The following is a 55,742-nucleotide window of genomic DNA, read 5'->3' as shown; positions in this document are numbered from 1 at the left end:
GTCCGCGCTGCTCGACACCACGTTCGATCAGTTGCGGACGCTGCTCGTGGTGCACGAGACGGGGTCGGCGCTGCGGGCGGCCCGGGTGCTCGGGCGCGAGCAGTCCAGCGTCCAGAAGCAGTTGGACACCCTCAACCGCAACAGCCAGGCGCTGTGCGGGGAGGTGCTGACCGTGCGGCAGGGGCGGGGCAGGGACTTCCTGTTCACCCCCACCGGGGAGACCTCGGTGGAACTGGCGCGCCGAACGTTCACCAACTGGCTGGAGTCCATCCACTGGAGCCGCCGGCGGCTCGGACGGATGCTGACGGTCGGCACGACGGAGTTCACGCTGCCGATCGTGTCGCGGGCGTGGGACCGGGTGTCGGAGGAGTTCCGGCAGCGCGAGGTGGAGTTCAAGGTCGCGCACGTGCGCACGAAGGACCTGTGGACGCGGCTGGAGACCAAGCAGGTCGATCTGATCTGCGGCAGCATCGTCAGCACGCCGGAGGGCGACCTGCGGCTCAAGGACTACGAGGTCGTCGAGTACGCGCGGGGTCGGGCGCTGCTGCTGACGAACCTGCCGGAGTCAGAACTGCCGGACGCGCCGGTGGAGACGAGTGGGCTCGGCGGCGTCCCCCTGGTGGTGCCGCCCGCGGGACTGGTCGCCGATCTGCTCGCGACCTGGTACGGGCCGAACTTCCGGGACCGGCTGAACGTGGTCGCCGACATCGACGACGTCCACTACGGGCTGTCGCTGCTGAGATCGGGCTTCGTCCACGGCTGCATGATCGTGACGGGGTCGATCGGCCGCGGCATGGCCGGGCGGGACGATCCCGACAGCGTGCCGCTGCGCGCGATCACGCTGCGCGACGACCTGGAGCCCAAGGCCGAGCTGATGACGGGCGCGTTCGTCCGCCGCGACGATCTGGAACGCTATGACGCGGGCCACCCGCTGAACCGTCTGTGGGCCGCGGTGCGCGAGGACGTGCGCACCTACACACCGCTGGCCTGATCCCGCGACCCGGTCAGTTCTTGATCTGGTTGTCGACCACGTCGAGGGACGGACGGGCACCGAGGTGCTGCATGGCCGTGGCGGCGAGGCGGCATCCGGCGGTGAGGGCGTCGGCGGGCTGCTTGCCGTCCAGCCAGGGCGGCAGGAAGCCGGCGATGAAGGCGTCGCCCGCGCCGGTGCCGTCGATGATCTTCTCGACGGGTTCGGCGGCGACGGTGACCGGCTCGGGGCGGCCGTTGGTGTACCAGAGCGCGCCGTCGGCGCCGACCTTGACGACGACCTGCGGGTACCAGGCGGTGAGCACCTTGGCGGCCTGGTCGGGGTTGTCGCGGCCGGTGAGGATCTCGGCCTCGGAGGCGTTGACGACCAGCAGGCGGGCGCCCTGCGTCCACTCCAGGAAGGGCTCGGCGCCCATCCGCTTGAGGGGCGAGGACGAGCCGCCGTCCACGGAGATGGACATTTGCGCCTTGCGGGCGAGGTCCAGGGTGTGGGTGGCGGCCTTCCGGGAGCCCTCGTTGATGAGCGAGTAGCCGGACAGGTGCAGGTGCGTGCCCTGGGAGAACAGGTCCTTGCAGCGCTCGATGTCCTCGGGGAGGAGGGCGGCGTTGGCGCCCGGATCCGAGAGCATGGTGCGGTCGCCCTTGTGGGTGACCATGACCACACAGGTACCGGTGGGACGTTCCTGGTCCATGACGAGGCGGGCGTCGACGCCGTACCCCATCAGTTCCATGTCCCGGTTCCGGCCCGCGATGTCGGAGCCACGGCGGCCGACGAAGGCCACCTCGATCCCCTCCAAGGCGAGCCACGAGGCCACGTTGGCGCCCGAGCCTCCCCCGTGGATCGTCACGGCGGCGGGCGTGTCACTGCCCTTGGCCAGGGGGAACGCGGCACGCGCCACGGTATCTGTCATAAGATCGCCGACCACGACCACGCGCGTCATGGAGTCATCACCTCGATCAACACGGCCCGCGCGAGCGGCATTCTGGGCGTGTGCTTGACCGTAACAGCTCTTGCCCCCCGAAGAGGTCTCGAACGCGCAGCGAAACCAAGGAAGCCTCGATTTTCCCGGCGCGGCGACCTGGGACGGCGTGCCTTACGCTCGGATGCGTGACCGAGCGTTACCCGGATCAGTGGGAGGCCGACGTCGTCCTCAGCGACGGCGGGACGGCCCATCTGCGCCCCATCCGGACCGGCGACAGCGAGATCCTGCGCGTGTTCTACGCACGGCTGTCGCCGGAGTCGATCTACTACCGGTTCTTCTCGCCGCGACCGACCCTCACCGACCGTGAGGTCGAGCACTTCACGTCCGTGGACCACGATCGGCGTGTCGCGCTGATCGCCACGATCGGGGAGGAAATGGTGGCGGTCGTCCGCTACGACAGTTTTCCTGATCGTCCGGAGACGGCCGAGGTCGCCTTCCTGGTCGAGGACGCGCATCAGGGGCGTGGGCTCGGCGCGGTGCTCCTGGAGCACATCGCGGCGGCGGCACGGGAGCGGGGCGTGCGCCGGTTCGTGGCCAGCGTGCTACCGGACAACCGCCGGATGACGCGGGTGTTCCGGGAGGCGGGCTACCAGGTCGGGCAGCGGTTCGAGGAGGGCGTCATCGAGCTCGTCCTGGAACTGGAGCCCACGGAGACCTCGCTGGAGGTCATGACGGCACGCGAGCACCGGGCCGAGTCGCGCTCGATCCAGCGGCTGCTGTTTCCCCGCTCGGTGGCCGTGATCGGTGCGAGCAGGGCCGAGCACAGTGTCGGGCACACCGTCCTGCGCAACCTGCTCGGCGGGGACTTCAGCGGGCCCGTGTACCCGGTGCATCCGACCGCCGTGGCCGTCGCGGGCGTGCGTGCCTACGCGTCGGTCCTGGAGATCCCGGACGATGTGGACCTCGCGGTCGTCGCCGTACGCGCCGACGCTGTGCGTGACGTGGTGGAGGAGTGCGCGAGCAAGGGCGTGCACGGTCTGATCGTGGTGTCGTCCGGATTCGGGGAGACAGGCCCGGAAGGACGGGCGCGCCAGGAGGAGCTGGTCCGTCTTGCGCGCGCCTACGGGATGCGGGTCGTCGGGCCCAACTGTCTGGGCATCGCCAACACCGACGCAGAGATTCGCCTGAACGCGACCCTTGCTCCAACCATGCCCGGACGGGGTCCGGTGGGCTTCTTCTCCCAGTCGGGTGCGCTCGGCATTGCGATCCTCCAGCGGACGGCAGAACGAGGGCTCGGCCTGTCCACGTTCGTTTCTGCCGGGAACCGCGCCGACGTGTCCGGCAACGACCTGATGCAGTACTGGGAAGAGGATCCGGCGACCAAGGCCGTCCTGCTGTACCTGGAATCGCTCGGCAACCCGCGCAAGTTCGCGCGGCTCGCGCGCAGGCTCGGGCGGCGCAAGCCGATCGTGGCGGTCAAGAGCGGACGCAGCACGCAGGGTGTTCCGATCGGGCACGCGGCGCGCGCGCTGACCCTGCCAGATCACGCGGTGAGCGCGCTTTTCGCGCAGGCCGGAGTGATCCGGGTCGAAGACCTGTCGGAGCTGTTCGACGTGGCGCAGCTGCTGGCCTATCAACCGCTGCCCGCCGGCGACCGCATCGCGATCATCGACAACTCCAACTCGCTCGGACTCCTCGCGCAGGACGCGGCGGCGGCGCTCGGCCTGGAGGTCAGGCCGCGGCTCGACCTCGGGCCCCGCGCGGGCGCCGACGAGTACGAGGCCGCCCTCGCCGGGGCCCTGGAGGACGACACGGTCGACGCGGTGGTGGCGCTGTTCACGCCCCCGACGATCGGCGGCTACGACCTGCGCGTTCCGGAGAAGATCCTGCGGCTGGCGGAGGGGAGTTCCAAGCCGATCGTCGCGACGTACCTGGGCTTCAAGGGCATGCCCGCGGACCTCCGCGTCCCCGGGCCCGACGGCACCGCGGCCGAAGGGTCCATCCCGTCCTACCCGGCGCCTGAGGACGCCGTCCGGGCGCTGGCATACGTCATCCGGTACGCACAGTGGCGGCAGCGCCCGCCCGGCCGCAGACCGGAGCTCACCGGCACCGACCGCCAGCGCGCGCGGGGGCTGGTGGAGGGATGGCTTGATTCCGGTGCTCCGGTGCATGCGACACCGGAACAGGCATCCGAGCTCCTCGCCTGTTACGGCATCGAACTCGCGGAAGGCGGCGGGGGAGTACCGACCCGCATCGTCACCATGGAGGACCCCTCGTTCGGAGCGGTCGTCTCCTTCGGCCTGGCCGACGAGACCGCCGCCCTCCTGGACGATCGCGCCTACCGGCTGGGACCGCTGGCCGACGTGGAGGCCGCGGAGCTGGTCCGCGCCATCCGGACGGCCCCGCTCCTGCTCGGGCACCGCGGCGCCGAGCCCGTGAACGTCGCCGCCCTGGAAGAACTGCTGCTCCGGGTGTCACGCCTCGGCTACGACCTCCCTGAAGTGGCGCGCCTGGAACTGAACCCGGTCATGGCGGACGCGTCCGGCGCCGCGGTCACCCAGGTGTCGCTGCGCCTGGAGCGCCCACTGGGGCCCCGGCCCGAGCTGGGCCCGCGCCGCCTTCCCTGAGAGCGCGTCTTCCCTGACCGCCCGGTCTTCCCGGACCGCCCCGCCCGGTGACACGTGGGGCGGGTCCGGTCGTGCGGTCAGCCGGGGGGCGGTGGCGGGCTGGGCTGCGGTGTCGGCGGGATCGGGTCGGGCGGCGGTCCGGGCGGAGTCGGGTCGGGGGCCGGCCCGGGTGGTGTCGGCTCCGGTGGCGGTCCGGGCGGGACGGGATCGGGCGCGGGGCCCGGTGGCACCGGCCCGGGAGGCTGCGGTGCGGGGCCTGGCGGCGGCTCGGGGGGCGGTACCAGCGGTTCCGGCTGGGGAGCCGGGTCGGGGGTGGGCGGCGGGACCGGCGGCGGTGATGGCAGCGGATCTCTGTCCATGCTTCCCCCGTACCCCGGGAGACGGCCGATGACCACGCGTCCGGGCCGCCATGTGCGCGTCCGCCCCCGGACAGGGCAGGATGGGGCCATGAGGGAAACCCGAGCGACCGCTCACGGTTTGCGCACGGCGATCGAGCGCAGCGGCTACTACCCGGTTCTGGTCGCGGACGCGGTCGAGTCGGCCATTGGGGACGAGCGAGTCGTCGCCTACGTGGTCCACCACGAGGCGACCTTCGACCCCGCGATGGAGGTGCGGCGGCATGTGACCGTGCTGGTGCTGTCGGCGAGCCGGCTGCTGGTGTGTCACACCGACGAGCATCCGCCCGGCGAGGGAATGGCCCAGCCGCACGCGTCCACCACCACCGAGGCCGTCAGGCTGAACCGCGTCCAGTCGGTCGCGGTGACCCGGGTAGTCCCGGATCCGGCGTCCTACGTGCCGGGGGTACCGCCGACGGAGGTGGTGCTGACGATCGGCTGGGGCGCCATCGCCCACATCGACCTGGAGCCCGCGACCTGCGGTGACGAGAACTGTGAGGCCGACCACGGCTACACCGGAAGCGTCACGGCCGACGACCTGTCACTGCGGGTGAGCGAGGCCGCGGACGGTGCGGAGGCCGTCGGGCAGGTCCTGGCCTTCGCCGAGGAACTGTCCGCCGCGACCGCCCGGTGAGCGTTCCACCACCTGACCCGCCCCGGTACGGGACGGGTGCGCTCGCCGACCTTCCACCGTCGGTCCTGGCCGCGCTGGGCGTGCCGGACGCGGTGAACGTGCTCGGCCTGCCCGCACTGCCGCGCGCCTGCGTCCTGCTCGTGGACGGGCTCGGCTGGGAGCAACTGCGCGCCCACCCGGACGAGGCGCCCTTCCTGAACGCGATGGACGGCCGTCCGATCACGGCCGGGTTCCCGGCGACGACCGTCACCAGCCTGGGCTCGCTGGCCACCGGGCTGCCGCCGGGCGGGCACGGGCTGCTCGGCGTGCAGGTGGCGGTCCCGGGGACCGGACGGCTGCTCAACTGCCTGCGGTGGCGGGACGACTCGGTCGACCCGCGAGAGTTCCAACCCGCCCCGACCGTGTACGAGCGGGCCGCGGCGGACGGGGTCGAGGTCGCCTACGTGGCGCTCGGCCAGTACCGGGGCACGGGCCTGAGCCGCGCCACCGCCCGCGGTGCCGACTATCTGGGCGCCGAGAGCCTCGGCCAGCTCGTCGGGCGGGCGGAGGAGGCGTTGCGCCGGGGCGCCCGGTCGTTCGTGACCGCCTACCACGCCGATCTGGACTCGACCGGCCACCGGTTCGGCGTCGCGTCCGCCGACTGGCGCCACCACCTGCGGTTCGTGGACGTCCTCGCGCAGCAGATCGCCGCCGTCCTGCCCGCCGGGTCGGCGCTGTACGTGACCGCCGACCACGGCATGGTCGATCCGTCCGAGCGGGTGGACGCCGACACCGTCCCCGGGTTGCGGGACGGCGTCGCGCTGCTCGGCGGGGACGCCCGCGCCCGCTACGTCTACACCGAACCCGGCGCCCAGGCCGATGTCCTCGCCGCCTGGGCGGATGTGCTCGGCGACCGCGCCTGGGTCGTGTCGCGGGACGAGGCCGTCGAGGGCGGCTGGTTCGGCCCGCTCGATCCCGGCATGGCGGAGCGCGTCGGCGACGTGATCGCCGTCCCGCGTGCGGACCTGGCGATCGTGGCGTCCGAGCGCGAACCGTGGCTGGAGCGGATGGTCGGTATGCACGGCTCACTCGTCCCGGCGGAGCTGCTGATCCCGCTTCTCAGTACGTCCCGGCCCTGACACCGTCGTGTCGTGTCGCGTCGTGACGGCGCCGCCGATGCCGGATGCCTAGGCTCTGAGAGTGACGAACCAGAATTCGCCCCTCCCGAATTGGGGCAACCCCGGTCAGACTGGCGAGGTGCATCCTCTCATCGAAGTGCCTGCGCTGGACCGGCTGCTCCGGCGACAGACACCCGTGGTCCTGCTGGACGTACGGTGGCACCTGGCGGGGCCGCCGGGAATCGAGTCCTACCGCAAGGGACACCTGCCCGGCGCGGTCTTCGTCGACCTGGACCGCGACGTGGCGGGGCCGCCCGGGGCGGGCGGCCGGCATCCGCTGCCCGCGTCTGGGGACTTCGAGGCCGCCATGCGCCGCGCCGGCGTCTCGGCGGACCGGCTGGTCGTGGTCTATGACGACGCCGACTCCACCGCCGCCGCGCGGGTCTGGTGGTCGCTGCGCTACTTCGGCCATGACCGCGTCCGCGTCCTGGACGGCGGGTACCGGGCATGGACGGAGGCCGGTCACGCGGTGACCACGGACGACCCGAAGGTCAAGCCGGGCGACTTCATCGCCGACCCCGGACGGCTGCCGGTCCTGGACGCCGAGGGCGCCGCGGCGCTGGCCCGCGCGGGCGTCCTGCTGGACGCTCGCGCCGCCGAGCGCTTCCGTGGCGAGCAGGAGCCCGTCGACCCCGTCGCCGGGCACATCCCGGGCGCGCGGAACGCCCCCACGTCCGGCAACGTCGGCGTGGACGGCCGCTTCCTGCCACCGAGCCTGCTCCGCGAGCGCTTCGCCAAGCTCGGCGCGACCGACGCCCTGGACGTCGGTGCCTACTGCGGCTCCGGCGTGACGGCCGCGCACGAGATCCTCGCGCTCAATCTCGCCGGCATCCCGGCCGCCCTCTATGTCGGCTCCTGGTCGAACTGGGTGGCCGACTCCGCGCATCCGGTGGCCACCGGCGACTCCTGACCGCGTCCGGCGTCACCCGGCGCCCAGGCACAGGAAGCCCGCCACGCCGGGGGAACGCCGGACGGACGCCAGGGCCCGCGCCGGTGACCGTCCCCCGGCCAGCTCCGCATGGAAGGCGGACATGAACTCCGGCGTCACCTCGTCCCGGACGGGGGCGACACTGGCGATCACCGTCGCGGTCCCGAGGGCGAGCAGGACGCCCGCCATGCCGAGGACGGCGTCGCCCTCGTCCGCGCGTCCGATGTCGCACGCGGACAGCACCATGACGTGCGGCGGCGCGGACAGCCCGTCCAGGTCGTGGACCATCAGCGGGCCGTCGGCGAGGCGCAGGAGCGAGAACAGGGCGTTGCCCGGCCGGAACTCACCGTGGGCAGCGATGTGGGCGAGCAGGGCACCGTCCATGGCGTCACGGACATGTTCCGCGCGCGCCCCCGGACCGTCCAAGACGAGAGCGTGGGGGTAGACACGCCGGAGTGCGTCGAGTTCACGCGCCGTGTGCATCAGGTCGGGCCCACTTGCGAGGACGACATGGCCGGTCGGACGAGTGACCGCACAGGCACGCAACCACGCGCCCGCGGAGGGGGCGACCGTGAACGGACGTCCGGCCAGGAACGGCAGCGTCGCCCAAGGCAGACCGTGAAGCAGCCCGGTCGGGGCGATGACCAGTTCACGGTCGCCGAGGTCCGCGCGCAGTGGGGCCAGCAGGAGACGTTCCAGACGAGTGCTGGAGTGGACCAAGGCCGCGACGGCCTGCGGGTCGTCCTCATCCGCAGCCAGGCGGCGCAGCGCGAAGCGGGCCATGCCGATGTCGTGGCTGGCCGCGTCCCACGGCCCGAGGCGCCGTCGGCGGACGCGCCCGTCGGTGACCGTCACGGCGTGCAGTTCGGGCCCGATCGCGACCAGTTCGACGAGCGCGCGACCGTCCAGCGCGGCGGCGATCTCACCGATGTCGGGGCAGTGGCTCGGCAGCCCGTCGGGCGTCCGACGGCGCGTGTGCGCCATCACCTGGGCCTCCAGGGCGACCAGGTCCTCCGACAGGACCGACGGAACCCCGCCGCGCGCAGTGTCGGCCGTGTGCTCGACGCTCAGCGCCCGCAGTGCGGCCAGTGCCGCGGCCCGTCCGGGCTCCTTGGGCGGACGGACCCGCACCGGACGCGCGAGTACACGGCGCCGTTCCTCCAGAGCGAGCAGCTCTTGCGCGGAGCCGGCCAGGCTCAGGCCGAGTTCCGCGAGTTCGGTCGCGAATCCGGCCGCCCGGGCCCGCAGGTCCAGAGCACCGAGCACCTCGGCGTGCTCCTCGGTCACCCGGAGACCGGCCTGAACCGCCTCGATGGCGCCTCTATGGTCGTCCTTGGCCGATCGTTCGAGGGCGATGGCGTGCCAGGCGGAGATCTTGGCAGCGGCGGGTCCGCGCATCCGGCCGACCACCCTGAGCAGATCGCCCGCCGGCCTGCCCTGCGCGATCGCCACGCGCGCTGCGACGATACGGGCGTCCGCCGCCGCATCGCTCCAGCCGCAGTCGTCCAGCCCTTCCGCCGTGGCCACCGCCGTGTCGAGAAGGGCCTCCGAGCGCTCCCCGGAGACCCACCTCGCGCGGAGCAGCACGTGCTCGGCGAGCAGCATCCATCCGGTGCGCTCCTGCCCGGCGAACTTGTCCCGTGCCCGCTCGGCCGTGCCCGCCGCCCGTCCGGGCAGGCCATCGGCAAGTTCGGCGTGGGCGAGAAGAAGCAGGCCGTCCGCGACGTCACACCGGTACCCGTTCGCTGTAGCCGCTGCCAGAGCCTCCTCAAGGACCGGACGGGCCTCGCCTGGCAGGCCCGCGACGATGAGGGTCTCCGCCTGGTCGAAACGGCACTGCGCCAGGCGTTCGCCAGTCAGTTGGGGCTCGGCCTCAGCGAAGAGCCGAAGCGCGCGCGGTACGTCCCCACGTCGGGACACTACGAAGGCCATGTTGCCCTTGGCCATCGCCGTTTGGTGGCGCAAACCCGCTGCCTCACCCACCGCGACCGCCTCTGCTAGAGCCTGCTCCGCATCGTCGAAGTCCCCGCGCAAGGCTCGCGCAAGGCCCAGATTGGTGAGCAGACCACTCAGCGTCGCCGGGTCGTTCCCGTGCCGCAGCCGAGGCAGAGCGCGCGCGGCGAGATCGTGCGCCTCGGAGACCCGCCCGGCACGCGCGAGCACGCACGCCCTGTTCGCGGCCAGCCGATCCGCGTCCGGCCCGCTCAGGACCGGCTCCGCCTCCGACGCGTGCGCGAGCGCCGCCTCGCACTCGCCCCGCGCCGCGAGCAGCCCGACCAGATTCATCCGCACCTGCGCCGCCGCGTACGCGTCGCGGTCGCCCGGCGGCCGCCGTCCTTCGGCGAGATCCAAGGCATGGCGGAGATGACCCAGACCCTCGTCCAGATGGCCCAGTTCCTTGGCGGCCAAGCCCGCCACGCGCAGCGCGAGGATCTCCTCGGACGCGGTGACCGCGCGTTCGAGGAGGGTCAAGGCGCGGGTGCGCGCGGTCGTGGGGGCCATGGCCGCCAGACGCAGCAGCGCGCGTTCGCCGGGCGCGCTCACAGGTGGATCCAGCTCGTGACGATGGACGTCCCGTCCGCGAACCGCAGGACGAGGCTGGTCAGCCCCTCGGGTACGCGCGGGAGGCAGAACAGCCCGTCGGACTCGGCGCGGGCCGTCAGCCCTCCCGGTGTAACGTCCGGATGGCGGACCTCGACCAGCGCGGGAGCGGGCGGGTCGAGCCGTCCGGTGACCTCGCGGTGCCGCCCCGCCCCGGTCACCTCGACCTCCAGCCTCAGACCGGGGCAGGTGAACGTCAGCGCGCGGGACGTCCCGCCCCGGACCCCCGCTTCCACGGGCCCGGTCCGGTCGGCGGCGAGCCCGGCCAGCACCGCGGACGGCACCCGCCACCCGATCGCGGAGCGTCCCGCGGACAGGACGCTCTCCGGAATCGGGTCGAATGCCTCGAACGCCGCCCGCACCTGCGCCAGCAGGTCGTCCTCGTTCACCGGACGAGCCTGCGCAGCGTGGCGAGACACCGCGCGCGCGTCGGGCCGACGCTGCCGACCGGTATGCGCAGCGCCGCCGCCAACTCGGCCTGACAGGCGGCCTGCGCGACCAGCCGCAGCAGCATCTGGCAGCGGCGAGGGAGCGCCGAGAGGGCGGCGGCGACCTGACCGAGGCGCTCGCGGGCCATCACCACCTGGTCGGGAGCGCGGTCGAGCGCAGCGACGACCGGTGCGGCGGACGACGGGAGGTCACGGCCCCGCCGGGCCGCCAGGCGTGCGCTCTCGTGACGGGCGGTGGTCGCGAGCCAGCCACCGACCGCGGGGGGATCACGCAGCTCGTCCAGCCGCTCCACGAGCCGCAGCCACGCGGTCTGCACCACGTCGCCCGAGTCGGCGTCGTTCAGCCCGTGCCCGCGCGCGATCGTCCACAGCATCGGGCTGTAACGCTCGACCAGCCGGGCCCACGCGGCGCCGTCGCCGTCGCGGGCCCGGACCACCAGCGATTCCGTGCCATCGTTGTGCAGGGGCACCCCAAAGACTCCCTTCGCGGCCCCCCCGCGCACTCCACCCTAGAACGATGGTGACGGTATGCGCACGCTCAGTTACCGAATCGGCGCCATCCCGTGCTCAGGAATCGATGAGCACACCGAGGTCGGGCAGGACGGCGCCGTCCGCCCGGTCGAGGACCTGGTCCGCCGCCGTCGCCGCGTCGAGATCCTCCGCGGCCGCCTTCCCGGCGATCCGTCCCGCGACCGCCGGCGCCGCGAAGGAGGTGCCACTCCATGTCGCGTAGCCCTCGAAGTCCGTCCGGCCGTCGAAGGTCACGTAGCTGCTGGCCACGTCCACGCCCTGCGCGCACGCGTCCACCCACCAGCCGTAGTTGGAGAACGCGGCGCGGTCGTCGCCGTCCAGCGCCGCGACGCCGATCACCGGCTTGAGCGCGGCGGGCCAGAACGGCCGGTCGGTCGCCGCGTTGCCCGCGCACGCCACCACCACCGTCCGGCGGGCCAGCGCGGCGACGGTCCGCGCCAGCACCGGGGACGGACGGTCGTCGAACGTATGGCATCCGAGCGAGAGGTTGACGACGTCCGCCCCGGCCCCGGCCGCAAGTCCCGCCAGCGCGCGGATCACCCCGGCCTCGTCGCCGACGCCGTCCCCGCCGATGACGCGCACCGCCCGCAGCCGTGCGGACGGCGCGTGCCGCAGCACGACGCCCGCGATGAACGTGCCGTGCCCGGCCTGCGCGTCCAGCTCGCAGTCCAGGTCCGCGTCGAGGTCCTCGGCCACCTCGTCGCGCTGCTCGCGGAACCAGTCCGTGTCCGCGTACCACGGGTGGGGCGACAGACCCGTGTCCAGGATCGCGACCGTCACGTCCCTGCGCGCGCGCCCGCCCTCAGGGGCCGGTACAGGACGGGACGGGCGCGGCAGGCCCGCGGGCCCGCTCCACCACATTGGCTGCCCCAGGACGAGATGGTTGGGCGACACGGCCAGCCTGCGGTGCCGACCGTCTCCGGCCAGTTGGACGGCGAGCTCGCACACGTCCACCTTCGCCGGAGCCCGCAGCCGCAGCCGGGTGACCCCCTCCTCGTCGTGCCGCGAGTCGTACCAGTGGCGCACCGCGTCCTCGGCCGCGCCGGCGTCGTGCCCGGCGACGAGAATCTGGTCACGGCGGACCAGCGCGGGCCGTCCCGGTACCGGCTCCACCATCGCCGCGTCGGGGTGCCGCGCCAACAGCCGCTCCAACCGTGCCTGCTGATCGATCATCGGTCCTCGCCTCTCACCAGCGCCGACCGCTTCCCGCGCCCATCGTGCACCTTCCGCTGTACCGTGCACCCCGAAACGCCTACTCTGGACGTCCGGGCACGATGAACGGTGTGCATCCCGTGGTCAAGCGTTCGACAAACAGCCAACTCACGGTGGTGCGACCGGTGCCGATGATGCACAATGAGGGACGCGGACGCCGTCTTGGGACGTACGAGGCCGTAGGGGAAGACGAGCCTCGGTACAGATCCAGGAGGTCCGGTGACCGCACGTGGCGTTTTCTACGTCCACTCCGCGCCACCTGCGCTGAGCCCGCATGTCGAGTGGGCCGCCGCAGGTGTTCTCGGTGTGCCCGTTTCCCTTGAGTGGGCCGATCAGGCGGCGGCCCCGGGAACGCTGCGCGCCGAGCTTCATTGGGAGGGCAAGCCGGGCACCGCGGCGGGCATCACGTCCGCGCTGCGGAATTGGAAACTGCTGCGTTTCGAGGCCACCGAGGACCCCACGCCGGGCTGCGACGGCGTCCGCTACAGCTTCACCCCGTCCCTCGGGGTGTTCACGGGCGTCATCGGGGCCAGCGGCGACATCATGGTCCCCGAAGACCGGCTCCGTGCGGTGATGGCGAACGCCGCCGTCGGCAAGACGACGCTGGAACACGAGCTCGACCGGCTCCTCGGCACCCCGTGGGACAACGAACTGGAGCCCTTCCGCAGGGCCGGCGACGGCGCCCCCGTCCGCTGGCTCCACGCTGCTGTTTGATGCAATCCCGGCCCAAGGGGGCTCGCCTGGCGGCTCGCCCCCTTGACCGTGCTTGGGCGACCGCGTCATCGCTTCGCGATCTTCCCAGTGGGGCTCGCCTGACCCGGGGTGCGCTTCTGTGACTCCAGAGAGGGATGCGGTGTGGATGGCGGCAGCCAAGCCGCAGCGGGTGGCGGTCACCCCTACGGCGCGCCCGCCAGCCTGCCGATGGCGTGACGGCTCCTGACCGGCGCGGGTGCCGGACCCGGCCCCGGCCGCCGAGAACGGTCACGTCGGGAGCGCCCTAGGGGGCGCGATCCGAGGAAGCTCAGACGGCTCGCTGGAAGGCGACCGACACGTTGTGGCCGCCGAAGCCGAACGAGTTGTTGAGCGCCGCGGCGGGGCCGTCCTTGAGCCTGCGCGGCTCGCCCCGGGCGATGTCCAGGTCGACCTCGTCGTCGAGGTCCTCCAGGTTGGCGACCGGGGGGACGAGCCCGTCCCGCAGCGTGAGGATGGTGAAGATCGACTCCAGGGCCCCGGCGCCGCCGAGCAGGTGCCCGGTCATCGACTTGGTCGCGGTGATGATCACCTTGCTGGCGGCGTCCTCGCCGAGCCCGGCCTTGATCGAGGCGAGTTCGGCCACGTCGCCGGCCGGGGTGGAGGTGGCGTGGGCGTTAATGTGCACGATGTCGGAGGGGTCCAGCTCGGCGTCGGCGAGGGCCCGCCGCATGGCCTTGGCCTGGCCGGCGCCGCTCGGGTCGGGCAGCACGATGTCGTAGGCGTCGCCGGAGTAGCCGCAGCCGGCGGCGATGCCGTGGATCTGTGCCCCGCGCGCCCGCGCGTGCTCCTCCGACTCCAGGATCATGACGGCCGCGCCCTCACCGAGCACGAAGCCGTCGCGGTTCTTGTCGTAGGGACGGGACGCACGCTCGGGCTCCTCGTTACGGGTCGACATCGCGCGCATGGCGCCGAACGAGGCCATCTGCAGCGGGTGTATGCACGATTCGGTGCCCCCGCAGATGATGACGTCGGCGCGGCCCGCGCGGATCATGTCGATGGCGTAGCCGACCGCCTCGCCGCTGGAGGCGCAGGCGCTGACCAGGGCGTGCGAACCGGCCATCGCGCCGAACTCGATGCCGACGTGCCCGGAGGCGCCGTTCGGCATCAGCATCGGCACGGTGAAGGGCGAGACCCGTGACCAGCCCTTCTCCCGGTAGACGTCATAGCTGTTGAGCGCGGTGTGCAGGCCGCCGATGCCGCTGGACAGCACGACGCCGAGGCGCTCACCGTCCACGGCGAATCCGCCGTCGACGCCGGCCGCCTCCTCGCCCTTCTTGGGTCTGCGGGTGGCGGGCGGGGCGAACCCGGCGCTCGTCCATGCCTCCCGCGCCGCGATCAGCGCGATGGCCTGGTTGCGGTCGAGCTTGCGCAACTGCTGCTTCGGCATCACCTCGGACGGGTCGACCGCCAGCGTGGCGGCGAACCGCACCGGCAGGTTCTCGACGCCCTCCCACGTCAGCGTGCGGATACCGGACTTGCCGGCGAGCAGGGCCGACCATGTCGACGGCAGGTCTCCGCCGAGCGGGGTCGTGGCCCCGAAACCGGTCACGACGACTTTGGTCTTGCTCGTGCTCATACGTGCTGCTCCTTGCGAACGGGGAGGGAGTGGGCATGGCGCGCCGCGCCGCCGGAACGGTCCGGCGGGCCCCCGGACCGGCAGGCCCGTGCCGGCCGGGGCGGCGCGCCGTCCCCGCTGATCAGCCCTGAAGCTTCTGGACGAAGTTGATGACGTCCTGGACCGTCTTGAGGTTGCGCAGCTCGTCGTCGGGGATCTCGACGCCGAACTGGTCCTGCGCGGACACCGCGATCTCCACCATCGACAGCGAGTCGATGTCGAGGTCGTCGATGAAGTTCTTCTCCGGGGTGACCTCCGCCTTGTCGATACCGACGATCTCGTCGATGATCTCGGCGAGGCCGTCCAGGATCTGCTGTTCGGTGGCGACTGCCATGGTGCGGGTTCTCCTTCAGTGGGTTGGTCCAGAGCTCTGGATGCAGGCGCGCCGGCCTACGGGATCTGGATGACTTGGGCGGCGTAGGACAGCCCGGCGCCGAACCCGACCAGCAGGGCCGGGGCTCCGGACGGCACGTCGCCGCGCTCGATCATGTGGGACAGGGCCAGCGGGATGGATGCTCCCGAGGTGTTGCCCGAGTGGACGATGTCGTCGGCGATCACGGCGTTGGTGGCCTTCACCCGGCGGGCGATGGCCTCGATGATCCGCAGATTGGCCTGGTGCGGGACGATCGCGGCGAGGTCCTCGGGGGCGATGCCCGCGCGCTCGCACGCCTCCCGCGCGATGGGTGCGATGGCGGTGGTCGCCCAGCGGAAGACCGCCTGCCCCTCCTGCCGGATGAACGAGTGCCGGTCATCGATGATGATCTTGTCGAAGCCGTCGCCGGCGCTGCCCCACACCACCGGGCCGATGCCCGGCGCGTCGCTGCCGGTGACCACCGCCGCGCCCGCGCCGTCGGCGAAGATGATGCATGTGGAGCGGTCCGTCCAGTCGATCCACTGCGACATCTTCTCCGAGCCGATCACCAGCACGTTGCGGGCGCTCCCAGCCCGGACGGCGGCGTCGGCGGTGGCGAGGGCGTAACAGAAGCCGGCGCAGGCGGCGTTGATGTCGAACGCGCCGGGCGCGTCGATGCCGAGGCGGTGCGCGACGGCGGGCGCATGGCCCGGCATCGGCGACTCCGCCGAGCAGGTGGCGAGGATGACCAGGTCGATGTCGGACGGGGCGAGCCCGCTGCCGGCGAGGGCCTTGCCGCCGGCGTGCACGCCGAGCTCCACGATCCCCTCGTCGTCGCCGGCGATACGGCGCTCGGCGATGCCGACCCGGCTGCGGATCCACTCGTCGTTGGTGTCGACGGTCTCCGACAGTTCGTCGTTGGTGAGGATCCGGGCGGGCTGGTAGTCGCCGAACGCGAGGATGCGGGCCCCGGCGGTCGCGGCGGGGATGCGCAGTGCGGCGGTCATGACGTGTGCGCCCCGATCAGCTCGCGTGCCTTGTCGAGGTCGGCCGGGGTCTTGAGGGCGACCCGCTCGATGTCCTTGAGCTCGCGGCGGGCGAGTCCCGTCAGCGTCCCGGCGGGCGGGAGCTCGATGATCGCGGTGACGCCGTCCTCCCGCATCGTCTGCATGCACGCGTCCCAGCGGACGGGCGCGCTGACCTGCTCGACGATCCGGGCGACGAAGTCGGAACCGGAGCCGACGGCGGCGCCGTCGCGGTTCTGCAGGAGCCTGGTCCGGGGGTCGGCGACGCGGACTCCCGGCGTGAGCCGGCGCAGCGTGTCGACCGCGGGGGTCATGTGCTCAGTGTGGAACGCGCCGGCGACCGCCAGGGACCGCAGCCGCGCACCGGCGGGCGGCTCTTCGGCGAAGGCGGCCAGCTGTTCGGTCGTACCGGCGGCCACGATCTGGCCCGCGCCGTTGACGTTGGCGGGGGTGAGCCCGTGCTTGTCGATGGCGGCGAGGACCTCGTCGGGGTCGCCGCCGAGCACGGCGGTCATCCCGGTCTGGGTGACGGCGGCGGCCTCGGCCATCGCCCGCCCCCGCTCCCGGACGAGCACCAGCGCGGACTCGGGGGACAGCACCCCGGCGATCGCGGCGGCCGACAGCTCTCCGACGCTGTGCCCGGCGACCACATCCGGGAGGGCGTCACCGGGGTAGAGCGCCTCGTATGCGGCGAGTGCGGCGGCGACCAGCAGCGGCTGCGCGATCGCGGTGTCGCGGATCTCCTCGGCGTCCGCGGTCGTCCCATACCGGACCAGGTCGAGTCCCGTGACGGCCGACCACCAGGCCAGGCGGTCGGCGACTCCGGGTATCTCTAGCCATGGCTGCAAGAAGCCGGGGGTCTGGGCGCCCTGGCCGGGCGATGCGAGGAGGATCACAGCGTCCAGCTTGCCGGTTGGGGCCCCCCGTGCCGATGCGGAACAGCACGAACTTTGGTCACGAGGGTTTGTACGAGACCTACAAGCGGCCCTTACCCGCGACCCGTCCGGGTGCCGAACCGGCCGAGGACCAGGGCGATCCGCAGGGTGAACGCGTTGCGGCCGTCCGTGGGGGCGAGGCCGGTGAGCTCGGTCACGCGTCGGAGCCGGTAGCGGACGGTGTTGGGATGGACGAACAGCAACCGGGCCGTCGCCTCCAGTGAGGATCCCTGTTCGAGATAGGTGGTGAGGGTGTCGAGCAGGGGGGCACCGGCGGCGAGCATGGGGTTGTAGACACCCTCCACCAAATGCCGGCGGGCGTCGTCGTCGCCGTCCAGGGCTCGTTCGGGCAGCAGTTCCGTGGCCAGGACGGGGCGCGGCGCGTCGGGCCAGCCGACGGCGGCGCGGAGCCCGGCGACGGCGGCCTGCGCGGACCGGGTCGAGTCGTAGAGGTCGCCGACCTGCGGGCCGACGACGACGGGCCCGGGGCCGCACTTGGCGGCGATCGGGCGGGCCGCCTCCAGGGGGTCGGTGTCGCCGCCGACGATGACGATGACGCGGCGTCCCTGGACGCCTGCCAGCACGTCGGCGCGCGCGCGGCGGGCGGCCAACTGCATCTGGTCGATGGTGACCTCGGGCTCCTCGTCCTCGGGCGTGAACCCGGCGATGACGGTGACGGGCTTGGACGTCCAGCCGAGGGCGGCCGCCCAGGAGTGCATGCCGTCGTCGACCTCGCCGCGCAGCACCGCGTTCACCACGAGGGCCTCCAGGCGGGCGTCCCAGGCGGCGCGCGTCTCGGCGGCGCGGGCGTAGACCTGGGCGGCGCCGAACGCGACGTCCCGCGTGTAGCGCAGGATGGCCTCGCGTAGCTGCGCCTCACCGCCGGGCGCGGCGAGCTCGTCGAGCCGGGTCTCTACCACGTCGATGATCACGCGGATCATGTCGATGGTGTGCTGGAGTTTGATGGAGCGCAGCAGCTCCCGGGGCGCGGTGCCGAACACCTCGCCGGCGATGGCGGGGCGGGTCTGCTCGCTGCTCTTGAACCATTCCACGAACGCGGCGATACCGGCCTGGGCGACCAGGCCGATCCAGGAGCGCTGGTCGGCGGGCATGCGCCGGAACCAGGGCAGCTGCTCCTCCATGCTGCTGAGCGCCGCGGTGCCGAACGTGCCCATCGCCTTCTCCAGACGCTGGGTGGTCTGCTCTCGGATTTCGGCCTCGTTCGCGGTATCCACCTCCCCAGAGTGCCATTACCTGGGCGATGACCCGTCCCAGAGTGCGCCGATCAAGGGTTTGTGCGGGAGCGGGGAAAGGCGTGCCCGCCTGGGATCCGGCGCCGGACCTGGCCTCTACCGGACGGTCAGCCGGGTGTGACCTCGTCGGGGTCGCCCAGCGCTATGCGGGTGAGGTTGCCGAGCGAGGGCGAGCCGGGCAGCAGGTAGTCGCTGTGGCCGCCGGTGCCCGCGTCGAAGACCCGGGCGCCGAAATCACGCGATACCGGGTCGGGCCCGAGGCCGAGGCCGAAGATGCGGACGTGGGGGACGTCCTCCATCCAGTCGGAGGCGCCCCGTCCGGCCCAGACGCGTGCCGTGCCGCCCAGCTTGGAGGCCGACCAGGCGGTGGTTCCCGGGCTGCCGAAGAGCGCGATGTCGGTGACCTTCTGCCAGGCTCCTCCGTCGTTGCTGGTGCGCGCCAAAGCAGCTCGTCCGCAGACGACGGAACCGTAGCTGTGACAGAGCAGGCCCACCTGCGCGCCTGGGTTCGCCTGGTGCAGTCCGGCCAGGAATTGCCGTAGCCGCACCGCGCCTTGGGCGGCTCTCTCGTCGGTGAGGACGTCGCTGCTGAACGTCTTGGGCGAGGCATAACCGAGCCAGGCCACCACGGCCAGCCCCGGACGTGGCGTCAGGGAGCCGGCTTGCGCGTAGACGGCTCGCGCGCCCCCGCCTGGCGTTGACCACGGCTTGCTGGACCGGTCGTCGAACGCCGTCAGTGTCGTGTCGGCCCCCGGGACGAGCACCGCCACGCGGCGCGCGCGTGTGAGATCGCCGATGACCTCGACGGCCTGTCCGCGTCCACGTGGGTCGAAGTAGAGGAACCGCCTGCCGGGTTTCAGGAACGCGCCGAGTGCGCGCTGCCGGTCGTCGTCGCCGATCGCCTGCGCCGTCTTGAGCGCCTGCTCGATGGAGCGGCGCTCGGCGGTGTAGCGGGCGTCCAGTGTGGACGGCGCCATCGACGGGACGGGGACGGGCGCGGCGTACGGGTCCGCGTGCCCGGTCCCGGCGGTGGTCAGCATGATTCCGGAGATGGTCACGGCGCAGGCCAGGGCCCGCCTGAGTCGTCGGGAGCGCGGCGAGGTCGTCTTGCGTGGCGGCATCGTCCGTCTTTCTACCATCCGAGATCGTCCGGCGGGTGCCGGGTGACCTTCCGGAATCAGGGGGTCGCTTGTGAGATGTCCCGGGTGGTGACGGAGTTCGGCCGAGCCTGCGCCGATGCCGCCGTCCTCTTCCTCGCCGTTCTTCCGGTGCGTTCGAACCTGTGGGTGACGGCCCCGATCCCGGCCAGTACCGCACCGAAGACGACCAGCCAGGGCAGCCGCCGCACGACCCATTCCGGCTGGTCGGGTGGCGTGTGCAGCCCTGGCAGGCTGCCCACGGCGAGGAACGTTGCGACCGTGACTGTGAGCAGCGCGGTCTGATGCCACAGGAAGATCGTCATGGCCGAGCGGTTGGCCGCCGAGACGGCACGCCACGCCCGGGCGTGCCGGGTCCACCGGGTCAGGGGGCCGTGCAGCAGCAGCGCCAGGCCCGTCTGGGCGAGTCCGAACGCGACAGCCGCGAGCGTGGGCGGGCTGAGGTTGGAGACGGCCGCGCCCGGCACGCCGACCATGCTCGCGGGATACCCGGCGAAGACGATCAGCAGCGCCGTCGCGGTGCCGCCGCCCGCGAGCAGCGCGAGTCCGGTGCGGCGGCCTCTCAAACCCCCGTCCGCCCAGCCGATGCCGAGATAGAACGGCACAAGCCAGCCGGTCAGGACGGTCGCCCAGCCGATCCAGCCCGGCGCGCCGAGCGCGAACCGTCCCACGTCGATCGCGGCGGTCGCCCCGACCAGGAGGACGGCACCCCAAAAGCCGAGCCGGTTCCAGACGGCCGCGAGTGCGGGGGCGAGGGCCGTCAGGACGACGTACACGCAAAGGAACCACAGTGGGCTCAGCACCAGCGTCATCAGCGAGTACAGGCCAGCCGGTGTGAAGCCGGCCAGGCTGAGGAGGGCGGTGGCCGGGATCCAGGCCAGCAGCAGGACGGGCAGGGGCCGCGCCAGCCGGGCGAGGCGCCGTCGAAGCCGGGCGCCCTGTGGTTCGTCCGGGCGCAGGCCCCTCGCGGCCGAGTACCCGCCGACCAGGAAGAACACCGACAAGGTCTGGAGCACCCACGAGATCGGGGCCAGTCCGGGCATCGCGGCGAGCGGGCTGGTGACACGCAGGTCGTCCGCGCCGCCGGGCAGGACGAGTGCCGTGACCAGCCAGTGGCCGAGGACGACCCCGAGGATCGCGCAGGCCCGGAGCACGTCCACCGCGCGGTCCCGCTCGCGCGGCGCGCCGGCCGCCCGGCCGCCCTCGCCCCACACGGTGTCACGCACGGGTGACCTCCCGGTCGCGGCCGAGGGCGATCAGGGCGAGGTTGCGGAGCGCGACGGACCCGGGCTTCAGGTAGCCGCTATGCGGACCCGACCCGGCATCGAAGCGCAGGGCACCGAACGTCCGGGACACCGGGTCCGCGCCGAAACCGAGCCCCAGAAGGCGGACGTTCGGAACGAACCGCGTCCAGTCGCCGCGGGCCCGTCCCGCCCAGACATGCGCCGTGGTCCCGAGATCGGACGCGTCGCGTTTGGTGGTGCCGGGGCTGCCGAACAGGGCGATCTCGTCCACCGGCAAGGGGGCGAGCCGGCGGGCGGCCTTGCCGCACACCACCGATCCGTAGCTGTGGCAGAGCAGCGCGAACCGGGCGTGCCCGTTGACCCTGTGTACGCCGGTGAGCAGCTGGTCGAGGCCCCGCGCGCCGGACGTGGCACGGCTCCCGGTGAGGACGCCCGCGCTCGTGATGGACGGCGCGTCGTAGCCGAGCCAGGCGATCACGGCGAGCCGGGTGCCCGGTGCCTTTGCGCGGCCCCGTCGGTTCGGTGCTCGATCGTCCAGTGCCTGATCGTCCAGTGCCTGATCGTCCAGTGCCTGCTGGTACAGCGCGCGGCTGCCACCGCCCACGAACTTGGCGGAGTCGTAGGTGGAGAGGGTGTTGTCCGCGCCGGGCACGACGACCGCGACCCGGTCGGCGCGCACCAGGTCGCCGAACACCTCGACGGCCCGGCCGTGGCCGCGCGCATCGAACGACAGGAACCGGCGTCCGGGGGAGAGGAACGCAGACAGGATCCGGGTGCGGTCACCATCGTGCAGCCGTTCCGCCGTGGCGCGTGCGCGGACGATCTCCCGGCTCGCCGCCTGATAGCGGGCGCCGAGGGTGGCGGCCGACAGCTCCGGCGCCGGGGCCGGCGCGGAGTACCGCTCGGTGTGCACCGTGGCCGCGCTCGTCGAACCGGCCGCCATCAGCACGGCGGAACCGGCGAGGGCCATGCGGAGACGGCTGCGCATCGGACGTCCTTCCTGGTCAGTGGCATCAAGCACTGACTAGGAAGGTAGAAATCGGACGCTGTACCGCAGATCAACCGACGGTGCGGTCTTCTCCCGTACGCCCGCGGTACTACACGCTGTCCTCCGGTATCAGTCGCCCGGCCGGACCAGCCCCACCTCGTAGGCGTAGACGATCGCCTGCGGCCGGTCCCGCAGCCCGAGCTTCATCAAGACCCGCCCGAAATGTGTCTTGACGGTCTGCTCGGCGACCACGAGCCGCGCCGCGATCTCGCCGTTGGACAGCCCGCGCGCCACGAGCGTGAGCACCTCGGTCTCCCGCTCGGTCAGCTCGTCCAGCCGCTTGCGGTGCGGCGCCCGCGGCGCCCCCAGCCGGGAGAACTCGGCGATCAGCCGCCGGGTGATCGACGGGGACAGCAGCGCGTCGCCCGAGGCCACGACGCGGACCGCGTCGGCGAGCTCGGTGGCGGAGGCGTCCTTCAGCAGGAACCCGCTGGCCCCCGCCCGCAGCGCCTCGTAGACGTAGTCGTCCAGGTCGAACGTGGTCAGCATCAGGATCTTCGGCGCGCCGTCCGCCGCGTCCGCGAGGAGCCGGCGGGCGGCCTCCAGGCCGTCCATCACCGGCATCCGCACGTCCATCAGCACCACGTCCGGACGCAGTTCGGCGACGCGGCGCAACCCCTCCTCGCCGTTGACGGCCTCGCCGACCACCTCGATGTCGGGCTGGGCGTTCAGCAGCACGCCGAACCCGGTCCGCACCATGCCCTGATCGTCGACGATCACGACCCGGACCGTCATGTCGCGCTCACCGGCAGGGTGGCGGTCACGGCGAATCCCCCCTCTGACGTGGGCCCCGCGGTGAGCTCCCCGCCCAGTGCCGCGGCCCGCTCCCGCATCCCGACCAGCCCGTGCCCGCCGCCCGGCGGGGACGGCGTCGGGACCTGGCCCTCCCCGGAAGGGCCGTTGACGACGCCGAGCCACACTAGTGCGTCCTCGCGAGCCACCTCGATGTCCACGCGCGATCCGGGCGCGTGCCGCATCGCGTTGCTCAGCGCCTCCTGCAGGATCCGGAACGCACTGAGGCCGACGCCCTGCGGGAGCCCGGCGAGATCTCCCTTCAGCCGCGTCGAGACGCGCAACCCGGCGCCGCGCGCGTTGCCGACCAGCTCCTCCAGCCGGTCCAGGCTCGGCTGCGGGGCGGTTTCCGCGCCGTCCTCCGAACGCAGCACACCGAGGATCCGCCGCATCTCGGTCAGCGCGTCCAGCGCCGTCGCGCGGATCTCGGCGAGGTCCCGGCGCGTCACCTCCGGCACCGACTCGACCTTGTAGGGCGCCGCCTCCGCCTGGATCGCGATCATCGACATATGGTGCGCGACGACGTCGTGCAGCTCCCGCGCGATCCGCTGCCGCTCGGTCAGCACCGCCTCGGCGTCCAGGTGCCGCCGCTCCTGCTCGGCCAGCTCGCGCCGCGACGTCTGCCGCACCCGGACGGCGTAGCCCACCACCAGGGGAAGCAGCAGCAGCACCGACGCGCCCGGCGCGCTCTCGGCGTCCTTGATCCAGACCCCGGCGAAGGACAGGATCCCGACGCCGAGCGTGACGTCCCGGGAGCAGCGCACCGCCACCGTGTACAGGCACACGATCGCGGCGAACGCCCCCGCGGGCACGTACGGGACGGTCAGCCAGTCGCCCACGTCGAACAGCAGCGTCGCCGCGAACGCCATCCGCCACGCGCCGAGCGGATGCCGGTCGCGCAGCGCCAGCGGTGCGACCACCGCGACGGCGATCAGCAGCTCGGTGCTCTCGGACACCTCGATGCCCCGCCGCGCGGTCTCGGTGTTCAGCAGCGACACCGTCCCGGCGATCAACCCGACCGTCAGCGCGAGCCCGAACAGGTTCACCACCACGCCGTACGGCAGCCGTCCGACCCCGATGTACCGCGTCCAGCGCAGGAAGAAGGGCCAGGGCCGCCGCAGCGGCGCCGGGTCGGCACGTCCGGTCACGGCGGCGGCCAGGATCACGTCCCGCAGCAGGGTCCGCAGCAGCTTCGGCTCCCCGGTGTTCTCGCTGGCCATGTGACCAGGCTAGAGAAGCCCCGGCCCGCCCGGATGACCCTGTGGTGCGACGCGTCCGTCATACCTGGGTACGGTCGTGGCGTGGAGCCCGTCGAAGCCCTGCGCCGGATCGCCTTCCTCCTGGAGCGCGCGCACGAGCCGACCTACCGCGTGCGCGCCTTCCGCAGCGCCGCCGACCTCGCCGAACGCACGCCCCCGGATGATCTCGCCGCCCGCGCCCGCGAGGGCACGCTGACCGCGCTCCCCGGAATCGGGAAGGTCACCGCCGTGGTGATCGAGGAGGCGCTGCGCGGCGAGACCCCCGTCTACCTGCGCCGCCTTGAGGCCACGGAGGGCGAGCCTCTGGACGAGGCCACCACCGCCCTCCGCACGGCCCTGCGCGGCGATCTGCACACCCACAGCGACTGGTCGGACGGCGGCTCCCCGATCCGGGAGATGGCCGAGACCGCCCGCTCGCTCGGCCACGACTACATCGCGCTCACCGACCACTCGCCGCGGCTGAAGGTCGCCAACGGGCTGTCCGCCGACCGGCTCCGCCGCCAGCTCGACGTGGTCGCCGAACTGAACGCGGACCTCGCGCCCTTCCGCGTCCTCACCGGCATCGAGGTCGACATCCTGGAGGACGGCGCCCTCGACCAGGACCCCGACCTCCTCGATCGGCTCGACATCGTCGTCGCCAGCGTCCACTCCCAGCTCCGCATGGACCGCGTGGCCATGACCAAGCGCATGGTCACCGCCATCGCGAACCCGCGCGTGAACGTCCTCGGCCACTGCACCGGACGCATCGTCAAGGCGGGCGGCAAGCGCGGTGGCCTGCGTCCCGAGTCGGAGTTCGACGCCGCCCTCGTCTTCGACGCCTGCGCCGCCTACAACGTCGCGGTGGAGATCAACTCCCGTCCCGAACGGCTCGACCCGCCGAAGCGGCTGCTCCGCCTCGCCGTCGAGACGGGCTGCCACTTCGCCATCGACTCCGACGCCCACGCCCCCGGCCAGCTCGACTGGCAACCGCACGGCTGTGAACGCGCCGCCCGCTGCGGGGTCCCCGCCGCCCAGATCGTCAACACCCTCCCGCCCGACGATCTCCTCGCATGGTCCCGCGGCTGAGCCGGTAATCCACCACGCACCGCCTCCGCAGGGCTAGCGTTGGGGCGCACGGCTTCCCTCGACCGGCTGAGGTGGTTCCGATGACCGAGATCACGCATCGCTTCGTCCAGTCGGCGAGCGGGTTGCGCACGCACGTCGCCGAAGCCGGCGAAGGCCCCCTCGTCCTGCTGCTGCACGGGTTCCCCGAATGCTGGTACTCCTGGCGCCACCAGCTCACCGCGCTCGCCGACGCCGGCTTCCACGCCGTCGCGCCCGACCAGCGCGGCTACGCCCGGACCGGCGGCCCCGCCGACGCCGGGCAGTACACCATCCTGCACCTGGTGGGGGATGTCGTCGGGCTGATCGACGCCCTCGGCGAGGAGCGCGCCGTCGTCGCCGGGCACGACTGGGGTGCCCCCGTCGCCTGGGCCACCGCGCAGATGCGCCCCGACAAGGTCCGCGGCGTGATCGCGCTGTCCATCCCGCACCGCCCCCGCGGCGACGCCCCGCCCATCGAGACCATGCGCCGGCAGATCAGCGACGACTTCTACATGGTCTACTTCCAACAGCCGGACGTCCCGGAAGCGGAGTTCGACCGCGACCACGCCGCGACCTTCCGCCGCCTGTTGTACGCCGGGTCCGGCGACGCGCCCGGCCTGATGCCGATCATCCCGGAAGGCGGCGGCTTCCTGGACCTCTGCCCCGAGCCGGACAAGCTCCCTGACTGGTTCAGCGCGGACGACGTCGCCGCCTACGCCGCCGAGTACGCGGGCAGCGGCTTTACCGGACCGCTCAACTGGTACCGCAACCTCGACCGTAACTGGGACCTCACCGCCGCCTGGCACCGTGCCCGGGTCGGCCCGCCCGCCCTGTACATCGCCGGCGACCGCGACGCCAGCGCCAACGCGCCCGGCGCTCACGAGACCATCGCGCGCATGCCCGAACGCGTCCCCAACCTCCGCGAGACCCTCTGGCTGTCCGGATGCGGACACTGGACCCAGCAGGAGCGCCCGGCCGAGGTCAACGACGCGATGATCGGCTTCCTCCGCGCCCTCTGAACGTCCGCGCCCGCTGAATGTCGCAGGCGGGGCGTACGGTCGCCGGGTGAATCGCACCGACCGCTTGTACGCCCTGGTGGAGGAACTGCGGGCGTGCGCGCCGCGCCGTGTCAGCGCCCGGGAGTTGGCCGCGCTGTACGAGGTGAGCGTCCGCACCATCGAGCGCGACATCGGTGCCCTCCAGCAGGCCGGTGTGCCGATCTACGCGGACGTGGGCCGTGGCGGCGGCTACACCCTCGACAAGAGCCGCACGCTGCCGCCGCTCAACTTCACCCCCGCCGAAGCGGTCGCCGTCGCGATCACCCTCGCCCGCGCGGGCGGCTCCCCGTTCTCCCGCTCCGCCCGCACCGCCCTCCACAAGATCGTCGCAGCGATGTCGGCGGGCGACGGCGCCTCCGCCCGCGAACTGGCCGAACGCATCCGCTTCATCACCCCTCCGGACGCGGGCGAGCCCGCCTCGGTGCCCGCCGTCCTGGAGGAGGCCGTGGCGGCTCGGCGCGTCGTCCGGCTCGGCTACGTCGATGCGGCCGGCCTGGAGACCGAGCGGGACGTCGAGCCCGTCGCGTTCACGGCGGTGTCCCTGCGCTGGTACTTCATCGGCTGGTGCCGGCTGCGCGGCGAGGCCCGCGTGTTCCGCATCGACCGCGTCCGCCGCGCCGCGCTGCTGGAGGAGCCCGCCCCCGAACGCCGCTTCGAAGACCTCCCACCAGGCCCGCCCGACCACATCGTCCAGCCCCTGGAGTTCGTCTGACGCGCAAGGCGTTCTGCCCGGTGGCCCTCACCTGCCCTCCGGGGCGTCGGCCTGCGTGGCCCGGGCCGAGGTCAGGCGGGCTGGACGCCTGGGCGGCGGTCTTCCACGACGAAGGAGGCACGCGTGGTCACGGGTGCGCCGGGCCGCTGGACGTACGGCAGGACGCGGAAGTCGCTGCGCCACCGTTCACGGTCGATGTCCACCCGCACGTAGCCTCGCTGCGAGTTGAAGAACTTCATGTGCGGGTTGGCCGCCAGGAACGCCCGGCCTTCGTTGGTCATGTCGGACCCGTCCCCGCCCCTGGTCACGGAGGTACCGACGAACTCGCTGGCGACCGTCGGCGAATCGGTCTCGTTGAAGTCCCGCTTGAGGTCGCATGCGTAGTTCTGGTGGCGGTCACCGGTGATGACGACCAGGTTGTGCACCCCACGGTCCTGCGCCGCGCCGAGCACGGCGGCCCGGTCGGCGGCATACCCGTCCCACGGGTCCATCGCCAGACTCTTCCCGGCCCCCGGGTCCCAGTCTGTCTCGGTCATCGGCGCCTGGTTGCCGAGGACGTGCCAGCGGGAGCCGGACGAGCGGAAGCCCTCCAGCAGCCACTCGCGCTGTCGGCCACCGAGGATCGTCCGGTCCGGGTCGAGCCGCTCGTCGCAGTCCGCGACCGGCCCGCGCCCGCCGCACGCCTGGATGTCCCGATGCCCCCTGGTGTCGATCATGGTGAAGGTCGCCAGCCGCCCGTACGGCACGCGCCGGTGCAGCCGCATGTCCGGCCCGTTCGGCAGCTGGGCCCGGCGCAGCGGCAGGTTCTCGTAGAAGGCCTGGAACGCGGCGGCCTTGCGCGCGGCGAACCGCTCCGGCGGCGGGTTGGGGTCGCGGCCCACGATGACCGTGTCTCCGGCCCAGTCGTTGACGACCTCGTGGTCGTCCAGCGTCACGATCCACGGGCAGCGGGCATGCGCCTTCCGTAGCGGCGCCTCGGCCTTGTAGAGCGAGTACTGGAGCCGGTAGCGGGCCAGGTCCATGGCCTCGGTGCCGAACTGCGGCGGCACCTGGACGCCGCGCAGATTCGAGTTCGTGATCTCGGTCTCGTAGATGTAGTCGCCTAGGTGGACGACCAGTTCGATGTCCTCGTCCGCGATGTGGTCGTACGCCGTGTAGTACCCGTCCCCCCAAGCCTGGCAGGAGGCGAAGGCGAACCGGAGACTGCGGGGGTCGGCCGCCGCCGGGTGCATTGTTTTCGTGCGACCCGTCGGGGAGATCTGACCGCCCACGCGAAACCGGTAGAAGTACTCGCGACCGGGCTGAAGCCCGTGGATCTCCGGGTGTACGGAATGCCCGAGCTTCGGCGTCGCCACCGCGGCCCCGCGCCGGACGACATGCCGGAATCTCTCGTCCCGCGTCACCTCGTACTCCACCTTGACCGGCCGGTCCGGCATGCCCGCCTTGCCATCGGGCGCGAACGGGTCGGGCGCCAGCCGCGTCCACAGGACGAAGCCGTCCGGCGACGGATCGCCCGAGGCGATCCCCAGTGTGAACAGCTCCTCGCTCTCGGCGAACGCGCGGGTGCCAGGCGCACCCCACGCGCCAGTGCCGAGCACCATCGCAGTGGCCGTCACCCCGCCGAACCCAAGAAACCTGCGCCGCGACACGCCCGCCAGCCCCATGGTGCCCTCCCGGCCAAGATCGACTAGCAATCAGCCAATCACCGGGCCAGGACCGACGTCGATAACCAGTGGGTGATCACCGCGTTTCAGCCCGTACCAACGCATACGAATGCTCTTCATCCTGCGGGACATGCGGCCCGCCGGCCATCCGGGCCTGGACGACCGGGTGACCGCCGGCAGTGAGGTTGTCGGCAACGCCAGCGCCCACACGGCCTCTGGAGACGGCGGCCGGGTGACGGTCACCCTGCTGACGGGCGGGGGCCTCTATCGCCTGGCGGCCGCGGACGACGGGGCGGGCGGCAGGCGACCGTACGTCAAGGCGGAGGATGGCGCCGAGGGCGGGCGCGGGATGCGGATCGTCGAGGCCCTGTCGAGGCGGTGGGGATTCCGGGCGGACGGCTACCGCACCGTCGTTCGGGAGTGCCGCTTCGGGAACTCGTCTGGAAACTCCGACAGAGGGTTGTCGCCGAAGCCTCCGAAGCTGGTGCCGACAGCGCGCAAGAAGGAGAATCGATGACCGTTCCCGCTTTCAACACCGTGACCTGGTTCCAGGTGGGCACCGACGCCCCGGCGGAGGCCCGGCGCTTCTACGGCGACCTTTTCGGGTGGCAGTTCGCCGTCGACCCGGACGAGGACGGCTACGACCTGATCAGCTACCCGGGCGATGACGTTCCGAAGGGCGGCGTCTCCCACCACACTGATCCGTCCGAGAACCATGCGATGTTCCTGGTGATGGTCGAGGACGTGGACGCGACCTGCGCTCGTACCGAGCAGTCGGGCGGCAAGGTCGCCGTCCCCGCCGTGACCACCGTCAACGGCCTCCGGTTCGCCTATGTGGAGGATCCGTCCGGCAACCGCTTCGGCGTCTTCAAGCCCGCTCCCTGACCCGACGCGAGTGAAGGGCCCCGATCTGTCGGGGCCCTTCGTCATGCGCGGGCATTGAACACAGAAGGTCTGGTAGATCGTTATTTCCGCTGGTCAGAGGCCATTTTCCAGGTTTCGTGCCGGTGCTTTGCGCTATGTCACCACAGACATGCGGGCCTTGCGCCCGCCGGATGAGCGGACGCACGAGGCTCGACACCGGCACCGGACGTGCCGGATCAGCGCCACGAGGCGAAGTGATAACCATGGTTCAGACAGACACCCCGGACACGGACACGGGCCGCAAGAACGGTTCCGGTCAGGACGCGCCAGAGGGGCTTCCTGTCGGCGAGCTCAAAAAGGCCGGGCAAGAACTCTTGCAGGCGTTGGTGGTGAAGGTACTCGGTTCGGCCAGCGGCAAGATGCAGGGCATGACCCAGCGGCTGACCGATGTCGCGGAGAAGAGCGATAGCGCGGGGGTGAAGGCCGCCGCCGCGGGTGCCGAGAAGCTCGCCGAGGGCGAGTCCCCGCTCAAGGCCGGACTCAAGGCGGGCACGACCGGCGCCAAGGAGACGATCAAGGGGGCCGTCGGGTCCAAGGGAGAGGGCGCGAAGGGCAGCAAGGGCGCCAAGGGCGGCGAAGCCAAGGGCATCAACATCATCGAGGAATTCGATGTCGGGTTGCCGCTCCGAGTCGTCTACGACCAGTGGACCCAGTTCGCCGACTATCCGAGTTTCACCAAGAAGGTGGAGAGCGTCGAACAGGAGTCGGACGAGAAGATCAACTGGCGGGCGAAGATCTTCCTGTCCCACCGCGACTGGGAGTCCACGATCATCGAGCAGGTCCCAGACAAGAGGATCGTGTGGATGTCCAAGGGCGCCAAGGGGTACGTCGACGGTGCTGTGACGTTCCATGAGCTGGCTCCCACGATGACGCGGGTCCTGCTCGTCGCCGAGTACTACCCGAGTGGGTTCTTTGAGAAGACCGCGAACCTGTGGCGGGCCCAGGGACGCCGCCTCCGCCTGGAGTACAAGAACATCAAGCGCCACATGATGACCCAAACGATCCTGGAGCAGGACGAGGTCGAAGGGTGGCGCGGCGAGATTCGCGACGGCGAGGTCGTCAAGACGCACGAAGAGGTGCTCAAGGAGGAGCAGGACAAGGGCGAAGACAAGGAGAAAGAGACGACGGCAGAAGCACCCGAGGACGAGAACGGCCCTGAGCCGGAGAAGGAGAGCGATAACCGAGAAGACACCTGACCAGGTGCCGGACAGATCTCAGGCTCCGGCGGCGGGGGAGAAGCGGACGCCGTCCGCCGAAGGGCCGGACGTTCACCTCGACGTTCCGCTGCTCAAGGTGGACGAGATCTCCCTTGAGGTGGCGGACCTTGAGGCGCATGTGTCCCTGGTCGCCCAGGTGCTCGACCTGCTCAGGCTGAACGTCGGCGCTGACGTGTTCCTCGGCAGGGTCAAACTGGACATCAGGGGTGTCGAGGCGCAGGCGCTGCTGGATGTCCGGTTGAACAACGTCGCCGAGATCGTCGATCGGGTCCTGACCACGCTCGATCGCAATCCGGAGATCCTCCAGCATGTCGGACGCGGGGTGGAGGCGGCGGCGCGTGGCATTGGAACCGGGGCCGGTGAGGCGGTGCGTGAGGTCGGCCGGGGTACCGGTGGCGCGGTTCAGGAGGTTGGCCGGGGCGCGGGTGGCGCGGTTCAGGACGTCGGCCGGGGGGCCGGCGGCGCGGTTCAGGACGTCGGCAGGGGAGCCGGTGGCGCGGTCGAGGGCGTCGGTCGCGGTGCTGGGGGCGCGGTCCAGGAGGTCGGCAAGGGCACTGGCCACGCTGTCGAGGGCGTCGGCGAGGGCGCGGGCGGTGCGGTCGGGGACGCGGGCGCGGCCGTCGAAGGTGTGGGCACTGGCACAGGTCAGGCCGTCGGAGGAGCAGCAGAAGGCGCCGGTAAGGCCACTCAGGGAGAGGGGGAAGGCGCCGGAGGGACCGCTGGGGGAGCGGATGGCGACAGCGGCGACAGCGAGACGTCCGGTGGCGGGGGAACGGACGAGGCGGACCCGGACGACGTGGGAGCGGTTCGGAGCGCCCTGCGCGAGACCGAGGAGTCAGTCCGTGGGCTGGGACGGGCCTTGTTCCAGAAGGTCACCAAGTAGAGGTGGACGATCATGAGCCGCGAGTATCCAGGGCGGGACACACGCAAGTCGGCGGACATCCTCATCGAGGCCCACGTGAAGGCCGACGAACTGCGATTCGACGCAGTCCCGGACACCTCGGTGGAGTTCACGGGGGACGCCGGTGACGAATCGGCGTCGGGGAGCGCCAGAAAGAACCTCCCCGACGAGGTGGCGGAGCACGTCACCTACCGCGACGTCCAGATCGACTACGCGATCGCGGCGAAGCTGACGGTGGACGAGGCCGAAGGCCAGTAAGGCCTGAGCCGACGCGACCGAAAGGGCCCCGAGATCCTCGGGGCCCTTCGCGGTTCGAGGTGTCCGGTGGGGATCGCGGCCTACACCTCCGCGATCACTTCCGTGAGCACCCCTGCGGTCGTTACCTCAGCGGTCGACCACCTGAGCGTTGCGATCGCGTCCGAAGGCAGTTCCGAGCCTGCGAGGAACTGATCGCGAAGCGAGCCCCCAGGCGAGTCGAAAGCGATGCAGCGATCGCCGCAGTGCCCGCTGAAGAGAGGGCCGCCAAGGCCCGACCGCCGAGGGATCTGCAATCAACACAGCGATCGCCGCAGCGCCCGCTGAAGAGAGGGCCGCCAGGGCCCGACCGCCGAGGGCACTGCAATAGATCACGCGTCACCGCCCGTGTTGCTTTCGGCGCTGCCCACCCCGCCGGCGAAGACGTCGCTGACCGGGGCGTCGAGCCGGTAGCGCTCGATCGCCTGCTGGAGCGTCTCCGGCTTGACCTCGCCGTTGCGGGCGAGGCGGGTCAGGACGGCGAGGACGATCGACGCCGCGTCCACGTGGAAGAAGCGGCGGGCGGCGGCGCGGGTGTCGGAGAAGCCGTAGCCGTCGGTGCCGAGCGAGGAGAAGTCCCCGTGGACCCAGGGGGCGATCTGGTCGGGTACCGCGCGCATGTAGTCCGATACCGCGACGATCGGGCCGGGCACGCTGTCCAGTGCCCGGGTGACGTAGGGGACGCGCTGTTCGGAGTCGGGGTTCAGCAGGTTCCACTCGTCGCAGTCGCGGGCCTCGCGGGCCAGTTCGTTCCAGGAGGTCGCCGACCACACGTCGGCGGCGACGCCCCAGTCCTCGGCGAGGAGGCGCTGGGCCTCCAGGGCCCACCGGCCGCCGACGCCGGAGGCGAGGATCTGCGCCTGGGGCGCCTGCCCGTTGCCGGAGGCGACCTCGGGGGCGCCCTTGTAGCGGTACAGGCCCTTGAGGAGGCCGTCGACGTCCACCCCGTCGGGCTCGGCGGGCTGCTGGTAGGGCTCGTTGTAGACCGTGAGGTAGTAGAAGATGTCCTCGCCGGTCGGGTGCTCCTCCGATGAGCCGTACATGCGGCGCAGGGCGTCCTGGACGATGTGGGCGAGTTCGAACGCCCACGTCGGGTCGTAGTGGACGCAGGCCGGGTTGCTCGCCGCGAGGAGCGGGGAGTGGCCGTCGGCGTGCTGGAGGCCTTCCCCGGTGAGGGTGGTGCGGCCGGCGGTGGCGCCGAGGAGGAATCCGCGGCCCATCTGGTCGCCGAGCGCCCACATCTGGTCGCCGGTCCGCTGGAACCCGAACATCGAGTAGAAGATGTAGACCGGGATCATGTGCTCGCCGTGCGTGGCGTACGAGGTGGCCGCCGCGATCGTGGAGGCCATCGAGCCGGCCTCGCTGATGCCCTCGTGCAGCATCTGGCCCTGCTCGGACTCCTTGTAGGACAGCAGGAGCTTGCGGTCGACCGCGTCGTAGGTCTGCCCGTGCGGCGAGTAGATCTTTGACGTGGGGAACAGCGAGTCCATACCGAACGTCCGGTACTCGTCCGGGGCGATCGGGACAAAGCGGGCGCCGAGGTTCCCGTCCTTGATCAGGTCTTTCAGCAGCCGGACGAACGCCATGGTGGTGGCGATGTTCTGCTTGCCGGACCCCTTCTTCAGCTCGGCGTAGACCGAGTCGCCGGGAAGGGTGAGCGGTTTGGCCCTGACGACCCGCTTCGGCAGGAAGCCGCCGAGGGCCGCGCGGCGCTCGCGCATGTACTGGATCTCGTCGGAGTCCTCGCCCGGGTGGTAGTAGGGCGGGAGGGGCGCCTCCAGGGCCGAGTCGGGAATGTCCAGGTAGAGCCGGTCCCGGAACTCCTTCAGCTCGGCCTTGGTGAGCTTCTTCATCTGGTGGGTGGCGTTGCGGGCCTCGAAGTCGGAGCCGAGCGTCCAGCCCTTGATGGTGTGCGCGAGGATCACGGTCGGCTGCCCGACGTGCTCGCGGGCGGACTTGAACGCCGCGTACACCTTGCGGTAGTCGTGCCCGCCGCGCGACAGCTTGCGCAGGTCGTCGTCGTCCAGATGCTGGACGATCTTGCGCAGCCGGGGATCGGCGCCGAAGAACTTCTCCCGGATGTACTCGCCGGACTCGACGGTGAAGGTCTGGAACTGGCCGTCGGGCGTGGTGTTCATCTGGTTGACCAGCACGCCGTCGACGTCCTGGGCGAGCAGCGGGTCCCAGTCGCGGCCCCAGATGACCTTGATGACGTTCCAGCCGGCGCCGCGGAAGAAGGACTCCAGCTCTTGAATGATCTTGCCGTTGCCGCGGACCGGCCCGTCCAGCTGCTGGAGGTTGCAGTTGACGACGAAGGTGAGGTTGTCGAGCTCCTCGCGGGCGGCGAGGCCGATCGCGCCGAGCGATTCCGGCTCGCCCATCTCGCCGTCGCCCAGGAACGCCCACACGTGCGAGCGGGACGTGTCCTTGATCTTGCGGTTGTAGAGGTAGCGGTTGAACCGGGCCTGGTAGACCGAGTCGATCGCGGTCAGGCCCATGGACACCGTGGGGAATTCCCAGAAGTCCGGCATCAGCCGCGGGTGCGGGTAGGACGACAGGCCGCCGCCGGGGTGCGAGTGCTCCTGCCGGAACCCGTCGAGCTTGTCGCCGGGGAGGCGCCCTTCGAGGTAGGCGCGGGCGTAGATGCCGGGCGCGGCGTGGCCCTGGATGAAGACCTGGTCGCCCGACTCGCCGTGGTCCTTGCCGCGGAAGAAGTGGTTGAAGCCGACCTCGTACAGCGACGCGGCGGAGGCATAGGTGGCGATGTGCCCGCCGACGCCCAGTTCCGGGCGGTTCGCTCGCGACACCATGATCGCAGCGTTCCAGCGGATGTAGGCGCGGATGCGCCGCTCCACGTGCTCGTCACCGGGGAACCAGGGCTCGGACTCCGGCGGGATCGTGTTGATGAAGTCGGTGCTGCGCAGGCCGGGCACCCCGACCTGTTGCTCGCGCGCCCGCTCCAGGAGCCTGAGCATCACATAGCGTGCCCTGCCGCGGCCCTCGGTCTTGATGACCGTGTCCAGCGATTCCAGCCACTCCCGAGTCTCGTCCGGGTTGATGTCCGGAAGCTGGCTCGGCAGGCCGTCGCTGATGATCGAAAAGCGTTGACGTCCGGAAGCCACGGGTTCCCCTCTGTGCTTGCCGTCTTTGCTGGTGAGACCCGTGGCGCCCCGGTGGGGCACCGCCGGTCTCCGGCATGACTGTTCGTCGCCTCATTCGTGATCCATCGTCGCCGTTTATGACGGCTAACGCATCTCTACCAACCGGTAACCATTCTCCCCGGTCAGCCGGGGTACCGGACCCCCGAGGACGGATTTTTCGGGCCGCGGACGGGATTGCTCTCGACGGCACGCCCCGGACGTATGAAGGTGGGAACAACAGCACCATGCCCGATAGGTCCCGTCCTATGACGGGCCGAAGCGAGCTTGGGGGAGTCATGAACGCGAACATCGGAGACCGACTGCACGTCCACGGCAACGTGGTGGGCCAGGTCGACCGGCAGGGCGAGATCATCGAGGTGCGGGGCCCCGACGGCGGACCGCCGTACCTCGTCCGCTTCGACGACGGGCACGAGACCCTCGTGTACCCGGGCCCGGATGCCGTCATCGAGCCTGCCGAAGGCGTCGCAGGCTAGGGCCTGTCGCACGATCACGGCCAGGCGGGCGAGCCGCAGGGCGCGCCCGCTCGGCCCGGGACGGCACGAGTACGCCGGGGATTGCAACAAGCACGCGTCCGCCGGCGCGGATCGGGTACACCAGCGATCATGGAGAGCACCGTGGTCCGGGTGGCCACCGGTTCGCAGGAGGTCGTGCATGACATCACGGCCGAGTGCGAGCGTTTCGCCACGTCCGCGGGTGGGGACGGGCTCTTGCATGTGTTCGTTCCGCACGCGACCGCCGGTGTGGCGATCATCGAGCTCGGGGCCGGGAGCGACGAGGACCTGCTCGCTGCCCTCGGTGACCTGCTGCCGGCCGACGACCGTTGGCGGCACGCGCACGGCTCCCGCGGGCACGGCCGCTCGCACGTGATGCCCGCGCTCATCGCGCCTTTCGCGACCGTTCCCGTCCTGGGCGGCCGGCTCGCCCTCGGGACGTGGCAGTCGGTGGCCCTGGTCGATCTCAACGTCGACAATCCCGACCGGCAGGTCAGGTTGTCGCTGCTTAAGGGATAGGCGTGGATTGTTTAAGGGATGAGCGTGGAATGTCACCCTCTGTGGGCGTCCGATGACGGCTGCATCCGTAATCGGGCCAATGAGGCCACCAAAAGCCGGGAAGACACTTGCGCGAGGGGCCCCCACTTGTGTGGACTGTCCCGCAAACACCGCACTGGTGTGGGCGGGCCACCCCGTCCCGGGGGCCCGGAAACGCACCGTGCATCGGGCACCGTGCGGATTGACGACCATGGGAGGACTTTCGTGAGCGCGACCGCGGGTCAGGCGCAGTCTGAGCGCAGCCTGGCCGAACGGCTCGGCCTTAAGGCGGGCCAGGTGGTGCAGGAGATCGGCTACGACGACGATGTCGACGAGGAGCTTCGCGGCTCCGTCGAGACCGTCACGGGGAGCGAGCTGGTCGACGAGGACTACGAGGACGTGGTCGACATCGTGCTGCTGTGGTGGCGCGAAGAGGACGGCGACCTGTTCGAGGGCCTGACCGACGCCATGTTCCCGCTCACCGCGGGCGGCACCATCTGGTTGCTGACGCCCAAGGCGGGCCGGGACGGGCATGTGGAGCCGAGCGACATCGGCGAGGCCGCCCAGACGGCCGGGCTGTCGCAGACGAGCAGCATCAGTGCCGCCAAGGAGTGGTCCGGCACGCGCCTCGTCGCGCCCAAGGTCCGCAAGTAGCCCGCGGGCTCCTTCGGCCGGATGGGGAACGCCCCCACCCCGGCCGCGGTCCGGCGTGTCCGGATGGCAGACTGGGGCGCGTCCCCACGCCCGTGGGGGCCACCGTCCCCCGCCGCGGGCGGGGACAACCGCGGGAGAGGCATTGGCGGTCGAGGTAGGCGATATCGCACCGGACTTCGAGCTGAAGGACCAGCACGGGACCCCGGTGAGGCTGTCGGGCTTCCGTGGCGACAAGAACGTCGTCCTGGTGTTCTACCCGCTGGCGTTCAGCGGCGTGTGCACGGGCGAGCTGTGCCAGATCCGTGACGAGCTCCCCACGCTGGGTGGCGAGGACGTCCAGGTCCTGGCCGTCTCCGTCGACTCGATGTTCGCCCTGCGCGCCTGGGCCGAGCAGGAGAGGTACGAGTTCCCGCTGCTGTCGGACTTCTGGCCGCACGGCGGGACGGCGCAGCGCTACGGCGTGTTCGACGCGGAACGGGGCCTCGCCACGCGGGGCACCTTCATCATCGACACGCAGGGCGTCGTCCGCTGGAAGGTCGAGAACGCCATCCCGGACGCACGCGACTTCGGCGAGTACCGCAAGGCGCTCGCCGAACTCTGAGCGAACCGGACCGATGCCGGGCGAACGGCACCGGTCCCCGCACCTCTGGAGGTGTGATGCCCTGCTTCCGCTGCGGGGCGCGGCAGACCGACCCGGTGCGCGGCGCGAGCCCGTGGAAGCGCGGCGTCCGGGCCGACCACCAGGTCCTGGTCTGCCCTGACTGCCAGGCCGCCCGCGACTGGGCGGCCGACCTGGACCGGTGCGCGTCCTGCGGCTCGGCGGCCCTGGTATGCCGGCTCGGCGAGGTGGAGTGCCGCGACTGCGGGCACACCCGCGACGCCGTCCGGGACGACCCGCCGTTGGTGCGTTCCGGAGCCGCGCAGGCCGACGGGCTGTCGGAGGAGGTGGCCGCGGCCCTGAGTCGCGTCCTGCGGCGCGGCCCCTGAGGGTGTCCGGCTTCGGCCACCAAGGGCCGAACGATCCTTGACGTGGGATTTCCTGTCCTGACACGCTGCGCGGATGCCGATCGTGCTCATGCGCCTCGTCCACCGCATCGCCGCGCGGTCCTGGCGTGCGCCCGCGCTGGTGCTGGTGGCGGCGTTCGTGGCGGGCTGGGCGCTGATCGCCGTGTTCGAGGCGCCCGGCGCGAAGATCAAGAAGCCGCACGAGTACCTCTGGTACTTCTTCGTCAGCGGCACCACCACGGGGTACGGCGACCTTTTCCCCACCTCGCCCGGGGGCCGGCTCGGCGGCGCGATCGTGATCATGGCGGGGCTCACCGCGGGGCTCGTGCTGTTCGCCGAGCTGACGCTGTGGATGGCGAAGGGCAGGACAATGAAGGCCAACGGCCAGGCTCAGCTGCATCACCGTCGGCACGTCGTGACCGTCGGCTACAACAGGGACGGCCTGCGCGCCATCATCGGCCAGCTCCGCGCCGACCCGGAGTACGCCAGAACGAAGATCGTCACGATTTTCTGGTCGGACGAGCTGACCGGTGAGAACCCCGATCCGGACCTGTACGACGTGGTCGCCTTCGACGACACCGCGTTCGAGCGCGCCTGCCTCCAGGACGCCCGCACGGTGGTCGTCGTCGGCCACACCGATGACGAGACCGTCCGGGTGATGCTTCATGTGGTCGCCTACCTGCGCCGTCACGGCGAGCCGCCCGTCCACCTCCTGGCGGGTGTCCACGACGGCGGGCGCCGCGCCGAGATCACCGAGGCGCTCGGCCTGATCGGCTCGGACATCGAACCGGTCGACATCGACGATCCCGCGATCGTCGCCGTCGCCATCCGCAATCCGGGCGTCGCCTCGATCTACCACAACCTCGCCAGCACCCTGGACGCCGACTCCACCCTGTTCCGCGTGGACATCCCCGCCGACGCCGGCGAGTGGTCCCGCCTCGACCTGGCGATCCATCTCCTGCAGAACGGCAGTACCCTGCTGGCCGTGGGCGAGTCGCACCGCCCCAACGCGCGTTTCCGCCTCGCGGCGAGACCTGACGAGACCATCCGAGGCGGCCAGTCCCTGGCCGTCGTCTCCGAGTCCCGTCCGGCGATCCCCTGGCACGAGATCTGAGGGCCAGGAGGACGCCCCGCGCTGGAGCGCCCTCCTGGCCGCCGCGACGCGCGGCCCAGGGCACAGGTCCGCAAGACCCCGGGGCCTCCCCGCGCGTCCGCGGGGCTCCCTGTACGGCGACGATCATCCTTTCCGTCCCATGACACTGCGCAGGCCATCTCGTCAGTGTTGCCTTGCCGCCCTGCCATCCTTCGTCCCGCGGAGTTCGGTTTTCGCACAGTAGGGCAAGACGCGCCATGGTTCTTCCCCCATCAGGGGAGACCAGGGGTGAAATATGGCGAACAACGAGCCACTGATGGGTAGCTCTCGGTCGTTATCGTGCCGGAATGGGAGTTCCCGTACGTGTCGTCCCGGTGGACGGCCGCGAGAGGGTCCTCGCCGGGTTGCGGGCGATGCCGGCCGGGTTCGCGGGGCAGGTGCGCGTGGTCGGGCAGGCGGAGGCCATGATCTCGATTCCGGGCCGCCGCCGGCTGTGACCGACCGGGGCCGCGGCCACCGCGACGGACCTTCTTGACCAGGTCGCAAAGGGGCTGCTAGCTTTGCCGCATCCTGGAATAGCATTCCGTATGACGGAAATCAGGAGTGCCGACGGAGGGACCCCGTTGAAGAAGCTCATCCCGATCCTCGCCGCGGTGCTCCTTGGCACCGCCGCCTGCTCCTCGTCCGGCGACGGGGACTCCGGCGGGCCCGTCGAGCTCGTGATCTGGCACGGCCAGGACGACATGGCGTCCGAGTCCATGGAGAAACTGGTGGCCTCGTTCAACAAGTCGCATCCGGGCATCAAGGTCAAGACCGACTCGGGCGGCGCCACGGCCGACACGATGCTGCCGAAGGTCACGGCGGCCTTCGCCGCCGATACCTATCCCGACATCGCCTACATGTACGGCTCGTGGGCCGCGGCGCTCGCGCGCAGCCCGAAGGTCCCCAACCTGAAGAAGTACATCGGTGACCCCGCGGTCGGTTGGAACGATTTCTGGCCCAACACGCGGGAGGCCGCGGCGGTCAACGGCAAGGTGATCGGCTTCCCGGCCGTCTCCGACAACCTGACCGTCCTCTACAACAAGAAGATGCTGGCCAAGGCCGGCCTGAAGCCGCCGCCCCCGACCTGGACGTGGGACGACTTCCGCGAGATGGCGCGCAAGCTCACCGACGCCGAGGCCAAGACGTACGGGACGACCTGGGCGATCGCCGGCGGTGAGGAGACCACCTGGACGCTGTGGCCGCTGGTCTGGCAGCACGGCGGGGACATCCTGTCGGCGGACGGCAAGAAGGCGGTCTTCAACTCCCCGCAGGGCGCGAAGGCGCTCTCGCTGGTGCAGCAGATGGCCGTCCAGGACAAGTCGGTCTATCTGGACACCAGCCCGGCCGAGAAGGGGCAGAAGCTGTTCGAGTCCGGCCGCCTCGGCATGTTCCTCGCCGGCCCGTGGGTGCTGCCCGACGTCAAGGCCGCGAAGATCGACTACGGGTTCGCGCCGCTGCCCGGGACGAACGGCGACCACCAGACGGTGTCCGGCATGGACAACTGGGCCGTCTTCGACCACGGCAACCGCCGCGTCAAGGCCGCCGTCGAGTTCCTCACCTGGCTGACCAGGCCGGAGCAGCAGCTCGTCTGGATGATGGACACCGGTTCGCTGCCGACCCGCGCGTCGATCGCCAAGCTCCCCGGCTACCAGGACTACCTGAAGAAGTACCCGGGCATCGGCGTCGTCGCCGACAACATCGTCAACGCCAAGAAGATCCGGCCCGCCACCTCGAAGTACCCGCGCATCTCCGCGTTCGTCGCCGACGCCATCGCCTCGGCGCTGCTCGGCAGGTCCGACGCGCAGAGCGCGCTGAACGACGCCGCACGCAAGTCCGACGCGTTGCTGGCGGTCCCCGGCCAATGAACGCTGCGCTCGCCACGAAGAAGAGCGACCGGAGGGCGCCCGCCCGTCCCGGACGGGGCCCGGGACGGCGCGGACCGGGCAGGCGCAGGCGCCTGGCCGACCAGGCCGCCGGATGGTCGTTCGCGGGACCCTCCACGCTGCTGGTGCTCGGGTTCTCGCTGCTGCCGATGGGGTGGGCGCTGCGGCTGTCGCTCACCGACTCCGACCTCGTGACGGAAGGGCAGAGCGTCGGGCTCGACAACTACCGGGCGCTGGCCGACGATCCGGTGTTCTGGAAGTCGATCCGCAACACCCTGGAGCTGACCGGCCTCTACATCCCCATCTCGCTGCTGCTCGGGCTCGGGGTCGCGCTGCTTCTGAACAAGCCCATCCGCGGCATCGGCTTCTACCGCGCGTGCTTCCTCGTCCCCTTCGTCGCCTCGGCCGCCGCCGAGGGACTGCTGATGGCCTTCGTGTTCGACAAGGACTTCGGCGTGGTGAACGGGCTGATCACCCGCGCGGGGCTGCCCGCCCAGGGCTTCCTGGACGACCCGTCCCAGGCGATGATCGTGATCACCGGGATCTTCATCTGGACACAGTTCGGGTTCAACGTCGTGATCTATCTGGCGGCGCTACAGGAGATCCCGGCGGAGGTCCTGGAGGCCGCGGCGATCGACGGCGCCGGGCCCTGGCGGACGTTCCGGCACATTATCGTGCCGTCGGTCCGCCCGATCTCGTTGTTCCTCGCCGTGTGGGGCCTGATCGACTGCCTCCAGTTCTTCGACCTGCTGATGACCTCGACCAAGGGCGGGCCGGTCAACTCCACGATCACGATCGTCTACTACGTCTGGCAGCTCGCCTTCGAGTACTTCACCGCCGGGTACGGCGCCGCGGTCGCCTACGCGCTGTTCGCCGGAAGCCTGGTCGCCATCATCGTCGGCCTCGTCTTCGGTCGCCGGAAGGGGTTCCTGCTGTGACCACCGCATCCGCCGCCTCCACCTCGCCCGTCGCCGCGCCGGCGCCGCCCGCGCGGCGACGGCGCCGGCGGCCGAGCCCGCGGCATCTCGTCCTGCTGCCGCTGTCGGTGCTGATGGTGGTGCCGTTCGTGTACATGCTGGGCGCGTCGGTGATGACCCGGGCGCAGCTCAACCGGTTCCCGCCGCCGCTCTTCCCGTCGGCGGTGCACCTCACCGGCTACCGGGAGCTGCTGTCGGACTCGGAGTTCCCGCGCTGGTTCCTCAACAGCCTGCTCGTCTCCGGCGCCATCGTCGCCTCGCAGCTGATCCTGTGCAGCATGGCGGGCTACGCGTTCGCCCGGCTGCGGTTCGTCGGCCGGAAGGTCGCGCTGGTCCTGGTCATCGCCACGGCGCTGATCCCGTTCCAGCTCACGGTCATCCCGACGTTCCTGATCTTCCACAAGCTGCATCTGATCAACACCCTGGGCGCGCTGATCGCGCCGCAGCTCGCGTCGGCGCTCGGCGTCTACCTGATGACGTCGTTCTTCCAGAACTTCCCGCGCGAGCTGGAGGAGGCCGCCCGGATCGACGGCTGCTCCCGCTGGGGGGTGTTCTTCCGCGTCGTCCTGCCGGTCGCCCGGCCGGCGCTGGCGGCGCTGGCCGTCATCACGTTCATCTATGCCTGGAACGACCTGTTCTGGCCGCTGGTCGCGATCTCCTCCTCGGAGAACTACACGGTGCAGGCGGGCCTGACCACGTTCCAAGGGCAGCACCGCGCGGACTGGCCACAGATCATGGCCGGGACGGTGCTGACGACCGTCCCGGTCCTCATCGTCTTCCTCGTGGGCCAGCGCCGGTTCGTGCAGGCGCTGGCCGGCGCCGTCAAGGGATGAGCGGTCGGGAGATGGCGGGGTGGGCGACGCGCGCTCAGGCGGGGACGCCGAGGAGGCGCCCGACGTTGGACGCGTAGACCTGCCCGAGGACGTACTCCGGCAGACCCAGACCGCTGATGTGCCACCGGCCCATCAGCGGCGGGTCGTCGGCCGAGTGGGGAAAGTGCTCGTCGAGCGTCTCCAGGAACCGGAAATGGGTCGCGTAGGTCTCCGCGGACGGCGGGAACTCGTCGGTGCCGAACAGCACCCGGCCCGGGAAGCGCATGACGAGGTCACGGGTCGCCCGCGGCTGCCGGCCGAGCTCGGCGATGCGGGCGGCGATGTCGACGTTCAGGTTCGGGTAGGTGGCGAGCATCTGCCCGACCCGCCCGAGGTCCTCGGCCTGGCAGCCGGCGTGGACGGCGATGAACGTCGTGCGGGGATGCGTGGCGACGAGCGCCTCCAGCGCGTCCATGAGCCGGTCGAAGCTGGGGAAGCGGTCGCGATCGGCGAACGACCAGTCGGGGTGCGCGAGGAGCTGCTCGTACCGCTCGTTGCGCTCGTCGACGGGGTCGAAGAACGCGATCGGGTCGGCGGTGTGGATCGCCACGGGGATCCCGAGCTCGGCCGCCGTCTCCCACAGCTCCGCCAGCCGGGGATCGTCGGGCAGGACGAGCTTGCCCGCGTCGTCCCGCACGTGCAGGCCGAGGTCCTTCCACACCTTCAGCCCGCGCGCCCCCGCCCCCACGGACCGCCGCAGGCTGGCCGCCAGCGCCCCGTCACGGCCGATCTGGTTCCAGTCGACGTGGCAGAACGTCAGAAACCGGCCGGGATGCTTCCGGTCGTAGCGGTCGAGGTTGTCCTCCAGCTCGTCGTCCCAGCGCCCGTCGAGGTTGACGATCGCCCGGATGTTGCACGCGTCCATCAGTTCGAGCAGGGCGCCCACGTCCGGGACGGCCCAGTCGCACGTCAGCCACCGTCCAAGATGGTTGTGGGCGTCGATGGCCGGCACCGCCGCCCGTTCGACGCGCGACCCCGGCACGCGCAACCGCGGCCGGGGTCGGTACTCGCTCAGTTTCATGTCTGGCTCCCGTGGAGATGCGGCGGGCCCTCGTTGCGAGCGCCGCCCGGACGAGCGCCCGCCGCAGGTGTACTCGGTCAGGGGCGGACGCCCTCGGGGAGGGCGTCGCCGTGGGCGGCGATCATGTCGTCGACCAGGGCGTGGATCTGGGGGAGGGTGAGCGTCGCGGCGGCATTCGGGTCGAGCATCGCCGCGTGGTAAACGTGGTCGCGGCGCCCCTCCAGCGCCGCCCGGACGGTCAGGTCGCCCACGTTCAGGAACGTCCGGTTGAGCGCGGCGAGCTGCGGCGGCATCGCGCCGACGCGGGTGGGCCGCACGCCGGCCCGGTCCACTACGCACGGCACTTCGACGCACGCGTCCGCGGGAAGGTTCGCGATCAGCCCGTCGTTGCGGACGTTGCCGTGCACGATCCGCCGCTCGCCCATCTCGATCGAGTGGATGATCTCCGAGGCCAGCTCCGACATCGGCTCGATCTCCACGCCCTCGCCCGCGGCCAGCCGGCGGCGCGTCTCCTCGTAGGTGCCGAGGTTCTCCCGCGACCACTCCAGGTACGCGCCGACCTGGATGCCGAAGTGCTCCACCTGGTCGTCATGGCGCAGGAACCACGGCAGGTACTCCGAGCCGTGCACGGACGACTCGGTGGGGAAGTGCCCGAACCGCGTGAACACCTCGGCCCGGACGGTCCGGCGCAGCGCCGGATCGGCGTCGATCACCTCGGCCAGCCGGGGGTACAGGTCCTCTCCCGCATGCTCGAACTTCAGGACGAACGCCTGGTGGTTGACCCCGGCGGTGACGAAACCGACGTCCTGCACCGGGACGCCGACGAGGCCCGCGAGCCGCGCCTGCGTGTCGCGGACGGAATGGCAGATGCCCACCACGTTCTGGAACGGCGTCCCGTCCCACACAGCCCTCGGGACCATCGTCATCGGGTTGGTGTAGTTGAGCAGCAGCGCGTGCGGGGCCAGCTCGGCGAGATCGTTCCCGAGCGCGACCATCACGGGGATCGTCCGCAGCGCGCGGAAGATCCCGCCGATTCCGAGCGTGTCGGCGATCGTCTGGCGCAGCCCGTGCCGGGCGGGGACCTCGAAGTCGATGCGGGTCGCCTCGAACCCGCCGACCGCGATCTCGTTGATCACGTAGTCGGCGCCGTCGACCGCCGCGCGCCGGTCGGTGTGCGCCTCGACCTTGGCGGGCAACCCCAGGTGGTCGACCATCCAGTGCGCCATGGACTCGGCCGTCGCGAGCCGCTCCGCGTCGATGTCGTGCAGGACGAGGGTGGAGGCGCCGAGCCCGGGGAGGGTGAGGATGTCGGACAGGACGTTCTTGGTGAACTCGACGCTGCCAGCGCCGACGAAGACGATGCGTGCCATGGTTCCCTTACCGGTGTCCCTTACATGATCGCGAGCTGGCCGCCGTCGACGACCAGTTCGGCTCCGTGAACGAAGGAGGCGTCGTCGGAGGCCAGGAAGGCGTAGGCGGAGGCTACCTCCGCGGCCTGCCCGGCCCGCCCGAGGGGGATGTGGTCGCGCTGGTAGGCGGCGACGAAGTCCGGGTCGAGGGTCGCCTCGATCCCGGCGTTGAGCGGGGTGCGGATGTAGCCGGGGCAGACCGCGTTCACGCGGATGCCGTGCCGCCCGAGCTCCACCGCCATGGTCTTGGTCAGCAACAGCACCCCGCCCTTGGACGCGTTGTAGTGCGCGTAGTCCTCCTCACCGCCGAGGCCGTTCGTCGACCCCATGTTGACGATCGAGCCGCGCGTGCCGCGCTCGACCATCAGCCGGCTCACCGCCTGCCCGACCAGGAACATCCCGCGCAGGTTGACCGCGATGATCGTGTCCCAGTGCGCCGGGGTGATCTCCAGGAACGGCTCCCGCCACGATGTGCCGGCATTGTTGATCAGCACGTCGATCCCGCCCAGCGCGGCCCCGGCCTCCGCCACGAGCCGCGCGACGTCGTCCTCCCGGCTGACGTCGCAGACCGTCCCGGAGATCTCGCCGAGCGACGCCAGACCGGAAACGGCCTCGTCCACCCCGTCCAGGCCGCAGACGAAGACCCGCGCGCCCTCCTCCAGGAACCGCCGCGCGGCGGCCTCACCGATCCCGCTGCTGCCGCCCGTGATCAGGACGTTCTTACCGGTCAGCCCGTGCATCACCGCACCTTCCCCCGGGCGGTGACGGTCAGCTCCCGTTCGAGCCGGCCGCCGCGCACCCCGTACGCCGTGTCGAAGAGGTTGGAGACGGGGCAGACATGGTTCGGGACGAGCTCCAGCCGCTCGCCGATCTCCGGCATTGTGTGCGTCTTGATGTGCGGGCGCAGCCGCACGCCGTGCCGGGCGGCGACGCCCGCCATCTCGGCGATGTTGGCCTCGGCCGTGTCCAGGTCGACGATCAGCGCGGGAGTGTCGATCTCCTCGTAGCCGGTCACGATCCCCCTCGGGGCAGGTGGAGGACCGCGTCGATCTCCACCAGGATCCCGTTGAGGCCGGCGGCCACGGTGGTGCGGGCCGGCCGCGGCGCCGGCACGACCCGCGCGTAGACGGCGTCGAACGCGGCGAAGTCCGCGATGTCGGCCAGGTAGACGTTGATCTTGACCGCGTCGGCGAGGGAACCGCCCGCCGCCCGCGCGAGCGCGCCGAGGTTCGCCAGGGTCAGCTCGGTCTGCTCGGCGACGGTACCGGCGACGATCTCGCCGGTCCCGGGGTCGAGCGGCCCCTGCCCTGAGATGTACACGAAGTCCCCCGCCCGGACCGCGGGGGAGTAGGACCCGGCGGGCGGCGGGCCGTCCGCCGTGGTCACGGTCTGCCTGGATGCCATGCGCAAGCCCTCTCATACTCCCAGGACGACCGGCCGGCCGACCTTCGGCACGAAGTACTCCTGGTCGGGGAACTGGCGGTCGAGCGTGTCGACGAACGTGGTCACCGATTCGGCGTTGACGGCGAACAGGTCATGGTGGCTCGGCAGCAGCCAGCGCGCGTCCGCCTTGGCGGCCAGGTGCGCCGCCTCCCGGACGGTCAGGTTGCCGACGATGCCCATCTCCTCGCGGATCCGGTCCCGTCCGTTCACCGGCAGCAGCGCGACCCTCGGCCGGAGCCCGTCCAGGGCCCGGTCGATCTCGGGGTGCAGGACGGTGTCGCCCGCGTGATAGACGCTCACCCCCTCCCCGACCTCGACGACATAGCCGAGGAACCGGTGCGCGCCGTCCTGCACCATGACGTCGTAGCAGGTGGGGCCGGTGTACTCGGGAGAATGCGCGGCCGGGACGGGGTGGATGCGGATCCCCGCCACGTCGATGGGCTCGCCCGCGTAGGCCGGCTCGAAGGGCGCGCCGAGCGCTTTCACCTCGTCCCGGAGAACTGGCGGGGCCACCAGCGTGAACGGGTGGCGCGCCTGGGCCGGCCGGAGCGTGCTCGGGTCGAAATGGTCGGCGTGCTCGTGTGTGACGACCACGACGTCGGCGTCGAGGGCACCGGGCTCGAACGGCGGCGGGAATCGGCGCGCCCACCGTCCGGGCGGGCCGAACTCCGAGTCGGCCGCCAGCCGGTCCGACAGGTAGGGGTCGACGGCCACGACCGTCCCGCCCGACCCCTTGAGCAGGAATCCCGCCTGCCCCAAGGCGCAGATGCCGACCATGCCCGGGGGCACGACCAGGTCACGGAAGCCCGCGCTCACGTTCATGTATGCCTCCTTTCCTGGGAACGCCCGGCGACCCCTCCACCTCGTCAGGGGGTGAGAAGGGCCTTGACCGGTTCCGTTCCCCCGTTCATCAGGTCGGTGAACACCCGGGCGCCGTCGGCCAGGGGGAAGGTGTTCACCCAGCTCAGGTCCCACTCGGCGGCGAGGTCGACGGCGGTCGCGAACTCGGCGGGCGTGTAGCCGAACGAGCCGATCAGCCGCTTCTCGGTCCGGACGAGGTCCGCGGCGTCGAAGCCGGGGTCCGCGCTGGCCAGGCCGAGCGCCACGGCGGTGCCGCCGGGCACGAGCCGGGCCAGCGCGTCGGCGCGGGTGACCGGCAGGCCGACCGCGTCGAAGACCACGTCGAACTCTCCGCGAAGGGACGGGCCGGCGCTGTCCGCGCCGAGCCGGGACGCGATGGCCGCGCGCCGATCCGATACATCGGCCGCGACCACGGACACGGCGCCGCGGCGGCGGGCGAACTGCACACAGAGCAGCCCGATCGTCCCGCAACCGACAACGCCGACCCGCGCTCCCTCGGGGATCTGTGAAACGTTCCAGGTGTGAACGGCGTACGCGATCGGCTCGATGAGCCCCGCGGCCGTCCAGGGCATGCCGTCCGGCAGCGCGTGGACGGCCGAGACGGGCACCGCCACCCGCTCGGCGAATCCGCCGGGCCGATGCACGCCGATCAGGGCGCGGCCGCGGCAGAGCTGGCGGTGTCCGCGGACGCACAGATCGCATCGGCCGCACGACACTATGGGGTTCACGGCCACGCGGCGGCCGTCTGGGGTCGTCCCGGCGAACTCGTGACCCATCACCAGTGGCGGGGTGCGGAAGCCCGGGGTGCGCACGCCGTGCAGCTCGCTGCCACAGATGCCGGCGGCGGCCACCTCGACGAGGATCTCATCGGGTTTCACGGACGGTTCGTCGATGTCATGCAGTTCCACCACACTCGGTGCGGTGAAAACGAGTGCCTTCATCACGCGGCGAATGTAGCAGGGCATCCGTATCGTGGGCTAGCATTCCGTATAGCGGAAACACAGGGAGAGATTGCATGGCAAAGAACGAGTCGCCGGTGGGCAGCGTGGACAGGGCGCTGCGCATCATCCAACTGCTCTCCGAGAGCGGTCGCGGTGTGACGCTGGAGGACCTCGCGGGTCGCTCCGGCATCCCCCGCAGTTCGCTGCACCGGTTGCTGGGGGCGCTGCGCCACCGCGGGTTCGCCGCCCAGCCGGAGCCGAACGGGCCGTACTTCCTCGGTACCGAGCTGCTGGCGGCGGCGTTCCGCTTCTACGACCGGATCGACCTGCGTTCCCTCGTCCACCCGGTGCTGCTGCGGTTGCGCGAGGAGCTGAACGAGACCACGCACATGGCCGTCCTGGAGGGCGGCGAGATCGTCTACGTCGACAAGGTCGAGGCCATCCATCCGATCACCATGACCTCGGTGATCGGGGGCCGGAACCCGGCCCACTGCACCGGCGTGGGCAAGGCCCTGCTGGCCTGGACGTACCCGACCGACGAGGCGATCAAGCTCTGGGCGTCGGCGCACGAACTGCGCGCCGTCACCCGCCACTCGATCACCTCGCCCTCCCGGCTCGCCGAGGAGATGGCGGAGATCAGGGAGCGCGGCTACTCCCTCGATCTGGAGGAGAACGAGGAGGGCGTGCGCTGCGCCGCGGTGCCGGTCTTCCTCGGGCGCGCGACCCCGTCCGCGGGTGTCAGCGTCACCGCCCCGAAGGACCGCTTCCCCAAGGCGCGCCTGACCGAAGTAGCCGCGCGGCTCCGTACGATCCTGGCAGACGAACTCGACCGGCCTGCCCCTCTCGTCCCTTAGGGTCTCAGTGGTTGACATGGTCGATACACGGCTGGTTGTCTGTTCTGCGGAAATTAGTTCCGTATTACGGAAATGGGGCGCTAGTGACGAAAGTTGCGGCTGTGGTTGGGCTGCTGCTCGTCATGGGAGCGGCGGCATGTTCGACCGGATCTGATGAGGGCGGCGGGACGCGGTCCCCGAGCGCACGTCCGCCGAGCACACCGGCGCCGAGTGCCTTGGGCACATCGGCCGGGTCGGCCAGGCCGTCGCCGAAACCGTCCGGCAAGCCGGCCAGGTGGAAGCCCGCCGTCGGCAGCCGGTGGCAGTACCAGCTCTCCGGCAACCCCGCCTTCCGGGCGACGGGCGGGGTGAACGTCGACATCTGCGTGCGGCCGCACGCCGGCGGCGCGTGCGCGCGCCCGCAGGTGTTCGACATCGACCTGTACGCCGACGGGTCCGTGGCCGGGAACAACAGCACGCTCAACACCGCCGCAGTCAAGGCGATCCACGCCAGAGGCGGCAAGGCGATCTGCTACCTGGACGCGGGCTCGGTCGAGAAGGGGCGCCCCGACTACCAGCAGTACGTCGACTGGCACAACTCCCACGGACGGTCGCTGATCGGCAAGGCCTACCCCGGCTTCCCGGACGAGAACTTCGCCAACATCAACAACGACCGGGGCCAGCGCGACTTCGTGCTGCGGATGCAGGAGGCCCGCGTCCGCAAGTGCGCCCAGGCGGGGTTCGACGGTGTCGAGTTCGACGTGGTGAACGCGCACGAGGAGAAGCCGCAGACGACCGGCTGGAGCGTCACGCCCAGCACCCAGCTCGTCTTCAACCGGGCGCTCGCCGACATGGCCCACCGCCACGGGATGGCCGCCGGGCTGAAGAACAACCTCCGTCAGATCCCGGAACTGCTGTCCTCGTTCGACTTCGCGATCAACGAGGAGTGCTGGGAGTACCGCGAGTGCGGCCTGCTGAAGCCGTTCATCCGGGCGGGCAAGCCCGTGTTCGGCGTCGAGTACAACCCGTCCCGCAGCGCGGGCGACCCGCTGGGCTTCTGCCGTGAGGCGGCGGCCATGAGGTTCAGCACCATCAAGAAGGGCGAGGACTACGCCCTGAAGGACAAGCCGTACACCCCCTGCCGCTGACGGCGGGGACGATCGAGAGAGCACGCATGCAACTCCTGACCTACCGCACCGAGGACGGCACCCGCGCCGGGCGACTCGACGGCACGAACGTCACCCCGCTGGACGCGCCGGACGTGGGCTCCCTGCTCGCCGCGGGCGCCGACTGGCGCGACCGGGCCGCCACCTCCGCCGGACGAGCCGTTCCGCTCGCCGGCCTCGACCTCGCGCCGGTGGTCACCCGCCCCAGCAAGATCATCTGCGTGGGTCTCAACTACAAGCAGCACATCGCCGAGACCGGCCACGACACCCCCGAGCACCCGACCCTGTTCGCGAAGTTCGCCCGCTCGCTGATCGGCGCGGCCGACCCGATCGCCCTGCCGGCCGGGTCCACCGCGATGGACTGGGAGGCCGAGCTGGCCGTCGTCATCGGACGGACCGCCACCCGCGCCGGCGGCGCCGAGGCCCGTGCCGCGATCGCCGGCTTCACCGTCGCCAACGACGTCAGCGCCCGCGACTTCCAGCGCCGGACCACGCAGTGGCTCCAGGGGAAGACGTTCGACTCCACGACCCCGCTCGGCCCCGCACTCGTCACCGGCGACGAGGTGGGCGACGCCGCCGACCTGGAGATCTCCTGCACGGTCGACGGCGAGGTCATGCAGCGCGGCCGGACGTCGGACATGCTGTTCCCGCCGGAGGAGATCGTCTCCTACATCAGCGGCATCGTGACGCTCGACCCGGGCGATGTGATCCTCACCGGGACGCCCTCGGGGATCGGCGACAGCCGCACGCCGCCGGTCCGGCTGCGTTCCGGGGACCTCGTGGAGACGGAGATCGAGGGCCTCGGCGTCCTGCGCAACCGGTGCGCCGGGTGAACGCGGGCAAGTCGAACACGGGCAAGTCGAACACGGTCGAGTCGATTGCGGGCGAACCGGGCACGGCCGAGTCGGGCAGGGGCGGGCCGGATGTCGGCGGGCTGAGCGCGCGGCTCCCACCGGGCCGCGTCATCTCCGACCCCGACGCGATGGACGCCTACACGCGTGACCAGACCTACGCCGCGCCCGGCACCCCGATCGCCGTGGTGCTCGCCCGCGACACCGGCGACGTGGTCACCGTGATGACGTGGGCGTCCGAACACCGGGTGCCGGTCGTCCCGCGCGGCGCCGGCACGGGGCTGGCCGGCGGCGCCACCGCCGTGGACGGATGCGTCGTCCTGTCGCTGGCGAGGATGACCGCGATCCGCGAGATCGCCCCGCAGGACCAGCTCGCCGTGGTCGAGCCGGGCGTCATCACCGCCGACCTCGACCGGGCCGCCCGCGTGCACGGGTTGATGTACGCGCCCGACCCGTCCAGCCACGAGATCTCCACGATCGGCGGCAACCTGGCGACGAACGCGGGCGGGCTGCGCTGCGTGAAGTACGGCGTGACCCGCGACTCCGCGCTCGGGCTGGAGGTCGTCCTCGCCGACGGGCGGATCGTGCGTACCGGCGGCAGGACGGTCAAGGGCGTCACCGGCTACGACCTCACCGGCCTGTTCGTCGGATCGGAGGGGACGCTCGGGGTGATCACGTCGGCGACCGTGCGGCTGCGGCCGGCGCCCGCCGAGCCGCCCTCGACCGTCCTCGCGACGTTCGGGACGCTCGCCGCGGCCGGCCGGGCGGCGTCCCTGATCATGGGTGCGGGCCTGCGGCCCAGCCTGCTGGAGCTGATCGACCGGGCGACGCTGCGGGCGATCGACGAGTGGCGCGGCATCGACCTGGACACCGCGACGGCGGCCGTGATCCTCGCGCAGACCGACGGGCCCGAGTGCCCGGCAGGCGAGCTGCTGCGGTGGTGCGAGGAGGCGGGCGCGGAGTTCGCGGCGGCGTCCACGGACGAGGCCGAGTCCGCCGCGCTGCTGGACGTCCGGCGGCTGGCCTACCCCGCCGCCGAACGGCTCGGGAACTGCCTGGTCGAGGACGTGTGCGTGCCCCGCTCCCGGCTCCCGGAGATGATCGGGCGGATCGAGCGGGCGGCGGAGCGGCACGGCGTGCGGATCCTGACGGTCGCGCACGCCGGCGACGGCAACCTGCATCCGCTGTTCGTGTTCGACCGGGGACGGGCCGGGCCGCCCCCGCCCGTCCAGGCCGCGGCGGACGAGGTGTTCTCCGCCGCGATCGAGCTGGGCGGCACGCTGACCGGCGAGCACGGAGTCGGCGTGCTGAAGCGGCCCTGGCTGGACGGCGAGCTCGAGCCCGACACCCTGGCCGTCCACCGGCAGATCAAGCACGCCCTCGACCCGGCCGGTCTGCTGAACCCCGGCAAGGCCATCTGACCCGGCGGGCCAGACGGACCAGACGGACCAGAGGGATCGGACGGGCCAGACGGTCAGCCCGCGTCGAGGACACGGAAGGTGAGTCCCGCCTTGACCAGCCGGTCGATGAGCGCGTCGCCCATCGCGGCGGCCGTGGTCACCTGCCCGGCCGTCTCGGGCAGGTCGTCGTGGGCGAGGCACAGCGCGGACTCGCCGAGCATCCTGGCCGTCTCGGTGTAACCGGGGTCGCCGCCCGCGACCTCGGTGACGACCCGCCTGCCGCCGCCCTCCCCGGCGAACGTCAGGCTGAACCAGTTGCGGGCCCGCCGCTCGGCGGAGGGGCCCTCGCCGGGTGCGCGGAACCGCAGCAGGAGAGCACGGGCGGGCGGCAACTGGGCCAGGGTGAAGAGCGCCCCCGCGCCCGCTGCCAGTCCCACCGCGCCGGCCAGCCGCCGGACGGCGAGGTAATGCCCGTAGCAGAAGTCCGGGCCGTACCGGTCGAGCGCGGCGGCGGAGCGGGCGACGATCTGCGGGTCGAGCACGGGCAGCGGGAGGGTCCAGCCGTCCCCGACGCGCGTCTTCGGGGCGGGCCGCCGCGAGATGCGCACGCGCCGTCCGGCGGGCCGTCCCTCCACCCTCCGGCGTTCCCGCTCGGCGCTCATCATGCCGGGCACGTCCGCGAAGATGCCGATGGCCGAGTGCAGGGTGCCGCCGGACACGTCGCCGTGCACGCGCAGGAAGCCCTCCACGTGGAGGGGGACGTCCTCGGGCAACTGTTTGACGGTGAAATAGACGCCGAGGTCGGCCGGGATCGAGTCGAAGCCGCAGGCGTGGACGATCCGGGCGCCGCTGCGGGTGGCCTCCTCGTGATACTTCAGATACATACGGTCGATAAAGGTGGGCTCGCCGGCGAGGTCGACATAGTCCGTCCCGGCGCGCGCACACGCGGCCACGAGGGGCTCACCGTGCTGCGCGTAGGGCCCGACCGTGGTGATGACCACCCGCGCCGCCCCCGCGATCTCCTCGATCGAGGCGGTGTCGGCGGTGTCGGCGTGCAGCAGCGGCAGGTCGGCGCACGCGGGGTTCACGGCGGCGACCCGATCACGGACCTCCGTGAGTGTGGCCTGGTTGCGCCCGGCCAGCGCCCACCGCGTCCCCGGGTCGGCGTGCCCGGCGAGGTATTCGGCGGTCAGCCCGCCGGCGAAGCCGGTGGCGCCGAACAAGACGATGTCGTACGGGCGGTCGGCGGTCATGAGAACCCCTTTCGCGTAGCCGAACCTGATTCTGTCGCGTATGCGCCACGGCCTTCACCGCGGGTCCCCGATAGGCGCCGGTCGCTGGCCTAATGTGGTCACGACCGAGGGAGGATAGTGGCGTGACCTGGCTCGCCGTGGTGATGGACGTCGCCGCGCTGCTGCTGTTCGGGTGGTTTGTCAGGACGCTGGTCCGGCATCCTCCGGCCGGCGTCCCCGGTGTCGACTCCGGCAGATCCACCGCGCCCCTCCTGATCGCCGTCAGCCTGATCCTCCTCTCCGTCCCCCTCCTGGCCCAGACCTGAGCTCCAGCGGGTTCGGGTGGTCGTCACCCCGGTAAAGTCAACGGCACTGCCGTGAATCAATGTGGGGGAGACGTTGCTTAACCCTGAGGATCTGTACGAGCTGGACACCGACCTGCCGGAGATGACCGGGCCGGTGCTGCTGCACAGCCTCGACGGTTTCGTCGACGCGGGATCCACGGGGCAGCTCGTCCGTGAGCATCTCCTTGAGGCGCTGGAGCATCGTGTCGTCGCCCGCTTCGACGTCGACTCGCTGATCGACTACCGTGCGCGCCGCCCCAGCATGACGTTCGACCGCGATCACTGGGCGTCCTACGACGCGCCCGAGCTGGTGGTCCGGCTCGTCGAGGACGAGGCGGCCAGCCCGTTCCTGTTCCTGTCGGGACCGGAACCCGACCGGCTCTGGGAGGGGTTCACCGCGTCCGTCCTGCACCTGGTGGAGCGGCTCGGCGTCGGATTGGTCGTCGGGTTCCACGGCATTCCGATGGGAGTGCCGCACACGCGGCCGGTGGGGATGACCTCGCACGCCACGCGGCCGGAGCTGGTCACGCGCAACTCCTGGTTCGACAAGGTGCAGGTGCCGGGCAGCGCGGCGGGGCTGCTGGAGCTGCGACTCGGGGAGGCCGGGCACGACGCGCTGGGCCTCGCCGTCCACGTCCCGCACTACCTCGCGCAGTCCGCCTACCCGGCCGCGGCCGTGGCCGCGCTGGAGGCGATCGTCGACGCCACCGGCCTGGAACTGCCCGACGAGCGGCTCCGCGAGGCCGCCGCCCGCACCGACGCAGACATCGCCGAGCAGGTGGACGGCAACGACGAGGTCGAGAAGGTCGTCCGGGCGCTGGAACAGCAGTACGACGCGTTCGCCGGCGCCGCCGAGCGCGACAGCCTGCTCGCCGAATCGCAGGACATGCCGACCGCGGAGGAGCTCGGCGCGCAGTTCGAGCGGTTCCTCGCCGAGCAGGACGGTCCCGAGCAGCCCGGCTGACATATCCGCCTGGCCGGTGGGTACGCGAGCCCCTGAGGGGAGGCTCGCTCATGGCCCAGAAGGTGAACGAAGTGATGACGCCGGTGCCCGTGGCGGTGTCCCCGGACACGAACCTGGTCAGGGTCGGGGACCTCATGCGCCGGCACGGCATCGGCGACGTGCTCGTGGTGCATGAGGGACGGCTACGGGGGCTGGTCACCGATCGCGACATCGTGGTACGCGCCGTGGCCGTCGAGCGGGACATGGCCGGCACCGCGGTCGCCGATATCTGCAGCACCAACGTGGTGACCGTCGCGCCGGACGAGGACGCCGAGGCCGCGGTGACGCTGATGCGCCGCCACGCGGTCCGGCGGGTGCCCGTCGTGGACGGCGACCGGCCCATCGGGATGGTGTCCATCGGGGATCTGGCCGTCCAGCGCGACGAGCGCTCGGCCCTCGCCGACATCAGCGCCGAGCCGCCGAACATATGATCAGGATCGCGCTGGCCGACGCCGTGCTCACCGGTGACCTGGCCATACCGGATGAGCCCACCGGCATCGTGGTCTTCGCCCACGGGAGCGGGAGCTCCCGGCACAGCCCCCGCAACCGCGCCGTGGCGGAGGGACTGAACGCGGCGGGCATCGGGACTCTCCTGCTGGACCTGCTCACCGAGCACGAGGATCAGCTCGACTCGCTGACCGCGACGCTGCGCTTCGACATCGAACTGCTGACCATGCGCCTCATCGGCACGATCGACCGGCTGTCGGAGGGCCTGGAGTCCGCGCCGCGCACCGCGGGCCTCCCACTGGGCCTGTTCGGCGCGAGCACCGGTGCCGCCGCCGCGCTGGCA

The 55,742-nt window shown here is 71.5% G+C and carries 57 protein-coding genes (2 of these 57 running past the window's edge); 32 read left to right on the top strand and 25 right to left on the bottom strand.

Annotated features, from left to right (window positions below; genetic code table 11):
* On the top strand, positions 1–991 hold the 3' portion of the coding sequence (locus AMA02S_RS16145) for a LysR family transcriptional regulator (RefSeq protein WP_218004984.1). 35 nt of this gene lie to the left of the window's left edge; only the last 991 of its 1,026 coding nucleotides appear in the window; the start codon falls outside the window, past its left edge; its stop codon occupies positions 989–991.
* Between the two features lie 13 nt (positions 992–1,004).
* Here the strand turns inward: AMA02S_RS16145 and AMA02S_RS16140 are convergent, their stop codons facing one another.
* Entirely contained in the window at positions 1,005–1,931 is a 927-nt protein-coding gene (locus AMA02S_RS16140) for a carbohydrate kinase family protein (protein ID WP_067458607.1), read from the bottom strand.
* Between the two features lie 167 nt (positions 1,932–2,098).
* Here AMA02S_RS16140 and AMA02S_RS16135 point away from each other — a divergent pair, with 167 nt between their 5' ends.
* From AMA02S_RS16135 to AMA02S_RS16120, 4 genes are all read left to right on the top strand, one after another.
* Positions 2,099–4,540 (top strand): bifunctional acetate--CoA ligase family protein/GNAT family N-acetyltransferase, encoded by a 2,442-nt coding sequence (locus AMA02S_RS16135; protein ID WP_067458605.1) that lies wholly within the window; start codon positions 2,099–2,101, stop codon positions 4,538–4,540.
* Positions 4,541–4,987: 447 nt separating this feature from the next.
* The gene (locus tag AMA02S_RS16130; protein WP_067458602.1) at positions 4,988–5,569 is read left to right on the top strand and encodes a DUF5998 family protein; all 582 of its coding nucleotides are present in this window, start codon (positions 4,988–4,990) and stop codon (positions 5,567–5,569) included.
* Positions 5,566–6,687, top strand: coding sequence for an alkaline phosphatase family protein (locus tag AMA02S_RS16125; RefSeq protein WP_067458599.1), 1,122 nt, complete (start codon positions 5,566–5,568; stop codon positions 6,685–6,687). The genes AMA02S_RS16130 and AMA02S_RS16125 overlap by 4 nt, the downstream gene beginning before the upstream one ends.
* Before the next feature lie 118 nt (positions 6,688–6,805).
* Positions 6,806–7,636, top strand: a complete 831-nt coding sequence (locus AMA02S_RS16120) for a sulfurtransferase (protein ID WP_067458595.1) — start codon at positions 6,806–6,808, stop codon at positions 7,634–7,636.
* A 12-nt stretch (positions 7,637–7,648) separates the two neighbouring features.
* Here AMA02S_RS16120 and AMA02S_RS16115 read toward each other — a convergent pair whose 3' ends face one another.
* The 4 genes from AMA02S_RS16115 to AMA02S_RS16100 all read right to left on the bottom strand — a co-directional run bounded on the left by AMA02S_RS16115 (position 7,649) and on the right by AMA02S_RS16100 (position 12,408).
* Entirely contained in the window at positions 7,649–10,198 is a 2,550-nt protein-coding gene (locus AMA02S_RS16115) for a CHAT domain-containing protein (protein ID WP_245667572.1), read from the bottom strand.
* Entirely contained in the window at positions 10,195–10,644 is a 450-nt protein-coding gene (locus AMA02S_RS16110) for a hypothetical protein (RefSeq protein ID WP_067458592.1), read from the bottom strand. The genes AMA02S_RS16115 and AMA02S_RS16110 overlap by 4 nt, the downstream gene beginning before the upstream one ends.
* Complete coding sequence (locus tag AMA02S_RS16105) at positions 10,641–11,174, bottom strand: RNA polymerase sigma factor (RefSeq protein ID WP_245667571.1); 534 nt, start codon at positions 11,172–11,174, stop codon at positions 10,641–10,643. Before AMA02S_RS16105 ends, AMA02S_RS16110 begins: the two co-directional genes overlap by 4 nt.
* 97 nt (positions 11,175–11,271) lie before the next feature.
* Entirely contained in the window at positions 11,272–12,408 is a 1,137-nt protein-coding gene (locus tag AMA02S_RS16100; protein WP_157430606.1) for a S8 family peptidase, read from the bottom strand.
* Between the two features lie 258 nt (positions 12,409–12,666).
* Between AMA02S_RS16100 and AMA02S_RS16095 the strand changes: the two genes are divergently transcribed.
* Positions 12,667–13,161, top strand: a complete 495-nt coding sequence (locus AMA02S_RS16095) for a DUF3145 domain-containing protein (protein WP_067458589.1) — start codon at positions 12,667–12,669, stop codon at positions 13,159–13,161.
* Positions 13,162–13,468: 307 nt separating this feature from the next.
* On the opposite strand, the gene AMA02S_RS16090 is transcribed toward AMA02S_RS16095, so the two are convergent.
* The 10 genes from AMA02S_RS16090 to AMA02S_RS16045 form a co-directional block, all read right to left on the bottom strand.
* Positions 13,469–14,776, bottom strand: a complete 1,308-nt coding sequence (locus tag AMA02S_RS16090) for a beta-ketoacyl-[acyl-carrier-protein] synthase family protein (RefSeq protein ID WP_067458586.1) — start codon at positions 14,774–14,776, stop codon at positions 13,469–13,471.
* A 121-nt stretch (positions 14,777–14,897) separates the two neighbouring features.
* On the bottom strand, positions 14,898–15,149 hold the full coding sequence (locus AMA02S_RS16085; protein ID WP_067458583.1) for an acyl carrier protein: 252 nt from the start codon (positions 15,147–15,149) through the stop codon (positions 14,898–14,900).
* A 56-nt stretch (positions 15,150–15,205) separates the two neighbouring features.
* Complete coding sequence (locus AMA02S_RS16080; RefSeq protein ID WP_067458580.1) at positions 15,206–16,174, bottom strand: beta-ketoacyl-ACP synthase III; 969 nt, start codon at positions 16,172–16,174, stop codon at positions 15,206–15,208.
* Positions 16,171–17,088 (bottom strand): ACP S-malonyltransferase, encoded by a 918-nt coding sequence (locus AMA02S_RS16075; RefSeq protein ID WP_067458577.1) that lies wholly within the window; start codon positions 17,086–17,088, stop codon positions 16,171–16,173. Before AMA02S_RS16075 ends, AMA02S_RS16080 begins: the two co-directional genes overlap by 4 nt.
* A gap of 92 nt (positions 17,089–17,180) precedes the next feature.
* Positions 17,181–18,362, bottom strand: coding sequence for a PucR family transcriptional regulator (locus AMA02S_RS16070; protein WP_067458574.1), 1,182 nt, complete (start codon positions 18,360–18,362; stop codon positions 17,181–17,183).
* Positions 18,363–18,487: 125 nt separating this feature from the next.
* Positions 18,488–19,501 (bottom strand): alpha/beta hydrolase, encoded by a 1,014-nt coding sequence (locus AMA02S_RS16065; RefSeq protein ID WP_084265194.1) that lies wholly within the window; start codon positions 19,499–19,501, stop codon positions 18,488–18,490.
* A gap of 56 nt (positions 19,502–19,557) precedes the next feature.
* Positions 19,558–20,763, bottom strand: a complete 1,206-nt coding sequence (locus tag AMA02S_RS16060; protein WP_067458568.1) for an acyltransferase family protein — start codon at positions 20,761–20,763, stop codon at positions 19,558–19,560.
* Entirely contained in the window at positions 20,756–21,769 is a 1,014-nt protein-coding gene (locus AMA02S_RS16055) for an alpha/beta hydrolase (protein WP_084265193.1), read from the bottom strand. The genes AMA02S_RS16060 and AMA02S_RS16055 overlap by 8 nt, the downstream gene beginning before the upstream one ends.
* A gap of 129 nt (positions 21,770–21,898) precedes the next feature.
* Positions 21,899–22,564, bottom strand: coding sequence for a response regulator (locus AMA02S_RS16050; RefSeq protein WP_067458565.1), 666 nt, complete (start codon positions 22,562–22,564; stop codon positions 21,899–21,901).
* Positions 22,561–23,841, bottom strand: coding sequence for a sensor histidine kinase (locus tag AMA02S_RS16045; protein ID WP_067458562.1), 1,281 nt, complete (start codon positions 23,839–23,841; stop codon positions 22,561–22,563). The genes AMA02S_RS16050 and AMA02S_RS16045 overlap by 4 nt, the downstream gene beginning before the upstream one ends.
* 81 nt (positions 23,842–23,922) lie before the next feature.
* Between AMA02S_RS16045 and AMA02S_RS16040 the strand changes: the two genes are divergently transcribed.
* The 3 genes from AMA02S_RS16040 (at position 23,923) to AMA02S_RS16030 (ending at position 26,733) form a co-directional block, all read left to right on the top strand.
* Entirely contained in the window at positions 23,923–24,945 is a 1,023-nt protein-coding gene (locus AMA02S_RS16040; RefSeq protein ID WP_218004983.1) for a PHP domain-containing protein, read from the top strand.
* Between the two features lie 80 nt (positions 24,946–25,025).
* On the top strand, positions 25,026–25,982 hold the full coding sequence (locus AMA02S_RS16035) for an alpha/beta fold hydrolase (protein ID WP_067458558.1): 957 nt from the start codon (positions 25,026–25,028) through the stop codon (positions 25,980–25,982).
* Between the two features lie 46 nt (positions 25,983–26,028).
* Entirely contained in the window at positions 26,029–26,733 is a 705-nt protein-coding gene (locus tag AMA02S_RS16030) for a helix-turn-helix transcriptional regulator (protein ID WP_067458555.1), read from the top strand.
* A 71-nt stretch (positions 26,734–26,804) separates the two neighbouring features.
* On the opposite strand, the gene AMA02S_RS16025 is transcribed toward AMA02S_RS16030, so the two are convergent.
* Entirely contained in the window at positions 26,805–28,397 is a 1,593-nt protein-coding gene (locus tag AMA02S_RS16025; protein WP_067458552.1) for an alkaline phosphatase D family protein, read from the bottom strand.
* 130 nt (positions 28,398–28,527) lie between these two features.
* Here AMA02S_RS16025 and AMA02S_RS16020 point away from each other — a divergent pair, with 130 nt between their 5' ends.
* The 5 genes from AMA02S_RS16020 (at position 28,528) to AMA02S_RS16000 (ending at position 31,697) form a co-directional block, all read left to right on the top strand.
* Positions 28,528–28,914 (top strand): ATP-binding protein, encoded by a 387-nt coding sequence (locus AMA02S_RS16020; protein ID WP_157430605.1) that lies wholly within the window; start codon positions 28,528–28,530, stop codon positions 28,912–28,914.
* Complete coding sequence (locus AMA02S_RS16015) at positions 28,911–29,282, top strand: VOC family protein (RefSeq protein ID WP_067458546.1); 372 nt, start codon at positions 28,911–28,913, stop codon at positions 29,280–29,282. The genes AMA02S_RS16020 and AMA02S_RS16015 overlap by 4 nt, the downstream gene beginning before the upstream one ends.
* 242 nt (positions 29,283–29,524) lie before the next feature.
* The gene (locus AMA02S_RS41770; protein WP_067458543.1) at positions 29,525–30,517 is read left to right on the top strand and encodes an SRPBCC family protein; all 993 of its coding nucleotides are present in this window, start codon (positions 29,525–29,527) and stop codon (positions 30,515–30,517) included.
* 4 nt (positions 30,518–30,521) lie between these two features.
* On the top strand, positions 30,522–31,421 hold the full coding sequence (locus AMA02S_RS44700) for a hypothetical protein (RefSeq protein WP_067458540.1): 900 nt from the start codon (positions 30,522–30,524) through the stop codon (positions 31,419–31,421).
* A gap of 12 nt (positions 31,422–31,433) precedes the next feature.
* Complete coding sequence (locus tag AMA02S_RS16000; protein WP_067458537.1) at positions 31,434–31,697, top strand: hypothetical protein; 264 nt, start codon at positions 31,434–31,436, stop codon at positions 31,695–31,697.
* 368 nt (positions 31,698–32,065) lie between these two features.
* On the opposite strand, the gene aceE is transcribed toward AMA02S_RS16000, so the two are convergent.
* Complete coding sequence (aceE, locus tag AMA02S_RS15995; protein ID WP_067458533.1) at positions 32,066–34,855, bottom strand: pyruvate dehydrogenase (acetyl-transferring), homodimeric type; 2,790 nt, start codon at positions 34,853–34,855, stop codon at positions 32,066–32,068.
* Between the two features lie 314 nt (positions 34,856–35,169).
* Here aceE and AMA02S_RS15990 point away from each other — a divergent pair, with 314 nt between their 5' ends.
* From AMA02S_RS15990 to AMA02S_RS15950, 10 genes are all read left to right on the top strand, one after another.
* Positions 35,170–35,367 (top strand): DUF1918 domain-containing protein, encoded by a 198-nt coding sequence (locus AMA02S_RS15990; protein ID WP_067458530.1) that lies wholly within the window; start codon positions 35,170–35,172, stop codon positions 35,365–35,367.
* Between the two features lie 129 nt (positions 35,368–35,496).
* The gene (locus tag AMA02S_RS15985) at positions 35,497–35,904 is read left to right on the top strand and encodes a YjbQ family protein (protein WP_067458527.1); all 408 of its coding nucleotides are present in this window, start codon (positions 35,497–35,499) and stop codon (positions 35,902–35,904) included.
* Positions 35,905–36,147: 243 nt separating this feature from the next.
* Positions 36,148–36,576, top strand: a complete 429-nt coding sequence (locus AMA02S_RS15980; protein WP_067458524.1) for a DUF3052 domain-containing protein — start codon at positions 36,148–36,150, stop codon at positions 36,574–36,576.
* A 142-nt stretch (positions 36,577–36,718) separates the two neighbouring features.
* The gene (locus AMA02S_RS15975) at positions 36,719–37,177 is read left to right on the top strand and encodes a peroxiredoxin (protein WP_067458521.1); all 459 of its coding nucleotides are present in this window, start codon (positions 36,719–36,721) and stop codon (positions 37,175–37,177) included.
* A 56-nt stretch (positions 37,178–37,233) separates the two neighbouring features.
* Positions 37,234–37,563: a hypothetical protein gene (locus tag AMA02S_RS15970; RefSeq protein WP_067458518.1), complete on the top strand. Its 330-nt coding sequence runs from the start codon at positions 37,234–37,236 to the stop codon at positions 37,561–37,563.
* A gap of 73 nt (positions 37,564–37,636) precedes the next feature.
* Entirely contained in the window at positions 37,637–38,695 is a 1,059-nt protein-coding gene (locus AMA02S_RS15965; RefSeq protein WP_067458515.1) for a potassium channel family protein, read from the top strand.
* A gap of 326 nt (positions 38,696–39,021) precedes the next feature.
* Positions 39,022–39,171, top strand: coding sequence for a hypothetical protein (locus AMA02S_RS43270; protein ID WP_174550963.1), 150 nt, complete (start codon positions 39,022–39,024; stop codon positions 39,169–39,171).
* A gap of 126 nt (positions 39,172–39,297) precedes the next feature.
* The gene (locus AMA02S_RS15960; protein ID WP_169806834.1) at positions 39,298–40,581 is read left to right on the top strand and encodes an ABC transporter substrate-binding protein; all 1,284 of its coding nucleotides are present in this window, start codon (positions 39,298–39,300) and stop codon (positions 40,579–40,581) included.
* Positions 40,578–41,537 carry a carbohydrate ABC transporter permease gene (locus AMA02S_RS15955; protein ID WP_084265192.1) on the top strand — a complete coding sequence of 320 codons (960 nt, stop codon included), beginning with the start codon at positions 40,578–40,580 and terminating at the stop codon, positions 41,535–41,537. Before AMA02S_RS15960 ends, AMA02S_RS15955 begins: the two co-directional genes overlap by 4 nt.
* A complete protein-coding gene (locus AMA02S_RS15950; RefSeq protein WP_067458508.1) occupies positions 41,534–42,409 on the top strand; it encodes a carbohydrate ABC transporter permease in 876 nt (291 codons plus the stop codon). Before AMA02S_RS15955 ends, AMA02S_RS15950 begins: the two co-directional genes overlap by 4 nt.
* A gap of 34 nt (positions 42,410–42,443) precedes the next feature.
* On the opposite strand, the gene AMA02S_RS15945 is transcribed toward AMA02S_RS15950, so the two are convergent.
* The 7 genes from AMA02S_RS15945 to AMA02S_RS15915 all read right to left on the bottom strand — a co-directional run bounded on the left by AMA02S_RS15945 (position 42,444) and on the right by AMA02S_RS15915 (position 48,123).
* Positions 42,444–43,469, bottom strand: a complete 1,026-nt coding sequence (locus AMA02S_RS15945; protein ID WP_067458505.1) for an amidohydrolase family protein — start codon at positions 43,467–43,469, stop codon at positions 42,444–42,446.
* 77 nt (positions 43,470–43,546) lie between these two features.
* Entirely contained in the window at positions 43,547–44,839 is a 1,293-nt protein-coding gene (locus tag AMA02S_RS15940; protein ID WP_067458502.1) for an alpha-glucosidase/alpha-galactosidase, read from the bottom strand.
* A 20-nt stretch (positions 44,840–44,859) separates the two neighbouring features.
* Complete coding sequence (locus AMA02S_RS15935) at positions 44,860–45,618, bottom strand: SDR family NAD(P)-dependent oxidoreductase (protein WP_067458500.1); 759 nt, start codon at positions 45,616–45,618, stop codon at positions 44,860–44,862.
* Positions 45,618–45,893 (bottom strand): hypothetical protein, encoded by a 276-nt coding sequence (locus AMA02S_RS15930; protein ID WP_067458498.1) that lies wholly within the window; start codon positions 45,891–45,893, stop codon positions 45,618–45,620. The genes AMA02S_RS15935 and AMA02S_RS15930 overlap by 1 nt, the downstream gene beginning before the upstream one ends.
* Positions 45,890–46,282 (bottom strand): RidA family protein, encoded by a 393-nt coding sequence (locus tag AMA02S_RS15925; RefSeq protein ID WP_067458496.1) that lies wholly within the window; start codon positions 46,280–46,282, stop codon positions 45,890–45,892. The genes AMA02S_RS15930 and AMA02S_RS15925 overlap by 4 nt, the downstream gene beginning before the upstream one ends.
* A gap of 12 nt (positions 46,283–46,294) precedes the next feature.
* Positions 46,295–47,143 (bottom strand): MBL fold metallo-hydrolase, encoded by an 849-nt coding sequence (locus AMA02S_RS15920; protein WP_067458494.1) that lies wholly within the window; start codon positions 47,141–47,143, stop codon positions 46,295–46,297.
* A gap of 44 nt (positions 47,144–47,187) precedes the next feature.
* Positions 47,188–48,123, bottom strand: a complete 936-nt coding sequence (locus AMA02S_RS15915) for a zinc-binding dehydrogenase (RefSeq protein WP_067458491.1) — start codon at positions 48,121–48,123, stop codon at positions 47,188–47,190.
* Positions 48,124–48,197: 74 nt separating this feature from the next.
* On the opposite strand from AMA02S_RS15915, the gene AMA02S_RS15910 reads away from it, so the two are divergent.
* The 4 genes from AMA02S_RS15910 to AMA02S_RS15895 all read left to right on the top strand — a co-directional run bounded on the left by AMA02S_RS15910 (position 48,198) and on the right by AMA02S_RS15895 (position 52,394).
* Positions 48,198–48,977, top strand: a complete 780-nt coding sequence (locus tag AMA02S_RS15910; RefSeq protein WP_067458489.1) for an IclR family transcriptional regulator — start codon at positions 48,198–48,200, stop codon at positions 48,975–48,977.
* 215 nt (positions 48,978–49,192) lie between these two features.
* Positions 49,193–50,104 carry an endo alpha-1,4 polygalactosaminidase gene (locus tag AMA02S_RS15905; RefSeq protein WP_067458486.1) on the top strand — a complete coding sequence of 304 codons (912 nt, stop codon included), beginning with the start codon at positions 49,193–49,195 and terminating at the stop codon, positions 50,102–50,104.
* A gap of 26 nt (positions 50,105–50,130) precedes the next feature.
* Complete coding sequence (locus tag AMA02S_RS15900; protein ID WP_067458483.1) at positions 50,131–50,955, top strand: fumarylacetoacetate hydrolase family protein; 825 nt, start codon at positions 50,131–50,133, stop codon at positions 50,953–50,955.
* 149 nt (positions 50,956–51,104) lie between these two features.
* Positions 51,105–52,394 (top strand): FAD-binding oxidoreductase, encoded by a 1,290-nt coding sequence (locus AMA02S_RS15895; protein WP_084265225.1) that lies wholly within the window; start codon positions 51,105–51,107, stop codon positions 52,392–52,394.
* Between the two features lie 53 nt (positions 52,395–52,447).
* Here the strand turns inward: AMA02S_RS15895 and AMA02S_RS15890 are convergent, their stop codons facing one another.
* The gene (locus tag AMA02S_RS15890; RefSeq protein WP_067458480.1) at positions 52,448–53,626 is read right to left on the bottom strand and encodes a saccharopine dehydrogenase family protein; all 1,179 of its coding nucleotides are present in this window, start codon (positions 53,624–53,626) and stop codon (positions 52,448–52,450) included.
* Positions 53,627–53,748: 122 nt separating this feature from the next.
* On the opposite strand from AMA02S_RS15890, the gene AMA02S_RS15885 reads away from it, so the two are divergent.
* From AMA02S_RS15885 to AMA02S_RS15870, 4 genes are all read left to right on the top strand, one after another.
* Positions 53,749–53,931, top strand: coding sequence for a hypothetical protein (locus AMA02S_RS15885; RefSeq protein WP_067458477.1), 183 nt, complete (start codon positions 53,749–53,751; stop codon positions 53,929–53,931).
* 73 nt (positions 53,932–54,004) lie between these two features.
* Entirely contained in the window at positions 54,005–54,913 is a 909-nt protein-coding gene (locus AMA02S_RS15880; protein WP_218004982.1) for a proteasome assembly chaperone family protein, read from the top strand.
* Between the two features lie 50 nt (positions 54,914–54,963).
* Positions 54,964–55,383 carry a CBS domain-containing protein gene (locus AMA02S_RS15875; RefSeq protein ID WP_067458474.1) on the top strand — a complete coding sequence of 140 codons (420 nt, stop codon included), beginning with the start codon at positions 54,964–54,966 and terminating at the stop codon, positions 55,381–55,383.
* Positions 55,380–55,742, top strand: partial view of a dienelactone hydrolase family protein gene (locus AMA02S_RS15870; protein ID WP_067458471.1) — the 5' portion only. 294 nt of this gene lie beyond the right edge of the window; only the first 363 of its 657 coding nucleotides appear in the window; the start codon lies at positions 55,380–55,382; its stop codon lies beyond the right edge, outside the window. Before AMA02S_RS15875 ends, AMA02S_RS15870 begins: the two co-directional genes overlap by 4 nt.

The organism is Actinomadura macra NBRC 14102 (assembly GCF_001552215.1).
Taxonomy (GTDB): domain Bacteria; phylum Actinomycetota; class Actinomycetes; order Streptosporangiales; family Streptosporangiaceae; genus Spirillospora; species Spirillospora macra.
Note: the sequence above shows the minus strand (reverse complement) of the source record. Positions and strands in the feature narration are given on the sequence as shown.

Excerpts from the sequence above, each read along its gene's own strand:
- AMA02S_RS15910 (WP_067458489.1), top strand. The coding sequence starts at position 48,198 with ATGGCAAAGAACGAGTCGCCGGTGGGCAGCGTGGACAGGGCGCTGCGC.
- AMA02S_RS15945 (WP_067458505.1), bottom strand. The coding sequence starts at position 43,469 with ATGAAACTGAGCGAGTACCGACCCCGGCCGCGGTTGCGCGTGCCGGGG.
- AMA02S_RS16050 (WP_067458565.1), bottom strand. The coding sequence starts at position 22,564 with ATGACGGTCCGGGTCGTGATCGTCGACGATCAGGGCATGGTGCGGACC.
- AMA02S_RS16090 (WP_067458586.1), bottom strand. The coding sequence starts at position 14,776 with ATGAGCACGAGCAAGACCAAAGTCGTCGTGACCGGTTTCGGGGCCACG.
- AMA02S_RS15970 (WP_067458518.1), top strand. The coding sequence starts at position 37,234 with ATGCCCTGCTTCCGCTGCGGGGCGCGGCAGACCGACCCGGTGCGCGGC.
- AMA02S_RS16035 (WP_067458558.1), top strand. The coding sequence starts at position 25,026 with ATGACCGAGATCACGCATCGCTTCGTCCAGTCGGCGAGCGGGTTGCGC.
- AMA02S_RS15915 (WP_067458491.1), bottom strand. The coding sequence starts at position 48,123 with ATGAAGGCACTCGTTTTCACCGCACCGAGTGTGGTGGAACTGCATGAC.
- AMA02S_RS15920 (WP_067458494.1), bottom strand. The coding sequence starts at position 47,143 with ATGAACGTGAGCGCGGGCTTCCGTGACCTGGTCGTGCCCCCGGGCATG.
- AMA02S_RS16025 (WP_067458552.1), bottom strand. The coding sequence starts at position 28,397 with ATGGGGCTGGCGGGCGTGTCGCGGCGCAGGTTTCTTGGGTTCGGCGGG.
- AMA02S_RS16065 (WP_084265194.1), bottom strand. The coding sequence starts at position 19,501 with ATGCCGCCACGCAAGACGACCTCGCCGCGCTCCCGACGACTCAGGCGG.
- AMA02S_RS16080 (WP_067458580.1), bottom strand. The coding sequence starts at position 16,174 with ATGACCGCCGCACTGCGCATCCCCGCCGCGACCGCCGGGGCCCGCATC.
- AMA02S_RS16140 (WP_067458607.1), bottom strand. The coding sequence starts at position 1,931 with ATGACGCGCGTGGTCGTGGTCGGCGATCTTATGACAGATACCGTGGCG.
- AMA02S_RS15890 (WP_067458480.1), bottom strand. The coding sequence starts at position 53,626 with ATGACCGCCGACCGCCCGTACGACATCGTCTTGTTCGGCGCCACCGGC.
- AMA02S_RS15925 (WP_067458496.1), bottom strand. The coding sequence starts at position 46,282 with ATGGCATCCAGGCAGACCGTGACCACGGCGGACGGCCCGCCGCCCGCC.
- AMA02S_RS43270 (WP_174550963.1), top strand. The coding sequence starts at position 39,022 with ATGGGAGTTCCCGTACGTGTCGTCCCGGTGGACGGCCGCGAGAGGGTC.
- AMA02S_RS15875 (WP_067458474.1), top strand. The coding sequence starts at position 54,964 with ATGGCCCAGAAGGTGAACGAAGTGATGACGCCGGTGCCCGTGGCGGTG.
- AMA02S_RS15985 (WP_067458527.1), top strand. The coding sequence starts at position 35,497 with ATGGAGAGCACCGTGGTCCGGGTGGCCACCGGTTCGCAGGAGGTCGTG.
- AMA02S_RS15955 (WP_084265192.1), top strand. The coding sequence starts at position 40,578 with ATGAACGCTGCGCTCGCCACGAAGAAGAGCGACCGGAGGGCGCCCGCC.
- AMA02S_RS16085 (WP_067458583.1), bottom strand. The coding sequence starts at position 15,149 with ATGGCAGTCGCCACCGAACAGCAGATCCTGGACGGCCTCGCCGAGATC.
- AMA02S_RS15895 (WP_084265225.1), top strand. The coding sequence starts at position 51,105 with ATGGACGCCTACACGCGTGACCAGACCTACGCCGCGCCCGGCACCCCG.
- AMA02S_RS15965 (WP_067458515.1), top strand. The coding sequence starts at position 37,637 with ATGCCGATCGTGCTCATGCGCCTCGTCCACCGCATCGCCGCGCGGTCC.
- AMA02S_RS15900 (WP_067458483.1), top strand. The coding sequence starts at position 50,131 with ATGCAACTCCTGACCTACCGCACCGAGGACGGCACCCGCGCCGGGCGA.
- AMA02S_RS16045 (WP_067458562.1), bottom strand. The coding sequence starts at position 23,841 with ATGGCCAGCGAGAACACCGGGGAGCCGAAGCTGCTGCGGACCCTGCTG.
- AMA02S_RS16020 (WP_157430605.1), top strand. The coding sequence starts at position 28,528 with ATGCGGCCCGCCGGCCATCCGGGCCTGGACGACCGGGTGACCGCCGGC.
- AMA02S_RS15940 (WP_067458502.1), bottom strand. The coding sequence starts at position 44,839 with ATGGCACGCATCGTCTTCGTCGGCGCTGGCAGCGTCGAGTTCACCAAG.
- AMA02S_RS16130 (WP_067458602.1), top strand. The coding sequence starts at position 4,988 with ATGAGGGAAACCCGAGCGACCGCTCACGGTTTGCGCACGGCGATCGAG.
- AMA02S_RS16100 (WP_157430606.1), bottom strand. The coding sequence starts at position 12,408 with ATGATCGATCAGCAGGCACGGTTGGAGCGGCTGTTGGCGCGGCACCCC.
- AMA02S_RS16000 (WP_067458537.1), top strand. The coding sequence starts at position 31,434 with ATGAGCCGCGAGTATCCAGGGCGGGACACACGCAAGTCGGCGGACATC.
- AMA02S_RS16015 (WP_067458546.1), top strand. The coding sequence starts at position 28,911 with ATGACCGTTCCCGCTTTCAACACCGTGACCTGGTTCCAGGTGGGCACC.
- AMA02S_RS15990 (WP_067458530.1), top strand. The coding sequence starts at position 35,170 with ATGAACGCGAACATCGGAGACCGACTGCACGTCCACGGCAACGTGGTG.
- AMA02S_RS41770 (WP_067458543.1), top strand. The coding sequence starts at position 29,525 with ATGGTTCAGACAGACACCCCGGACACGGACACGGGCCGCAAGAACGGT.
- AMA02S_RS16055 (WP_084265193.1), bottom strand. The coding sequence starts at position 21,769 with ATGCGCAGCCGTCTCCGCATGGCCCTCGCCGGTTCCGCCGTGCTGATG.
- AMA02S_RS15935 (WP_067458500.1), bottom strand. The coding sequence starts at position 45,618 with ATGCACGGGCTGACCGGTAAGAACGTCCTGATCACGGGCGGCAGCAGC.